This window comes from Burkholderia sp. SCN-KJ (assembly GCF_024656005.1).
In the GTDB taxonomy this organism is placed as follows: domain Bacteria; phylum Pseudomonadota; class Gammaproteobacteria; order Burkholderiales; family Burkholderiaceae; genus Burkholderia.
The window spans coordinates 449,712-507,382 of sequence record NZ_JANKOG010000001.1; the positions used below are offsets into that span (position 1 = coordinate 449,712).

The 57,671-nt window shown below is 64.1% G+C and carries 42 protein-coding genes (2 of these 42 cut by a window edge); 14 read left to right on the forward strand and 28 right to left on the reverse strand.

Features of this window, described 5'->3' with window-relative positions:
* From NQV17_RS02145 to NQV17_RS02225, 17 genes are all read right to left on the reverse strand, one after another.
* Window positions 1–4,711 carry the 5' portion of a type I polyketide synthase gene (locus NQV17_RS02145; protein WP_257768370.1) on the reverse strand. It extends 2,852 nt beyond the left edge of the window, so 4,711 of the gene's 7,563 nt are visible here — the first part of the coding sequence; it begins with the start codon at window positions 4,709–4,711; its stop codon lies off the left edge, out of view.
* On the reverse strand, window positions 4,708–6,243 hold the full coding sequence (locus NQV17_RS02150) for an LTA synthase family protein (protein WP_257768372.1): 1,536 nt from the start codon (window positions 6,241–6,243) through the stop codon (window positions 4,708–4,710). Before NQV17_RS02150 ends, NQV17_RS02145 begins: the two co-directional genes overlap by 4 nt.
* A 1-nt stretch (window position 6,244) precedes the next feature.
* The gene (locus NQV17_RS02155) at window positions 6,245–7,030 is read right to left on the reverse strand and encodes an SDR family oxidoreductase (RefSeq protein WP_257768807.1); all 786 of its coding nucleotides are present in this window, start codon (window positions 7,028–7,030) and stop codon (window positions 6,245–6,247) included.
* Window positions 7,017–8,240, reverse strand: a complete 1,224-nt coding sequence (locus NQV17_RS02160) for a capsule biosynthesis protein (RefSeq protein ID WP_257768374.1) — start codon at window positions 8,238–8,240, stop codon at window positions 7,017–7,019. The genes NQV17_RS02155 and NQV17_RS02160 overlap by 14 nt, the downstream gene beginning before the upstream one ends.
* A 227-nt stretch (window positions 8,241–8,467) precedes the next feature.
* The gene (locus NQV17_RS02165; RefSeq protein WP_257768376.1) at window positions 8,468–10,585 is read right to left on the reverse strand and encodes a capsular polysaccharide biosynthesis protein; all 2,118 of its coding nucleotides are present in this window, start codon (window positions 10,583–10,585) and stop codon (window positions 8,468–8,470) included.
* An 80-nt stretch (window positions 10,586–10,665) separates the two neighbouring features.
* Entirely contained in the window at window positions 10,666–11,463 is a 798-nt protein-coding gene (locus tag NQV17_RS02170) for an SGNH/GDSL hydrolase family protein (RefSeq protein WP_257768378.1), read from the reverse strand.
* A complete protein-coding gene (locus NQV17_RS02175) occupies window positions 11,460–12,524 on the reverse strand; it encodes a glycosyltransferase (protein WP_257768380.1) in 1,065 nt (354 codons plus the stop codon). The genes NQV17_RS02170 and NQV17_RS02175 overlap by 4 nt, the downstream gene beginning before the upstream one ends.
* Window positions 12,525–12,582: 58 nt before the next feature.
* On the reverse strand, window positions 12,583–16,206 hold the full coding sequence (locus tag NQV17_RS02180; protein ID WP_257768382.1) for a DUF6270 domain-containing protein: 3,624 nt from the start codon (window positions 16,204–16,206) through the stop codon (window positions 12,583–12,585).
* Between the two features lie 80 nt (window positions 16,207–16,286).
* Window positions 16,287–18,536 (reverse strand): glycosyltransferase, encoded by a 2,250-nt coding sequence (locus NQV17_RS02185; RefSeq protein WP_257768384.1) that lies wholly within the window; start codon window positions 18,534–18,536, stop codon window positions 16,287–16,289.
* Window positions 18,537–18,568: 32 nt separating this feature from the next.
* Complete coding sequence (locus NQV17_RS02190) at window positions 18,569–20,815, reverse strand: glycosyltransferase (RefSeq protein ID WP_257768402.1); 2,247 nt, start codon at window positions 20,813–20,815, stop codon at window positions 18,569–18,571.
* 99 nt (window positions 20,816–20,914) lie between these two features.
* Complete coding sequence (gene wecC / locus NQV17_RS02195; RefSeq protein WP_374692666.1) at window positions 20,915–22,216, reverse strand: UDP-N-acetyl-D-mannosamine dehydrogenase; 1,302 nt, start codon at window positions 22,214–22,216, stop codon at window positions 20,915–20,917.
* Between the two features lie 70 nt (window positions 22,217–22,286).
* The gene (wecB, locus tag NQV17_RS02200; RefSeq protein WP_257768406.1) at window positions 22,287–23,447 is read right to left on the reverse strand and encodes a non-hydrolyzing UDP-N-acetylglucosamine 2-epimerase; all 1,161 of its coding nucleotides are present in this window, start codon (window positions 23,445–23,447) and stop codon (window positions 22,287–22,289) included.
* 124 nt (window positions 23,448–23,571) lie between these two features.
* Window positions 23,572–25,353 carry a polysaccharide biosynthesis/export family protein gene (locus NQV17_RS02205; RefSeq protein ID WP_257768408.1) on the reverse strand — a complete coding sequence of 594 codons (1,782 nt, stop codon included), beginning with the start codon at window positions 25,351–25,353 and terminating at the stop codon, window positions 23,572–23,574.
* 139 nt (window positions 25,354–25,492) lie between these two features.
* The gene (locus NQV17_RS02210) at window positions 25,493–26,599 is read right to left on the reverse strand and encodes a lipopolysaccharide biosynthesis protein (protein ID WP_257768410.1); all 1,107 of its coding nucleotides are present in this window, start codon (window positions 26,597–26,599) and stop codon (window positions 25,493–25,495) included.
* Window positions 26,592–27,254: an ABC transporter ATP-binding protein gene (locus NQV17_RS02215; protein ID WP_257768412.1), complete on the reverse strand. Its 663-nt coding sequence runs from the start codon at window positions 27,252–27,254 to the stop codon at window positions 26,592–26,594. The genes NQV17_RS02210 and NQV17_RS02215 overlap by 8 nt, the downstream gene beginning before the upstream one ends.
* On the reverse strand, window positions 27,251–28,054 hold the full coding sequence (locus tag NQV17_RS02220; RefSeq protein ID WP_257768414.1) for an ABC transporter permease: 804 nt from the start codon (window positions 28,052–28,054) through the stop codon (window positions 27,251–27,253). The genes NQV17_RS02215 and NQV17_RS02220 overlap by 4 nt, the downstream gene beginning before the upstream one ends.
* A 726-nt stretch (window positions 28,055–28,780) precedes the next feature.
* Complete coding sequence (locus NQV17_RS02225) at window positions 28,781–30,262, reverse strand: hypothetical protein (RefSeq protein WP_257768416.1); 1,482 nt, start codon at window positions 30,260–30,262, stop codon at window positions 28,781–28,783.
* Window positions 30,263–30,551: 289 nt separating this feature from the next.
* On the opposite strand from NQV17_RS02225, the gene NQV17_RS02230 reads away from it, so the two are divergent.
* On the forward strand, window positions 30,552–31,364 hold the full coding sequence (locus NQV17_RS02230; protein ID WP_257768418.1) for a mechanosensitive ion channel family protein: 813 nt from the start codon (window positions 30,552–30,554) through the stop codon (window positions 31,362–31,364).
* 174 nt (window positions 31,365–31,538) lie between these two features.
* Here the strand turns inward: NQV17_RS02230 and NQV17_RS02235 are convergent, their stop codons facing one another.
* The gene (locus tag NQV17_RS02235) at window positions 31,539–32,222 is read right to left on the reverse strand and encodes a DedA family protein (RefSeq protein WP_257768420.1); all 684 of its coding nucleotides are present in this window, start codon (window positions 32,220–32,222) and stop codon (window positions 31,539–31,541) included.
* A gap of 171 nt (window positions 32,223–32,393) precedes the next feature.
* Between NQV17_RS02235 and mutL the strand changes: the two genes are divergently transcribed.
* Both mutL and miaA read left to right on the forward strand, forming a co-directional pair.
* Window positions 32,394–34,388: a DNA mismatch repair endonuclease MutL gene (gene mutL, locus NQV17_RS02240; protein WP_257768422.1), complete on the forward strand. Its 1,995-nt coding sequence runs from the start codon at window positions 32,394–32,396 to the stop codon at window positions 34,386–34,388.
* Window positions 34,385–35,362, forward strand: coding sequence for a tRNA (adenosine(37)-N6)-dimethylallyltransferase MiaA (gene miaA, locus NQV17_RS02245; protein WP_257768424.1), 978 nt, complete (start codon window positions 34,385–34,387; stop codon window positions 35,360–35,362). The genes mutL and miaA overlap by 4 nt, the downstream gene beginning before the upstream one ends.
* A gap of 169 nt (window positions 35,363–35,531) precedes the next feature.
* On the opposite strand, the gene purM is transcribed toward miaA, so the two are convergent.
* Window positions 35,532–36,587 carry a phosphoribosylformylglycinamidine cyclo-ligase gene (purM, locus tag NQV17_RS02250; RefSeq protein WP_014897998.1) on the reverse strand — a complete coding sequence of 352 codons (1,056 nt, stop codon included), beginning with the start codon at window positions 36,585–36,587 and terminating at the stop codon, window positions 35,532–35,534.
* A gap of 247 nt (window positions 36,588–36,834) precedes the next feature.
* On the opposite strand from purM, the gene hda reads away from it, so the two are divergent.
* The 8 genes from hda (at window position 36,835) to NQV17_RS02290 (ending at window position 42,932) form a co-directional block, all read left to right on the forward strand.
* The gene (hda, locus tag NQV17_RS02255) at window positions 36,835–37,569 is read left to right on the forward strand and encodes a DnaA regulatory inactivator Hda (protein WP_257768427.1); all 735 of its coding nucleotides are present in this window, start codon (window positions 36,835–36,837) and stop codon (window positions 37,567–37,569) included.
* Window positions 37,570–37,580: 11 nt separating this feature from the next.
* Window positions 37,581–38,258: an HAD family phosphatase gene (locus NQV17_RS02260; protein WP_044844056.1), complete on the forward strand. Its 678-nt coding sequence runs from the start codon at window positions 37,581–37,583 to the stop codon at window positions 38,256–38,258.
* Between the two features lie 5 nt (window positions 38,259–38,263).
* Complete coding sequence (pcnB, locus tag NQV17_RS02265; protein ID WP_257768428.1) at window positions 38,264–39,799, forward strand: polynucleotide adenylyltransferase PcnB; 1,536 nt, start codon at window positions 38,264–38,266, stop codon at window positions 39,797–39,799.
* A 35-nt stretch (window positions 39,800–39,834) separates the two neighbouring features.
* A complete protein-coding gene (folK, locus tag NQV17_RS02270) occupies window positions 39,835–40,377 on the forward strand; it encodes a 2-amino-4-hydroxy-6-hydroxymethyldihydropteridine diphosphokinase (protein ID WP_044844054.1) in 543 nt (180 codons plus the stop codon).
* The gene (locus NQV17_RS02275) at window positions 40,374–41,060 is read left to right on the forward strand and encodes a deoxynucleoside kinase (RefSeq protein WP_044844053.1); all 687 of its coding nucleotides are present in this window, start codon (window positions 40,374–40,376) and stop codon (window positions 41,058–41,060) included. Before folK ends, NQV17_RS02275 begins: the two co-directional genes overlap by 4 nt.
* Window positions 41,061–41,103: 43 nt before the next feature.
* On the forward strand, window positions 41,104–41,919 hold the full coding sequence (panB, locus tag NQV17_RS02280; RefSeq protein ID WP_257768429.1) for a 3-methyl-2-oxobutanoate hydroxymethyltransferase: 816 nt from the start codon (window positions 41,104–41,106) through the stop codon (window positions 41,917–41,919).
* A 186-nt stretch (window positions 41,920–42,105) separates the two neighbouring features.
* The gene (locus tag NQV17_RS02285) at window positions 42,106–42,486 is read left to right on the forward strand and encodes a BPSL0067 family protein (RefSeq protein ID WP_257768819.1); all 381 of its coding nucleotides are present in this window, start codon (window positions 42,106–42,108) and stop codon (window positions 42,484–42,486) included.
* Window positions 42,486–42,932: an STY0301 family protein gene (locus tag NQV17_RS02290; RefSeq protein WP_257768430.1), complete on the forward strand. Its 447-nt coding sequence runs from the start codon at window positions 42,486–42,488 to the stop codon at window positions 42,930–42,932. The genes NQV17_RS02285 and NQV17_RS02290 overlap by 1 nt, the downstream gene beginning before the upstream one ends.
* Window positions 42,933–42,939: 7 nt before the next feature.
* On the opposite strand, the gene NQV17_RS02295 is transcribed toward NQV17_RS02290, so the two are convergent.
* From NQV17_RS02295 to grpE, 5 genes are all read right to left on the reverse strand, one after another.
* The gene (locus NQV17_RS02295) at window positions 42,940–44,877 is read right to left on the reverse strand and encodes a bifunctional anthranilate synthase component I family protein/class IV aminotransferase (RefSeq protein ID WP_257768431.1); all 1,938 of its coding nucleotides are present in this window, start codon (window positions 44,875–44,877) and stop codon (window positions 42,940–42,942) included.
* 4 nt (window positions 44,878–44,881) lie between these two features.
* Complete coding sequence (gene dnaJ / locus NQV17_RS02300) at window positions 44,882–46,018, reverse strand: molecular chaperone DnaJ (RefSeq protein WP_044844050.1); 1,137 nt, start codon at window positions 46,016–46,018, stop codon at window positions 44,882–44,884.
* A gap of 264 nt (window positions 46,019–46,282) precedes the next feature.
* Window positions 46,283–48,226, reverse strand: a complete 1,944-nt coding sequence (dnaK, locus tag NQV17_RS02305) for a molecular chaperone DnaK (protein WP_044844049.1) — start codon at window positions 48,224–48,226, stop codon at window positions 46,283–46,285.
* Window positions 48,227–48,373: 147 nt separating this feature from the next.
* Window positions 48,374–48,814, reverse strand: a complete 441-nt coding sequence (locus tag NQV17_RS02310) for a thioredoxin family protein (RefSeq protein WP_257768435.1) — start codon at window positions 48,812–48,814, stop codon at window positions 48,374–48,376.
* Between the two features lie 10 nt (window positions 48,815–48,824).
* On the reverse strand, window positions 48,825–49,370 hold the full coding sequence (gene grpE, locus NQV17_RS02315; RefSeq protein ID WP_044844047.1) for a nucleotide exchange factor GrpE: 546 nt from the start codon (window positions 49,368–49,370) through the stop codon (window positions 48,825–48,827).
* A gap of 350 nt (window positions 49,371–49,720) precedes the next feature.
* On the opposite strand from grpE, the gene NQV17_RS02320 reads away from it, so the two are divergent.
* A complete protein-coding gene (locus NQV17_RS02320; protein WP_006476841.1) occupies window positions 49,721–49,882 on the forward strand; it encodes a hypothetical protein in 162 nt (53 codons plus the stop codon).
* Here the strand turns inward: NQV17_RS02320 and NQV17_RS02325 are convergent.
* The 3 genes from NQV17_RS02325 to hrcA all read right to left on the reverse strand — a co-directional run bounded on the left by NQV17_RS02325 (window position 49,854) and on the right by hrcA (window position 52,565).
* On the reverse strand, window positions 49,854–50,261 hold the full coding sequence (locus NQV17_RS02325; RefSeq protein ID WP_124487960.1) for an RNA-binding S4 domain-containing protein: 408 nt from the start codon (window positions 50,259–50,261) through the stop codon (window positions 49,854–49,856). The two genes, NQV17_RS02320 and NQV17_RS02325, sit on opposite strands and share 29 nt — an antisense overlap.
* 78 nt (window positions 50,262–50,339) lie before the next feature.
* Window positions 50,340–51,404 carry a ferrochelatase gene (gene hemH / locus NQV17_RS02330; protein ID WP_257768438.1) on the reverse strand — a complete coding sequence of 355 codons (1,065 nt, stop codon included), beginning with the start codon at window positions 51,402–51,404 and terminating at the stop codon, window positions 50,340–50,342.
* A gap of 138 nt (window positions 51,405–51,542) precedes the next feature.
* Window positions 51,543–52,565 carry a heat-inducible transcriptional repressor HrcA gene (hrcA, locus tag NQV17_RS02335; RefSeq protein WP_011544637.1) on the reverse strand — a complete coding sequence of 341 codons (1,023 nt, stop codon included), beginning with the start codon at window positions 52,563–52,565 and terminating at the stop codon, window positions 51,543–51,545.
* Window positions 52,566–52,695: 130 nt separating this feature from the next.
* Between hrcA and NQV17_RS02340 the strand changes: the two genes are divergently transcribed.
* Complete coding sequence (locus NQV17_RS02340) at window positions 52,696–53,598, forward strand: NAD kinase (protein ID WP_257768440.1); 903 nt, start codon at window positions 52,696–52,698, stop codon at window positions 53,596–53,598.
* Between the two features lie 19 nt (window positions 53,599–53,617).
* Window positions 53,618–55,267, forward strand: a complete 1,650-nt coding sequence (recN, locus tag NQV17_RS02345) for a DNA repair protein RecN (RefSeq protein ID WP_257768442.1) — start codon at window positions 53,618–53,620, stop codon at window positions 55,265–55,267.
* 249 nt (window positions 55,268–55,516) lie between these two features.
* Here the strand turns inward: recN and glnE are convergent, their stop codons facing one another.
* Window positions 55,517–57,671, reverse strand: partial view of a bifunctional [glutamate--ammonia ligase]-adenylyl-L-tyrosine phosphorylase/[glutamate--ammonia-ligase] adenylyltransferase gene (gene glnE / locus NQV17_RS02350; RefSeq protein WP_257768444.1) — the 3' portion only. Its footprint extends 647 nt past the window's final position; the window shows 2,155 of its 2,802 coding nt (coding positions 648–2,802); its start codon lies beyond the right edge, outside the window; its stop codon occupies window positions 55,517–55,519.

Sequence of the window (57,671 nt, forward strand, 5' to 3'; positions counted from 1 at the left end):
ATGCGCAGGCCGTTTGCTCGTCGGCAACCGGCTTGCGCGCGACGATGAACGTCGGCATGCCCTCGAGATCGAGGCCTTGTTCGGTATCGCGCACCACGTCGACCAGTCCGGCGCGTTCGCACATCGACTCGATCGCGGCGGGCGCCAGCGCGCCGTACGTGCCGGCGGCAACTTCGCTACCGGCCGCGCCGAACACGATATCGGAGAACCGGCTGCGTCGCGCCTCGGCGACGACGACGAGCCCGCCCGGTGCGAGCCGTTCGGTGATCGCCGTCAACGCGGCGAGCGGATCCGGGTGATCGCCCAGCATCCGGTTGACGATCACGACGTCGAATGGCGTCGTATCGCGACATTGCGCGAACAGTGGTGCGTCGGTTGCAATCGTCAGCGTGCGCACGTGCGCGTGCGCTTCCGCGTCGAATCCGGCGAGCTGCTGCTGCGTGCCTGCGAGCACGTACTCGCAGCGGCCGGCCGGCACGTTCACGTCGAGCGGCTGCAGCACGTCGCCGTTCGCGGTGCCGATCTCCAGCACACGCAAGCGCCGTGCATCCGGCCACGCTGCGATCGCCTGCGTCACGCAGGCGGCGAGCAGTGCGCGCGCATGCGCCCACGTCGGCGACGCATCGAAAAACTGTTCGACCAGGCTGCGTCCGGTCGACGACAGCACCGCACCCGCCGGCGACGCGTCGCTCAGCACGCGCGGCAACGCCGCGCCGACGTGCGCCAGCAACGTCAGTTCGGCAACATGGGCTGGCGACGCCGCCAGCACGTCGCGCCACAGCGCATCACGCGCGGGCATCGCCGCGCAGGCTTCGTCGTCGCGAACCAGACGATCGCCTTCGAAGCGTGCGAGCCCGTCTTCGACGACGATTTCCGCCAGACGGGCGACTGGTTGCGGGTGCGCGCCCGTCGGCAGTGCCGGCTGGGCGAATGCACCCAGCGCATCCAGCGCATCAAGTGCATGCAGACCGGCGAGCACGTCGAGCAGCGGCAGCATTTCGGTCAGATGCTGCGTGCGGCGCGCCTGGTCTTCGCGCGCCGCGACATGCGCGTTCGCACGCTCGACGAGCATACCCGGCTGTGGCAGAGCGGCGGCCGTGTAACCGTCCGGCAGCGGCCGCGCTTCGAGCACGTAGGCAAAGCGCGCCGGCACTCCGTGACGGCGCCCGGCGAGATCGACGCGACGGAAGCGGCACGCGGCAAGGCGCGCGACGATCCTGCCGTTGGCATCGATGAATTCGAACGATGCGACGATCGAATGCGGGCTGCGGCGGTGAATGCGCGTGAGCACGCGACGGATCGATTCGCCGCTCAGGAAATCGACGCGGCCGATCTGGACAGGAACAAATGCCGCATGCGCATCGTCCGGTGCGGCACCGGCCTGTCCCAGCACCGCGAACAGCGGATGGAAACCGCTGTCCATCAGCGCGGGATGCAGCAGATAGTCCGGCTGCGCACACGCGTCGGCCAGGACCGTCGGCACCTCGAGCTCGGCAAGCGCGTCGTCGCCCGACACGCTCAGCGACCGCACCCAGCGGAACGCTGGGCCATAGCTGAGGCCGATCGCCGCCGTGCCCGCATACAGCGCGTCGCCGGATAGCACCGGACGCGATTGCAGCCAGGCGATCACGGACGCATCCGGCATGCTGTCCGCATCGAGCGTATTGCCGCTTTCGAGCAGGCGCCCCGTCACGTTCAGGTTCCACGGGCCGTCCGTCATCCGGTCGCGCGTCTCGATCGTAAACGACGCCGTGCGCACGTCGATCGCGAACCGGAACAGCTTCGCGTGCTGCGGCTGGAACACGACCGGCATGCGGATCTCGACGTTCTCGATGGCGACGTCCTCCGTGCCGAAGAACGTGCGCGCCGCCGCGAGCGCCATTTCTACGTAACCGGCGCCCGGGAAAGCAACGCCACCGTCGACCACGTGATCGGCGAGCATCGGCACGCGCTGCGGATCGAGCTGGTTCTCCCAGGCGAACGCATGCTCGTGCAGGCGATAGCCGAGCAGCGGATGATCGACGCGCCGGTTCACGAGCCCGTAGCCTTCGACGCTCGGCACCAGCCAGTAGCGCTCGCGCTGCCACGGATAGGTCGGCAGCGCGGCGTGCGGCGCCTCGGGCACGAAACGGTCGAGATCGACGCGCGCGCCTTGCGCAACCGCCGACAGGATCGAATGGCCGAGCATCTCCGCGCTATCGTGCTGGCGCTTGAGCGTCGGCACGACGACGCCAGGCGCATTGCGCGCGGCGAGCGTCTGCTTCACGTAGGTGCGCAGGATCGAATGCGGCGCGATCTCGATGAATACGCGCACGCGATAATCGGCCAGGCGGGAAATTGCGGCGCCGAAACGAACCGGTTCGCGAATGTTGCGCCACCAGTAGCCCGCATCGAGCGCGGTACCCGGCAGCGTGTCGCCGGTCACCGTCGACACGAATCGCGTATGCGTCTCGCGCGGCGCAAGATCGGCCAGCCCGTCGCGCACGACCGGCTCGATCGCGTCCATGCGGCTGCTGTGGAACGCGTAATCGAGGTCGAGCATCTGGTAGAAATGGCCGGCACCCGAGAGCGCCGCGCCGATTGCTTCCAGCGCAGCTTGCGAACCGGCGAGCGTCACCGAGTCGGGGCTGTTGGCGCCCGCGATTTCGATCGCTGCGGCGAGATCGAGACGCGCGATCCAGTCGCGCGCCGCGGCTTCGCCGATGCCGGCCGCCGCCATCCTGCCCGCGCCGCGCGTAAGACCCTGCGCACCGCTGCGGATCCGGATCACGCGCACGGCTTCAGCGAGCGTGAGCGCGCCCGACGCCCAGGCCGCGGCGATCTCGCCGACACTGTGGCCGACCGCCGCGTCGAAGCGGATGCCGCGCGCGGTCAGCACACGCGTGATGCCGACCTGCATCGCGAACAGCAGCGGCTGCGCGTTCTCGGTCGCGGCAAGCCATGCGGCGTCGACGCCTTCGCGCATGACTTCGACGAGCGACGCGTTGCCGTCCGCACGCCAGAGCGCATCGACTTCGTCGAGTGCCGCGCGAAACACGGCGTCCTCGCCATAGAGCCGCTTGCCCATCCCGGCCCATTGACTGCCGTTGCCCGCATAGACGAACGCGACCGGCGCGTCGCTTTCTACGGCCTGCCCCAGCACGGCACACGCCGGCAATCCCTTCTCCGACGGCTCGGCAAGGGCCGCGAGTGCGGCGAGCCCTTCGGCCAGATCGGCCGGTGCGACGACCGCCCGATGCTCGAGCCATTGACGGCGCCTTGCCGCGGCCGCAGCCAGTGCGGTCCAGTCGGCGCCGTTCTGCAGGCGAGCAAGATAACGCGCGGCGACGCCGGCCAGCGCTGCGGGCGAACGCGCCGTAAGAACGAGCGGCGGCAGCGACACATCGTGCTTCGCCGCCGGCTGCGCAGCGGGCGCCGGCGCTACCGCTTCGGTGATGACGACGTGCGCATTCGTGCCGCCAAAGCCGAACGAGTTGATGCCGATCGTCAGCGGTTCGGCGCCGCGCGCGAGCGGCGTGAACCGGTCGACCACGCGCAAGCGGCCGCCTTCGAAATCGATCGCGGGATTCGGCGTATCGAAATGCAGCGAGCGCGGCACCGCACGATGCTTCAGGCACAGCACCGCCTTCAGCAGGCCCGCCATTCCCGACGCGGTTTCGAGGTGACCGATATTGGTCTTGACCGAACCGATCAGCAGCGGATCGGATTCGGGCCGGCCGCCCGACACCGCATCGATCAACGCACGCGCCTCGATCGGATCGCCGACCGCCGTGCCCGTCCCGTGTGCCTCGAGATACGCGAGCGTGCGCGGATCGATGCCCGCGCGCCGATACACGGCGCGCAGCAGATCCGCCTGCGTCGCCGCGGCCGGCACGTTGATGCCGCCATGCGAATGGCCATCCGAATTCACGCCCGATCCGGCGATGACCGCGTGGATCGTGTCGCCGTCGGCCAGCGCCTGGTCGAGCGGCTTGAGCAGCACGAACGCACCGCCCTCGGCACGCACGTAGCCGTCGCCGGTCGCGTCGAACGCACGGCAGCGGCCGCGCGGCGACAGCATCGACGCCTTCGAAAAACTGACGAATCCGAACGGGTGCAGCAGCAGGTTCACGCCGCCGGCCAGCGCCATCGCTGTCTCGCCGGACTCCAGCGCCCGCACGGCCTGATGCAGCGCGACGAGCGACGACGAGCACGCGGTATCGACCGACAGGCTCGGGCCGCGCAGGTCGAACAGGTAGGACACGCGGTTCGACGCAATGCTGAGCGTGTTGCCGGTTGCCGAATACGGATCGATCGTGTTCATGTCGTCCATATTGCGGTTGCCGTAATCCATCCCCGCCACACCGACGAACACGCCGCAGTCACGCCCGCGCATCGCGGCCGGACGCACGCCGGCGTCCTCGAACGCCTCCCACGCGAGTTCGAGCAGCAGCCGCTGCTGCGGATCCATTTGCGCCGCCTCGCGCGGCGAGATGCCGAAGAATTCGGCGTCGAAGCCCGCGACGTCATCGACAACGCCCGCGGCGAACGTGTAGCTCTTTCCCGGCTCGCGCTTCGACGGGTGCTGATAGAACGCCGTACCGAAACGGTCCGGTGGGATGGCGGTCACGGCATCGCGTTCGCTGCACAGGAGCTGCCAGAAGTCGCCGGGACTCTCGACGCTACCGGGGAACCGGCACGCCATCCCGATGATCGCTATTTGCTTGTTCATGCTCTTTCTGCTTTGGCCAGCGCATCGCGATCGCACGCGCGCGGCTCGTTCGAATAGGTGATGGCCGACATCAGCAGTCGGCCCAATTCTTCTGCGCGAATATCCTGTCCGCGGGCATCGGCGCTCGCGTCGTTCTTCCAGACGAAATAATCGCTGCGATCGGGCAGGACACCGAGCTTGTCGAATACGCGCCGCAACGCCGGTACGTGATCGCCGTAGAAGCAGACGATCGTCTCGCGGTCGCTTCGCCTCAGATGGTCGAGCAGTCGCTCGATCATCCGGTTCGCGTTACCCAGGTGACGCAAGTAGGCGGTCAGGTCGTGCCATGCGTCGTCTTCGCCGAGCGCATGGTAGCGGGCGGCTTCGCCCGCGGCCACGGCTTCGAGATGCAGCGGCCCGTGATTCTCCATCGTCATCGCGAAGATGAACGCGGGATGCTCGCGCGGTGCGTCCAGCACGTCGATGATCGCGTCGGCGACGGCCGCGTCCGCAACATACTGCCCGGCGCGCGGACGACCGTCGAAGCCGCGGATGTCCATGAATGCATCGAAGTGCATCAGCGGAAACACGCGATCGCGCCCGAAGAAATCCGCGTGGTACGGGTGCATCGCAATCGTCCTGTAGCCACCACGCCTGAACCACCCCGCAAGCGACGGGCACATCTTGCGTAGAAATGCGTAGGGATAGAAGCGCGCATAGCCGAGTCGTTCGGGCGGTATTCCGGTGAGGACGGCAAACTCCGTGCGCATCGTATTCGCGCCCCATGCGGGAACGATCAGCGTGCCGTGCGCGACCGCTTCGCGGCGTGCACGGTCGAACCCCGCCATCAGCGATGGTGCGACCGCCGACGTCGCGCGCCGGATATCGAAGAACGACTCGCTCTGAATCACGATGACGTCGGGCCTGCGCGGCGGCGAGCCGGCCACGTACTGGCTCGTACCTGCCGCGGCATCGAACGTCTTCAGCGTCGCGGGACGCAGACCATTGAGCAGATACGCGACGAACACCGCGAAAAAACCGTACCGCTGCTGGTCCACCGTCGCATCGAGTGTCAACGGCAAGCGCGCCGCCACGCGCGCGGCAATCAGCAGACAGGCTAGCGCGACGGCGGCGGCAATCGTTCGCGGCGGCGCATCCGCATGGTCGAGCAGGCAACCTGCAACGAGCAGCACGACGCCGGCTGCAATCGCGACCACCTTGCCAACGCTCAGAAACGGCAGATAGAGCCGCGGATGGGCAAACAACTGGCTGAACAGGCTGAGATCGGTAAAGACGAAGGGCTCGCGCAGAGATTCGAACTTCGCGTTGCTGATGGCCGCCAGCAACGCCACCAGCGCGGCCGCGATGCCTGCGGAAAACACCGGCCGCGACGTGGCCACCAGCACGCACGCTCCGACGAACGACACGGCCAACCCATGCAAAAACACGGCACGCAACGGCCTGCGCAACGGCGCACGCGGCACCGCGACGGCGTCGAGGCCGAACGAGGCGGCCAATGCGATCGCGAAAACGAGTACCAGCGTGCCGGACATGCTAGCGGCCCTCGCGTGGCAAATACGACAGCTTGCCGAGAATCGCATCGGCGACCAGCGCCGGCGCCAGCGTCAACAATCGCATTCCGAGCGCGAGCGTGCCCGGAAACGCGATTTCTGCGCGGCCTGCATGCAGCCTGCGGCGGATATGCCGCGCGGCGCGATCGGCCGACCACATGAACGGTTTGTCGCCGGGAAAGACGTCGCTCATCGCGGTCTTCACGAATCCGGGCAGTACGATCGACATCCGGATGCCGTCGCGCGCCAGCAGGGGCCGCACGGAATCGCCATACGCCTTGATCGCCGCCTTGCTCGCACAATACGCGGGCGAAATCGCCATGCCGCGCAACGCCGCGAGCGAACTGATCATCGCAACGTGGCCGCGACGGCGCGCGCGCATGCGGGCGATCACCGGCAGCACCGCATGCAACGCACCGTACAGATTCGTATCGACCACCACGGTCGTGCGTTCGAGCTCTTCCCAGTCGTCGGCATGCGCCAGCGTACTCGCAACGCCCGCGTTCGCGATCAACAGATCGATCGGATGCGCGTCGTCGAACGCGTCCAGCCACGTGCGCAGCGCTTCGGCATCGCACACGTCGACACGACCGCATTCAACAATCGCGCCACGCGCCCGACAGGCCGTCGCCACATCGTCGAGACGCGCCGCGTCGCGGCCGATCAATCCGACGACGACGCCGGGTACCGCATAGGCCAGCGCCAGCGCGCGCCCGAGTCCGGCCGTCGCGCCGGTGATCACGACATGACGCGGTTCACGCGAACGCATGATTGACCTCCACCCGGGTTGCCTCCAGTCGTCGCACGGCACCTTCCACCGCCATGTCGATGCCGGTATCCGTATAGAAGTCGCCGTTGATCTGCGTGTGATGAATCACATAATCCAGAAACGCGTGGAACAGGTCTTCGTTCGGCCGTTCGGCATGCTTCCAGAAGCTGTCGAGGCCGCCTTGCCACGTCAGTCCCGGCATGTCGTAGATCGCCACGCCGAGCGCGATCAGCGGGCAATGGTGGTAAAGCGCCGACATCCCGGTCGTACTGTTGACCAGCACCACGCCGCGCGTGTGATCGAGCAGCGTGGGCAAATGGCCGGCGTCGATGAACGACACGCGATCGGCGATGCCGAGCTCGCGCGCAAGCTGCCGGACGTGTCCGCGATAATCGAACGCGCCCGTGTCCAGCGGATGGTTTTTGACCAGCAAGTCGTGTCCGGCGGGCGCGTGCTGCGCGAACGACTGCAGTACGAGGTCGATCGATGCGCGCACGCTTCCGAATGGCGAATGATGGACGATTTGCGCGTCCGCGTTGACCTGGAGCGGAAACAGATAATAGGGCCGGCCGGCCAGCATGCGCCGTGTCACTCGCTCGGCTTCGCGATCGAATATCGGTTGTTTCAGCGCGCGTGTCGCCAGCCCCGCATATTCGACGAAGCCGTTGCGCGGACGATGGCTGCGATAATTCGGGAAACGGGACCGATATAGTGTATTGGCCGCACGATAGCGCATGTCGTGATACGCACGGACGGCCAGTCGATATCCGGTGGCGTGCCCGAGGTCGCGCGGTGGCGTTACGCTGCGCTGGTCCAGATACCACGCCGGATCGCGCGGCAGCAGCGAACGCCCATTGACCCCGTGGCGCTCGAGCGTCAGCCAATGCGGACGCACGTACCCTTCTTCGAATACATGCGCGGCGACGCCGTGATCGCGGGCGACAGGATGCACGGGCCGGTGAATGGCCCGGCAGTCGCCGAACAGGATCACGTCCGTCACGTCGCCGGTTCGCAGCGTTGTCGCATACCACGCGGCAAGCTCGTCTGGATGCGCGGTGTAATCGCTCGCAGCGCCATTTCCGGAATAGATCAGGTCTCCTCCACAGAAATTTATCCTGCGAACGCGATGGCCGCGACTCCGCAACGCATCGGCCAATCGGCTAAAGAACGGCGATGCCGTGCCTTGCAGAACCAGAAAAGAGCGTCGCATTATTAATAAGATTTATCATTTTTCAATATTTTTACGCACACACACGAAATGAACGACGATGCGCCGGCAGTTGAATCGCCACCCCTGCCCCGATTTTTTGCCCCGGATTTATAGATGAACGATTGTATCGTTTTACGAGATAACGATACAACCTCGGCGCTCCGAAATGCGGTATAGCCGATTTGCGTTATCGGACACTGTCGGCACCATTCCCGGATGGCCGCCGGCTAAAGCTTCGCGAGCCAGCGCTGCAGTGACATGTACAGCTTCTTGCGCGCCGAAATCCGATATTCCGAGTAAGTCGTCAGCGCCCACATCTTGACTTTCCCGGACTGCTGTTTGAGCCGATTTCGCTTCAGCTTGCCCTGCCCGGTCAACTGGCGCTGCGCGTGCAGCAATGCAATTGCGTATTGTGCGTCGATTACCGCCCGCGATACCGGATGCACATAACGCGGATAGCGCAGCAACGTCCCGACGATCAGCTCGTCGAGCGTTAGTCGACGATTGCGACGCGACCAGACCGGATGGGTGTACGTTCCATCGCCAGCGCCCGGCATGCGTTCGGCGCCTGTCGAGACGTTCGCGAACACGTCGTGCGTCAGCCCCCAGCCGGCATAAAACGGCGCGCCGTAGCAGACGACCCGCTTGCCACGCAGCAGCGCCTCGAAGCCGGTCAACGACGTCATCGTATGCACTTCGTCGGCCTGCTCGACGCAGGCGATCACGTCGGATTCAGGCGCCACGGCGTCGGCGAGCCGGCGCGCTTCGTGCAGCGGCACCGCACCCGCGCGATTGCCGCTGACGACGTCGGGATGCGGCTTGAAGACGATGAACGCATCGGGATGGGCGGCACGCACGCTCGACAGCAACCCGAGATTCGTGGAGATCCACGGTGAACCGGTCCGGATCGATGCATCATCCTCGACCTGCCCCGGCACCAGAATAACTTTCGCGGGGCGCGGCGACGGTAGCGCGACGCCGCCGTTGCCGACGTTGTACTTGCCAATGCGGGCGTCGACGAGCGCCGCGCGCACGGTGCGGGCCTCGGCGAGTTCCGCATCGTCGAAGCCACCGCGCTCGAGGATCGCTTCCAGCCGGGACGGCGTGCGCGGATCGAAGTAGATGCCGAGATCGTCGATCACGAGCGAGAGCGGCGCGATGAGATTCGAGCCGAGACCGACGGAGCGGATGAACCCGTCCTCCATGCGAAGCACCGGCAAGCCCAGCTCCTGCGCGGCGGCAGCAACATCGGGACGCCGGGCACCCCACAGCACGACGCGCCGCGATGCGTCAGGCGGCAGACGCCGCAGCGCCGCCGGGGAATCGACGAAACGCACGCGAGCGCCACCGTGCCGCAGAAACGGTGCGACCACGCTGCGCTTCCATAGGCTCAGCCCGACGCACACGAGTTCGCCTCTCGTCACCTCGTTCAGCCGGCGTTGCTTCGCGAGATGGGCAATCACGTCGAAGATCGTGCCGCGGCTGCCGGTTTCGGGATCGATGTAACGGCAATAGCGCAGGTACGCCGCATCGAACAGCTGATGCAGCGTCGCGCTACCGCGGCGATCGGCAACGATCGGTGCGTCCGCGTGACGATCGTCGGTGAGCCCCCAGCCGGCGTACCACGGCAAGCCGAACGTCACGACCGGCTTGCCGCACAGCAGCGCCTCGAAACCCATTTGCGACGAAACGGCATACACCTTGCCCACCCGCTTCAGCAGCGATGACGGACTGACGTCGGCCGGCAGCAGATGCACGCGCGGATCGCTGAATGACGCGTCGACGAGATAGCCGGCCTTCTTGCCGCACATCACGTCAGGATGGGTCTTGATCCAGACCGGCTTGCCGGGGTTTTCGATGAGCGCGGCGGCAAGCATCGCGCGGAACGACGATTCGTCGGCACCGCCGAGGCGGACAGCGACGTCCCCGCGGGTCTGGTCGATGACCAGGATCGCGTCGTCGCGCCAGTCGTCGGGCGGGACGAAATCGGGCGCGTGGTTGTATTTGGACAAGCCGTGGCGGACGATCAGAGACATCGCGCGGCCGGCTTCGTTCCGCGAGGCATCGGCGCGGTCGCTCGCGAGCGCGGCGGCTTCCTTCACGAGCATCTCGAGACGGGACGGACGGCTGGCGTCGTAGTAGATGCCGAGATCGTCGATGACGATCGACAGGGCAGTGTCGCCGAGCACGCCGAGGGAGACGGAGCGGAGGAAGCCGTCTTCGATGCGCAACGTTCGCACGCCGGCGGCCTCGGCCCAGCGCTCCGCACGCGCCCCGCTCTCCCGTTTCCCCCAACCAAGGAAGCCGGTAGCCTGCCCGACCTGCCAGGGCCAGCACAGTTTCACCCGCGCATCCAGCAGGACGGATCGGCGGAGCGTCCATAGCCCGACGCTCCAGACCGGAACGCCCCACACCCCGCGCCCGCTCACTGCATCTCCTCGTGGTCCGGCTTGCGCGCCGTACCGTCTTGCTGGCCGCGATGGCAAGGCCGCCCCATATCCTCAAGCAACGGCCCGAGGTGGCGCGCCAGATTTCGCGCATAGGGCCAGCGCGCGTAGTGGTGGTCGAGATCCTTGCGGCACCACGAATCCTTCACGACGCCGTTCGCGCCCAGCGCGAACGGGCTAGAATCGAAATATGCAACGCCAATGCCGGCGCAGAACGCCATGACACGTGCGTTGAACTGCAACGTCAATTCGGTCCGTTGCCGCTGCGTGGCGTCGACCTGCTCGCGAATCGCATTACCCCGGTTTTTCCGTGCCATCTCGTCATTCAGCGTCGGCAACGGTGCACTCAGCACAAGGACGCGCCCCCGCTTTGACAGGTCACCTATGTATTCACAATAGTTGTTGACCGCACGGTCGAATATTTCCGACATGGCGTCGCCGCGCGTTTCCACGAGACGCCAAAGGGAGTACCCCGTATCGACTTCACCTAGGTTCACGATGACGAGATCACGCGCGATTTCGTCAAGCGCCGTATCGAACCTGGACCACGCGGATGTGATCGAGTGGCGATTGATGATCCCGATTGCAGTCGCGCCCGGGACGTATTCGACCGCGAACCTCACGTTCGGCAACACGAACTGGAACCATGCGTGTTCAAAGACGCGAACATGCGAGTCGCCGATCACCAGGACGTCGACGACCGGGCGCCGCATCATCCACGATGCGGCGCTGCTCCAGAGGCGAAGCGCTCGCAAAAGCGCGGTCCTCGCCATCATCCGGCAATCACGGCGGCGATCTCGCGGAGGCGATGAGACCACGTGTGATGATTCAGCACATATTCGGCGCCGGCGCGCGCACGTTCCAGGTCGATCGACGACGGACCGCGCAGGAGACGCGCAAAGAGTTCCTCCGCCTCCTCGGCATCGTGAACCTGGTAACAGTAGTCGCGAAACAGCCTATCGATCGCAGGCGACGGATTCGTGACCGCAATCCCTCCGCAACCGAGAATCTCGACCATTCGACGAGAGAACATCGTCGGCGAGTCTTCGATCGTATTGACGTTAAGCGACACGAGATAGTCCCGGAAAATCGACGCGGTGTCGGCATGCGATATCGCCGGAAGCACATGCAGATCCGGGAGGCTCGGATACCGGTAGTGCAGGGCCTTGCGGCGTGAATTCCGGTCGACCACCGTCAGACCGAGGCCGGTCCCGCACGCGGCGCCGAACAGTATGTCCTGCCAATACCGGCGACGCTCATGAACATGGCGGCCGTAACTTCCGACGAAGGAGGCCCGGCGATACTTGAAATTGAATCCCTGGAAACCGTGTGTCCTTGGCTGGATCGCGAACATCATGGTGTTGACGGGCACCCCGCCCCCGAGCGCCGCCCGATATTTCGGCACGCAACCGGAATCGACCGTGAACACATAATCGAAAAGCCTGGCGCTCTCGATAAACCGATCGAAATGCACGCCGTCTTCCTTGTTCCAGAACACCGTCGGGATGCCGCGATCGCGTGCAGCCGCAACCAGCTTCGCAAGTGCGAGGTTGGTTCGCGACGGGTATTCCGGATAAGCGGCAATCTTGTACTTCCATTTCGCCTTCGGGCCTTCCCAGGCCGATTCGACGAGCAGGAAATCCGGCCGGCTCAATGGAAGACGCCAGCGGTAGTCGATTGGCCCGACCGGCACAACGCGCGCGTCGTACACGAGGCTGGCGCTGGTCAGTGGGTCGGCGACGAGCGCCACGGTCGGTCGCGGATGCGTCATCGCCCATTCGCCTGCAGCCGAATCACGCAGCGGGCTTCGATCCAGCAACGCATGTTTACGTAACACTCCAACACGAACCAAATACTCCGAAATTCAACCGGCCGTCCTCCGTCTCGAGAAAAAGTCAGTCGATCTTATCCACGACGATCAGGGACGACCATTTGTCGTCCGCTTCGCCATACTTCGCGACGAGCGTCGGCACGAAACGGCTCCCCTTGAAGATGTTCCGCACCGCCCCCGCACTCAATGCGTCCTCCCCCGAGCGACGCCGCAGGAAATCCGCTGCCCGGCTCCCGGAATCGCCGGGTTGATCTGCCACGATATGGAAGATGACCTTGCTGCCCGCGCCAAGCACGGTGCCGAGTTCCTTCAATCCCTTTGTCAGCACCCGGGAAACCGCGGCGGGATCCTTGCATTCGACGACGAATCCGTTCGCACCCTTCGGAACATCATCCGGCCAGATTCCGCTGTCAGCGGTCGCCGCGATCTTCGCCAGATCGCCCAGTTGATCGGTGATCGTGCGAAACGCGTCGTCCACGCCCGCGTGAGCAGACCACGCGATTTCGACTTCCTTGATTCGCTTGCCCTCCACCTTCCTGGATTTTTCGCCGGCATGAGCGGGAGGTACCTCGGCCGCATCACCGGGCTCGGGAATATCCAGGACCCGCTTTACCTTTGCATCGAGATCCGGACCGACGTCATAGACCATCACCCGTGAGCGTCGAAACCCCAAACCCGTCTTGAATACGTTGAGGCCGGCGCCGACGTTGCCTTGATACAGATAGTTGATACCGCGCACCCAAGGCATCGTGTCAATGATCACACGCACGGCCTCGCTCATCAGCAGATTCATGACGCCACTGCTCAGGTGGTCGCGATGCCCCAGTATGTGATTGATCTGCAGTATTTCGCCAAAGCAGTACATCGTTATGTACGCACGAATCCTGCCTTCGAAAAATGCGCCGAAGAATATTTCGCGATGCCGCGGGCAAGTATGCTTCAACAGGATAGACTGTGGGCGCCGATAAAAATACTCCGGAATCCTTTTCCCTTGCCGAATCTCGGTCGAAGTCCGGATGTCGAGAATGTCATCCGGATAATCGTCGGGATTGGCCGCCTTGTATTCGTAGCCATTTCGTCCGGCCTTTCGGATCATGTTCCGTGAACTGTCGCCAATAAACTTCAAATAATCAGCGTGCGACTTCGGAATGGCTAGAAAGGACGGATTGCCCGTATAGGTTCTGGCGAACAGCTGTCGACCATCGATGTCGAAGAGGTGGTCCTCGACCCCATAATGCCGATTCGACTTGTACGCGTCGGCCATGTTGGAATGCCAGCGCTTGTTGTGATTGGCGCAGTTGACATCCGCGGCGCACGCATCACAAATGGAAAGCAGATTACCGTGAACCAGCGGCAATCCGTCATCATCTGCACGCCATGCCTCGAGGCTTCTCACCTTGTAGGACTGTGCAATCGAATGCACCGCCGAAGGCTTATGATTGGAAGTAAGATTATTAAAAAATATAGGGTAAGCCCAGCTCCACGTGCGCAGACCAAATCGCCGACAAGCAAGACCTTCAAGGTTACCGACAAAATTCAGAGTATCGCCGCGAACAGATGAATCGAGGTATCGATAATATCCGAAATCAGATTTTACAATTCCCGCACGAGCAAGCGCATCCGCATCCGGATCCGCATCAAATTCGAATACTGCGAGTGAAGCCCCACGTTTTCCGGTCGGGTAGTTTCCAACACGCGCTTGAATGACAATATCGGTAGATTTCGCACCGGCGTCGAACCATACGATTTCAGATGTAAGCACAAGCGATTCGATCGTATATAACGCATCCCGCCCAATCAATCGCCTAAACATCTCTTTCATCAACACCTCGCCGTCCAAGGAACAAACGTTTGCGCTGTTCCAGTATGCTTTCAAATATTGCCCATCGGACAGGGATGAATTGGCCTCAACATCCGGATAAATGCCACCAACTGCAGTCCAGAAAGGTCTAAAATATTTTTCCCACGCGGCTCGGTTACGAATATCCTCGAAGACAAACAATCGGGAATTATACGATTCCCTTACAAAAGACAATGCTTCGACAAACCCCGGCCCCGGATCCGGTTTGATCGCGACTTGATCATTCTCCGTCCCGATACCTCGCGAGGCCGCCAATCTCTCATTGACCAGACAATTCGTCAAGTCTGGCAACACACTCGTCGCGATCCCCGCAGCCCCATCAAGCCTCGCAGCCAGACGCAACGCGGAAATGCCATCGGATTCGACACCGGAGATACATATTGCGGAAACGTCAATCGTCAATTGCTCGGCAGTGTCCCGCACCAAAAACGACAATTCCGCGAGCGCCGTATCGTCAGCCCATTGCAAGCTTTCAGGTACCGGCGCCTGGATCTGATCAATATATCGATGCGAATCGAGAATGCACAGCAACGCGCCGTCGAAGCGCGGTGCGACGCCAATTTCGTCTCGCGCGCCGACGATCGGCGCCATCTTGCAGAACGTTTGTTCCGAACAAACGAGCACCAGTAATTCGCGCTTTTCACCCGGGCGTAACAGCACCTGGAAAATCCGGCCGCCGGCGACATACTCGAATGCCGTCGGCCGATTCGTCGACGCCGCCCACGCTTCCTTCTCGAATCTAGGTAGATTGCAGCAGACCGGCACCGAAAATGTTCTGGCCGCAATCGGGCCACCATCGCCCGCGCCGGTTTCCAGCCAATATATTCCGTTGCGCTCCGCCAGTTCGAACGCGATTGCTTTGGCTTCGACACCGCTCTTCGTGTCAACGATGTCGCCGTTTCTGCGCAGCGTCACGCTCGTACCCGATGCGAGAAGCGAGCGTCGAAAGCTTGCCTGCAGAAGACTGCCATCCTGCCCGATCCCCATGGCTTCGAACACCGCAGGTTCCAAGTTCGCGGTGTTCGACGTTACGACGAGTGCGGATGCAGCGGGATGCTCAATGGAATCGCCCGCGCAACGCTCGTATTGCTCCGCGTCCACGCAGGTCGAGCGCTCGAACTCGTGGAGCAACCGCACGGTTTCCCGATAGAGATTCGGTACGTAATGAAAAGGCGAGACACCCCATCGATGGTTGTCATCGCCGATCAGCAGCTCAGGTGAATACTCTAGGAACTGCGTTTGCGCCAGATCACGAGCGATGTAGTCATACATCCGGCCAAGCAGCGCGTTGTTTTCCGCGACGCCCCAATTGAACTGCCGGCCGCCGAGGGTTCGTTCACCCCAGAACACCTTGTTAATCGCAATGTTGCGCTTGAGTCCCTTATCGCTCACATATGAGAGAAAGCGCGTCCATCCCTCGCACCATCGATCCCAAAATTCGGTGCCGCCGGAGCGAACCGTCCTGCCCCGCTTGTATTCCTGCGCAAATCCGGCACGAACAATTTCGTCGGACAGCGTGCAGCAACGTCCGGTCGGATCGTCGACCCACAGATCGAATCGCTCATCGATGAGGTCGACCAACACGATATCGGTCTCTTCGGTGAGTGCGTCCCGGAAAAAGCGCTTCGTCAGATCGCGCTCGACGACCCTGCGCCCGAATGAAGACGGAATGTCGGATACGCAACGCGGGATCTCGTTCGAAAACGGAACGGCGTTGAGCGACGCGAGCGACGAGCGAGCGTAGTAATCCGACAACTCGATCGAGTCATCAGACACATATTCCAGCGCGTCTCTCGATACACATGTACCCAGAATCAACAGTTTCATCGTATTTCCCGAACTCTCGGTACATTCAACGCCCCGCTCTTCGCGGCACTCGACGGAACCCTCCGACGACCGACATGTCCTCAAACGTTGGCAATCCGCTTCAGGGTCGCCCAATGCTTGGACGTCATGGCACTCCACGAACGCGATTCGGCAAGTTCGATGCGCGCTTCACGATGCACGTCCTCCTCCAGTTCATCCAGCGACTCTTTGATTGCCCGGATCCACTCCGCCTTGCTTGCCGCGACCCGCAGCAATGGACTCTTGACCGTTACCGCATTCATCGGCGACGAAATGACCGGCTTGCCGGCAGCGAAATATTCCCAGAGCTTCAGCGGTTCAACCGCGTGCATGGCGTCGTTGACGACGAAAGGAATGATCGCCACGTCATACCGCGCGACGGCGGCAGCGCCGACCGGTCGACTGACACGTCCGGCAAAGAACACGTTGGGGAGCGCCATCAGGCGTTCGACGTGTTCCTCGACATCCTTCAATCGGTGCTTCTCGACTTGTCCATTGAACACGAAATCCAGTTCCGGCATTTCCGCGCACACTTCAGACATCATTTTCCAATCGAAGAAATCGCTCAGATTGCCGAGATATCCGATCGACTTTCGCTTGGCGGAGCGCGCCGCATCGAAACAGCGATAGCGCGCAAACACGTCGTATGCGACGCCGTTCCCGACCAGGCTCCACGAGCCCGCATGACGTTTCTTGCGATCGGCGAGAGGCTTCGACGTGAAGAACACGTGATCGGCCTCCCGGAGCACCTCGGGTTCGAGTCGCGCCACCTCGGGATACGTTGCCCCGGTGCTGAAATCGGCGGTGTATTCGTCGTACACCTCGTACACGAACGTCGCCTTCTCGCGGAGATGTTTTCTCTGGTTCGGCTTGTAGATCCAGTGAACGACCTTGCTCCGCGCGCCGTACAGATGCGCGGCAACTCTTTCGGCAATCTCGCCGAGGGCATCGTTCGATTTTAGCAACGCATGAACGTCGGCTCCGGCAGGGAACCCGCCGGTCAGAAGCCGGATCCGCGCGATATTGTCGCTCTCGCGAACCGGCTTCAAAGCCAACGACGACAGCATCTCGCTTTCGAGCGTCGCATTTCCCTTGAGCAGGGTTGCATAATGATTGCCGGGTTCGACGATCAGGAAATCGCATGCGTCGCCAGCGTTCCGTGCCAGCGCCTCAAGCATTTCCCGACGGTGGAACCCGTGCCACGCGTCGATCGCCCACACGACCACTACCGTCTTCTGGCGGGTCGCTACCGCACTGGCCTGCGCAGCGGATTGCTTGGGCAGCAGCACGTCGAGCCACTGGTCCCGAACGACGTCGGCACTATAGGTTTCGCCGATGAACGCCGATCCTTGGGACGCGAGCCGCGCGCCGGTATTCGATTGACGGAAGAAATCGATGTTGTCCGCCGCAGCCTGTGCCGAATCGACCAGCGGGAGCAGCGGATAGATGGTCTTCGCACCGTCCCAGTTCCAGACGACCGGAATCGCTCGCGAGCACATCCCCTCGGCCACCGCCATATGGAAGCTTTCGAAATCCGACGGCGAGAGCAGGAATCCGATTTTCCTGAACCATTGGTGCACGTCGTCGCCGGCAGGATCGAACACGACCTTGTGTCGCAAGTCGCTGCTGTTGATCGTTTCGAATATTTTCGTGTAGTACTCGCGTTCAGCGGTACGGGCCATCAGCCAGCGATAGCTCTGCGGGCTCGCCCCCTTGATATGCAACGTGTAGCGCTCGTCCTTCTCCAGCAATAGGCGCAACGTATCGAGCGCGAGATCGAGCCGCTTGCGGGATGGCACGATCCCGATCATGCCGAGATTGAACTCGTTGCCCCCCATCTTTTCCTGCTGGAAGCGCTTCGAATCCAGGAAGTTGCCGACAACGCGAACCTTCTCCTTCGGCATGGAGAATTTGGCGACGCACTCCTCCAGGATGTGCTGACCGACAAACACCACCTCATCCATCTTCTCGTAGTCGATCTCCGCGGGATACGGCGTGTTGCGTTCCTGCAGATGCAGCCGCGTGACCAGGCGCTGGCCGTCACGCTTGTGCTTTGCGCAGAATACCGCGTTGCCGAGTGCCCATTCGGCCACGACGATATCCGCCCACTCCATCATTTCGAGCGTCTTCTTCGGATCGTGGTCGTTATGGCCGGGCCAGTAATCCTCCTTGAATTCGAACAGGCCTGTGGCCTCGAGATGCGACTGGAGCGGATACCAGAACTTCTGGTCGTGACCACAGACAAGTACTTTGCGTTTGCCGGCCTTCATTTCTTTATAACGATAGATATCAAACGTGGTAGAGGTCGCCATCGCGTGCGCTCGGGCGCTTCGACTCAGGTCGGTCAGATCTGGATCGTCGCGATCTTGTTGCGCAGCACTGCCTCGGGCATTTTTGCCACATCCGGCAAATAGTTCGCCGAATCCGCCGAGAACGAACGCAGCGACCCTTGACGGTCCAGCACCGCACCATCGGGACCCAGCACTTCGAGCGCCGGGCATTGAGCGGGCTTCACACGCAGCAGCCACGCCTGAGGATCGCGCTCGACGTCGAACGCGTACCTGTCCGTGCCATCGCGGGGCTTGGCAACGATATCCGCATGGCTGTATACAAATGCGTGAAGAAGATCCTGCAGGTACCACTTCCCGTAGAAGGCCCGCGGAGAAAACACTCCGACATGCGTCGCGTTGAAGGCAGTGCTCGCGCGGGAGATAGCTTCGCCGAGATGATTCCCGAGCGAAACGACTTCGATGTCCGGCATGTCAGGGGATTTGACCGAACCCTTGCGGGCAAACAGCACCAGCCGTTTCGCCGAAACCGACATGACCTGGGAGGCAAACATGCTGGCGACGCGTCGCGCTTCGTTCGCGTTGTCCACTACCGCAAAGACCAATACGCGCACATCTTCAATAACGCGCTTCTTGATGCCGACCGTGTCGAGAATCTGCTGGGTACGGTGAGCGAACGTATGCTCGGAGAACACGGCACGGATACCCTTCAGGCTTCTTCGGCGCCACTCGTCCGGCGACTCGAGCAAAGCACGCATCGCCTCGTCGGCTTCCTTCGCATCATCAACGGTCCAGACGAGGTCCCGGCCGAACGTTTCGTCGATGCCGAGTGATCGCGTACTCACGACCGGCGTGCCGCAGGCGAGCAGTTCGTAGACCCGTCGCGAGAACATCGTGCGCGAATCGATGACCGAATTCACGTTCAGGAAAACGCTGTAGCGCCGGTAAGCCCGGGACATTTCGTCATACGGCAGGCTGCCGCGGATGCAGTCCTGAAAGCGCTCCGGAAACGCGAAATCACTCTTTGCGCCGGCCGCATGATTGCGGTCGAAGATGTCGAGCTTGTAGTTCATCGCTGCATCGAGCAGCATGATCTGGTCGTCCCGGCGATCCGCGAACCGGTTCGCATAATAGCTACCGGCAAAACACAGTTTTCCGTTCCGTTCGTTCGAACCGATCGGATTATGCAGTCCGGGTTCGCACGCGAAAGGCAGCACATTCACGTTCGAGGACGAGCGTGCGGCGTACTGAGGCATCGCTTCCTCCGCCGTCGTGAACACGAAGTCGAATTGGCGTGCCGCCTCGATGAAGTTATTGAAATGGACGGGATCTTCCTTGTTCCAGAATACCGTCGGAATGCCGCGCTCCTTGAAGCCGTTTACCATGGCCTGCAGTTCGCGTCCCGGCGGATGCGCATAGGAACCGACGCGATACTGCCAGGAAGACCGGTTTCCGCGCCATGCGGATTCGATCAGAAGCAGCTCCGGCTGGTCGCGCGCCAAGAGGCCTTTCCAGTTGTCCGGACGCGGCTCGACCAGATTGAGGTATGGCGCGAAGCACTCGCGGCTGAATTCGTCGAACACCGTCATCGCTGTGACCGTCGAATGCACCGGCGCTGCCGGCCATCCGAGGATCGACAGATCCTCGCCGAGCGGAATGTCGATCGTCGTCGGTTGCGCCGGTGCGGGAGCAGAAGCCGACACCGGCGCCGCGAACGTCGGGGCATCGATCCGCTTCGCTTCACTGCCCATCATGCGACGCTTCAGCATCTTCTGTTTGTAGCGCTGATTGGCCTGCCATAACCGCAATGGCAGCGTGAAGACCTGACGGATGCTTTTCGTGCCAACAAGCGCGCTGCCAAGATCCCAGGTGAGCGAATTACTTATCCGGTTGAGTTCGTTCTCGAAAATCCTGACCTGTTTCTCGAGCTTCCTGTTTCGCTCGATCTCGTATTGAAGCTTCGAATAGTGCCCGGCTCGCTTCTGCTGGGCGACATCCAGTTCGGCGCGCAGGCTCGCGATCTGCTTGCGCGCTTCGGCAAGCTCAGCGTTGAGCTGCCGAAATTCCGGAACACCCATCAACGTCTGATCGAGCGCGGTCTTCAGCCGCGAAACCTCGTTCACCAGCTTTGCATTGCGCTCGATTTCGAAGGTGAGCTTCTTGTAGTGACCGCCTCGCTTGGTCTGTGCAACTTCGAGTTCGCGCTGCAGCACGTCGATCGTGCTTGCGAGCGTGGCTGGATCACGTTCGGAAGACGTCTGGGTCGTCATTGCCTGTGGTGTCGCTGGGATCTGCTTGTTCATTGCGTACTGGCGTAACGGTTTGAAGGAGTATCGGTGCGAATGGCCTGGAGGACCGGCCTTCCAGCCGGCCGATACGTCCCCTGTCTGTATTAGGCTCGATCAACTCCAGAGGCCCTTGGTATCGACGAGCCGCTGCCAGCATTGCAGTTCCGGCTTCTCCTTGAAGTTCGCGTGATCGACAAGCAAGACCAGCACGTCTGCGCTGTCGATGGCTTGGTCGAGCGTCGCCAGGCGAACACCCGCTTGCGCCAGGTTTTTCGGCAAATCGTCGATGTACGGCTCGACCGCGACCACGTGCTCCGGATAAATCTTGGCGAGATTGAGCGCGATGTCGACCGACGGGCTTTCACGCAAATCGTCGATGTTCGGCTTGAATGCGAGTCCAAGGCACGCGATGCGAATATCGCTTGCGCTCTTGCCCTCGGCAACGGCTGCCTCGACGGCTTCCTTCACCTTGGAGATCACCCATTCCGGCTTGCTGTCGTTCACCTCGCGGGCGGTGCGGATCAGCCTTGCCTGTTCAGGAGTCTTGTTCACGATGAACCATGGATCGACTGCGATGCAGTGGCCGCCCACTCCGGGCCCCGGCTGAAGGATGTTGACGCGCGGATGATGGTTGGCGATCTGAATAAGCTCCCACACGTCGATGTTTAGCTTGTCACAGATCAACGACAGTTCGTTGGCGAAAGCAATGTTGACGTCGCGGAATGCGTTTTCCGTGAGCTTGGACATCTCCGCCGTGCGCGCGTCAGTAATCAGCAACTGGCCCTTCACGAAGATGCGATAGACGTCCTGCGCACGCACCGCCGATGCCGCATTGATGCCGCCGATCACGCGATCGTTCTCCACCAGTTCGCGAATCACCTGACCCGGCAGGACGCGCTCGGGGCAATACGCGACATGGACGTCGCACTCTTGCGTCGCGTCGCTCGCGAATACGAGATCCTTGCGCATTTGCGAAAGCCATTTCGTCATCTGCTCCGTGGTTCCGACCGGCGACGTCGATTCAAGAATCACGACGTTGCCCTTCCTGAGAACCGGCGCGATCGATTCGCTGGCGGCCTTCACGTACGAGAGATCCGGCTCGTAGCCGGCACGGAACGGAGTCGGCACCGCAATCATGAATGCATCGGCCGGCTCGGCGACCATCGAAGCGCGTAGCCACCCTTCCCGAACCGCGTCTCGAACGACACTGTCCAGTTCCGGTTCGACGATATGTACTTTTCCCGCATTGATCGTATCGACGGCATTCCTGTCGATGTCTACACCAATCACGCGGACCTTGCGCGCAGCCAGCACGGCGGCGGTCGGCAAGCCGATGTATCCGAGGCCGATGACGGAAACGGTATTAATAGATTGCGTCACAATACATCCTTGATTGCTTGTTGATTCTTCGCGCATCGCCCGCGCAGGCGGACAATTCGAGTGCGATGTCCCGATCGATTCGGTCCAACTGGCGGATACCTGCCTTTCAGTCAGCGAGCAGTTCGGCCGCTGTCTGTCCCTGGTCGGCAGCACCACCGGCGAGAAACGAAACGATCCGTTCACATGCGAGGCCGTCGCCATATGGGTTGTGCGCGCGAGCCATTTCCTCGTAGCGGACCGGGTCGTCGAGCAGTTCACTGCACGCGGCAACGATTCGATGGCTGTCTGAACCAACGAGACGCACGGTGCCCGCGGCGACCGCCTCTGGTCGCTCGGTCGTGTCGCGCATGACGAGCACCGGCTTGCCAAGCGACGGGGCCTCTTCCTGAATGCCGCCCGAGTCGGTCAGAATCACCGTGGAACGCGACATCAGGTATACGAACGGCAGATAATCCTGGGGATTCAGGAGATGCACGTTTGCGATGCCCGAAAGAATCTCTTCGGCGGGCAGCTTGACTTGCGGATTCAGATGGATCGGATAAACGAAGTCGACATCCTTGTACTGGCTCGCAAGTTGCTTGATGGCATGGCAGATATTCCGGATACCATCGCCGAAATTCTCGCGGCGATGCGCGGTGACCAGCACCATGCGGCGCTCAGAGTCAAGCATCGGGAATGCTTCACGCATCTGGCTCTGCAATGCGTCATCCTGTTCGAGACGTCGCGTCACGGCCAACAACGCATCGATGACCGTGTTGCCGGTGACGATGATGTCTTCGTCGCGCACGCGTTCCGCAATGAGATTCTCGCGTGAAGCTTCGGTCGGTGCGAAGTGCAGATCGGCAAGCTGACCGGTCAACTTGCGATTCCCCTCCTCCGGCCACGGGGAATACATGTCTCCACTGCGCAGCCCTGCCTCGATGTGTCCGACCTTGATTTTCAGATAGAACGAGGCCAGTGCACTCGCAAACGTCGTCGTCGTGTCGCCGTGCACGAGGACGTAGTCCGGACGGAACGATTCCAGAACCGGTGTGATCTCGTTCACGATATCGCACGTGATCGATTGCAGCGTCTGCCCTGCCTTCATCAAGTTCAGATCGTAATCTGGCTTGATCTCGAAAAGGTCGAGCACCTGATCGAGCATTTGCCGGTGTTGTGCGGTGACGCATACGCGACAATCCACACCCGACTTCCCCCTAAGCGCGTGAACCAGTGGCGCCATCTTGATCGCCTCCGGCCGCGTGCCAAACACGGTCAGAATTTTCATACTGTCTTTTTGCTTTTGTATAGGCCCGTTTCCGGGCACACCGCCGAAATGCGCGCGTACTAGTACGCGCTGCGGCCCTCTTTTGCGTTACGTAACGCGATCACGTTACGTAACGTCCTGCCTGTTACCAGAAGAAGATCACCCTCGCCGCAACGGCCATTTGATACAGGATTTGAGTAATCCCTCGGGTGATCTCGATATTCTTCGATTTCACCTTCGGCAACACCATCAACTCGTCACCTGAAGCAATCTTCGTACCACTCTCCGCGAGCTCAGCTTTGCCGTTCTGATGAATCACGACGATCTTGCTGTTGTCCGCTTTCTGCGTATATCCGCCGACGTGCGAAATGTAGTCGTCCGCCGTCATGCCCGATTGCCACTCGACGGCATTCGGGAAGAGCACCTCTCCATGCACCATGACAACGCTCGTACGCTCGGGAATATTGATGACATCCCCGTCCTCGAGAATCACGTCGCTCATCGTCTTTTCGTTGAGAACGACCTGCCCCTTGAACTCGGTCTTGCTGGCCAGCGCGGCGAATTTGGTAATGCCCTCGGCTTCCTTCGCGCGCAAGTTTGCTTCCTCGCTCGTCGCGGAAGGAGCCGACAGCGCGGCCTCCTGCAGTTTCTGGAGTTCGACGGCCAGCATCTCCTTCTGCCGATCGGCAACCGACTTGCGGAACAGTTGGACCTCGTCGACGCGTGACAACGGATTTGCCCTGATCTGACCGAGAACCTGCGCCATCGTCGCGCCGTAAGGCAATACCAGCGCGTGCTCGCCGGAATGAGCCCCCTCGACGCGAACCTGAATCGTGCCGGCGTAACGATCCGCGGTAACGACCAGTTGATCGCCGTCGTTCAACTTCACACTCGTTGCGTCGGCAATCGGGTAGTACTCGCTCGTTCTTTTGCTACCCTGGCGGCGCACGATGCTGACGTGCGTCGCTCCGGGTTTGGGACGCGCGATGGCAAGCGCCTGCTGCAGCGAAATGACCGACGCGCCGAACTCGAAATCGTATGCGTTGTACACCTCGCCGCGCACCGAGAAGACGTGCTCGCGCGGCCCCACGACGATGACGTCGCCGTCCGCCAACTGGAGCTGGTCGATGACGCCGTTGAGCAGAAAGTCGTACAGGTTGAAGTGCTTGCGCACGGCGCCACCGCGCTTGACCGTCACGTCGACGTAGCTGCCGCGCTCGACGTCGACGCCACCGGCCTTGTCGATATAGGACAGGATGCTCTCGGACGCAATGCCGCCGTACATGCCCGGCTGCTTGACGTATCCCGTGACATACACCTTGACGGGTTGCGCAACATCGAGGCTCGCATAGACGTTCACGTTCGCCTTGTAGACCCTGCGCACCTCGGCAAGCACGCGCCCGTTCAGCTCTGCGTTGCGCACGCCAGCAACGGTAACCGGGCCGACATTCGGCACGAAGATGTTGCCCTGCGGATCAACGATCAACTGACCGTCGAAGGCGAATGCGCCCCACATGCGCAGTGTGACCGTATCGCCGATGCTGACCTGATACCCGGGATTAAAGCCCGAACCTCGACTGTTGTGGAAGGTGCCGCCGAACAGCTGCGAACCGAACATGTTGTTCGGCGCCTGCGGCATGACCGATACATCGCTGGAGCCTGGCGTCATTCCGCCGGGGCCGCCTTGCTGGCGCCCAAGCTTCGCGTTTTGCATCGCCAGTGCGGCTGCCGCCAGAGACGCATCGTCCGGGCTATAGCTGAATTGCTGAATGTTGCCGGACGCCGGCCGGGACGATGCCGAGCCGCTGTCGCTTGTGCCCGTCGAAATCCCGAACAGCGAGTCGGTCGTTGCCGCCGACGCACCCGCACTGGCGACGCTCAAAACGAGCAGCGCCGATGCGATCCGGCTTCTTGATAAATTGGTCATGTCGAATTAATTACACACGTCGACGATCGGACGCTTCCTTTGCCCCGCAAACGACCGCGACATATACCCCGCCAGTTTTGATTCAATGGGGTGTCGTGCGGCGCGATATTCGCAGCACGGCACCTATGGACAGCCTTCGTCAGGTTCGGTGATCTTCGATAATCGCCTGCGTCAATCTGACGACGCCGTACAACAGCAACAGTCCCACCGCGAGTGAAGACAGGATATGGAGCCTGCGCGGGTATTCCGCCTCTTCCGGCAGGTTCGGCATCACGATCACCGAAAGACTCTTGGCCTTGTGAGCCGACTCGACCCGCGCCTTCTCGAAGGTCGACAATGAAACCTTGTACAGGTCCGTCGCAAACTGCAATCGCGCCTTCAGTTCCGCATATTGCGCGGCAGTGCGGTTCATCTTGCCGTCGCCCGGCGCACTCAGCTTGGTCTTCTCGAGCGCAATTTGCGCGGTAAGCGACGACAACGCATTGCGCTTGGCGACCACGGGCGGCGCACTTTCATTCATGTAGGTGAGCAGGTTGCGCAACTCTGCCTCGAGCTCCGCCTGCTTGACCTGCATTTCCGCCACCATGCGTCCGCCAGCTTCGGCACTCGCAGTCGGATCCAGCATTCCCGTCTTGTTTTCGAACGCGATGACCGAATCGCGCGCGCCCTTCACTTCCTCATACGAGCGATCGATTTCGTCGCGCGCGAACTGCATGTCGTTCCGCGCCACGCGATGCGACATCTCGTTCAGAAACGACTCACTCTCGGCCAATACGATTCGATTGAATTGCTGCGCGAACTCGGGAGACATCCCCTGAGTGCGAATCGTCAGGATGCCGGCCTTTTCATCAACATTCACGCTGAGGCGGCGCAGATAAAACTTGAGCATCTGCTCGCGTGTCGCTTGCGGTGACAGACGGTTCAGCCAGTCCAAACCGACATTGCTGAACGCCTGCTTTAGCTTGAGTCGCGCATCGACTTTCGCGAGCATGTCGGGCGATTCGATGTACTCCTTGAGCACGATCGCGTCGTCCCGTGCAGTTGCGTCACCCGCGCCGCCGAGCAACGCCTGGATGTTCAACCCCGAGGTCACCGACCTCCCGGCGTCCTTCACCATCACCATCGACTCGCTGACGTAGCGGCTACGCGCAATCAGCCCGAGGTACAGGCCGCACACCACCAACGGTATCGCTATGAGTATCACGGGCAGGCGATGTTCGCGCAGCCGCCCCATCCAATCAGACATTGTTTGCTTGCTTATAAACTTCGATCGCCTCATCGACGTCCGGGTAGTACGTTACTTTCCCGTCACCAATAAGCAATCCGACATCGCAGACCCGCCGAACCTCATCGAGACCGTGCGAAACAAAAATAAACTGACTGACCTCCCGCCGGGCCTCCATCAGCGCTTCACTCTTCTTGCGGAATACGGCATCCCCGACCGCAGTCACCTCATCAATCACGTAGTAATCGAAATCGAACGCCATCGACAACCCGAACCCGAGGCGCGCACGCATGCCGGTCGAATAGCTGCGGATCGGCATGTCGAAGAATCGGCCAAGCTCGCAGAAGTCCGCGACGAACTTCACCTTCTCGTCCAACTCGTGCCTGGCGGCATACAACCGGGCGACGAACTTCACGTTCTCGCGTCCCGTCATGCTGCTCTGGAAGCCGTTCGACAGTCCGACCGGCCACGAAATGCGCTTGTTCGTAATCACACGGCCGCGATCGGGTCGATCGATACCGCCGATAATGCTGAGCAACGTACTCTTGCCCGCCCCGTTCCGGCCGATCAACCCGATGCTTTTCCCGGAAGGAATTTCTACCGTGACGTCCTTGAACACGTAATGTCGGCCGGAAGGCGTCCTGTACGATTTTGTGAGATTTTCGATACGAATCATGATCGCAACAGTGACGGTTCGCGCGCCTTGTACAAAGCCAATCCCAAAAAGAAGATGAGGAACGTGCTGAATGTCAGATACGTCAGACTGACTCGTTCAATGTTGTATTCGGAAACGACGGCGTGCCGCATCAACTCGAAGGCATGAACGAGCGGATTCCAGAGCAGCAATCCACGGTACTGCGCTGGTATTGACGTCAACGGATACATGACCGAGCTGATGAAATAAAGCGGCCGCATCAGCAGCGGGATAACCTTTTCGCTTACCGGGAATTCACGGCCGATCACCATGAAAATAATACCGATTCCCAGCCCGAGAATCGTCACCAGAATCCAGATTGCAGCCAGTTCCGGGATATCGCTCAATTCCACCGACTGTCCGCCCAACGCAAGAATCAGCAGCAACACGGCAAACACGATGACGCTGATAACCAATTCAAGCACGGCGCGTGCGATCAACGTATCGATGGGATGAACGGGGCGATAGCTCAGCAGTCCGAGATTAGCTTCGAGCGCATTCAGCGACCGAAGCGTGATATTGAGGAACATGAAATACGGCACGAGCCCGCATATCAGGAACACCGGGAAAGAAATGACCGGCATCGCGTGTTTCGCGATCAACCCGAGAATCGCGAAGAGCACCAGCATGTGAACAACAGGCTCGAGAAACGCCCACAAGTAGCCGAGCCGCTGCTTGCCAAAGCGTGTTTTCAGTTCGCGCAGGAACAGCGCATATACAACTCTGCGCTGAATGGAAAACGCCCTGCCCAGCGCACTGCCCTCTGTCGGCAGGCCTTCCATAATTACCCCGGTAACATTTTCTTGAATTGCATCGTGACGCTCACTGCTCAATGGCTCGCGGCGCCTCCATAATGCCTCCGCGCGTTCACAATCGCGGCGCCGTATTCTACCGCGGATCTTTCGATTCACCCGTAAATTTTTACGATTGTAAGCATTTTTACGACACGAGGTGGACAGGACGATCTGCCATACTCGCTGCCCGACTTGATCAAAATGCACAAATTCGGATAGTCATCATGCATCTCGATCCGATTGACACGACGCTCGACTCATCGCTGCCTACTCATCTAAAACAACGCAAAGGCACGCAAAAGCAGCGATATCTCCCGAGGAAAACGTTGCCGTACGCAAGCGACTGGAAATGTCGGCGCGCGCAACGGGTGCGATCGTCCTTCGCACTCGAACTCGACTGAGACGGCGCTTCGCGATCGTAATATTTGGCAATCAACTCGATGTAAAGCCGACTAACGTCATGTCCGTCCAAAGGTGAAACGTCGTTTTAAATCACCTCCCCTGACGATTTTTCGCCCGTCAATAGCGCGCGGAATCTCGACGTGCGATGACGTCGCCATCATCTATTGGTGTGATGTATCGATACCGTCCGACGTCAACCGCAGCCCGCCGGACAAGTTGTCACCGCGCCACGCTGAACCGCCCAGGACTTGCGCACTCGGACGCTTGGCGAGCCCGGTTATATCCACTCGGATGTCGCCGGGTACCCGAAATTCACTGCTGGTCGCGCCCCTCTTTCCGATAGTCACCGCCTTCGCCACGCCGATCTTCGGAAAGCGGCGCGGGCTCGCGCGGGCTGATCGGCGTCGGGCTTGACAGGATGGAACCGTCGCTCCGCAGCAATCCGACATCCATCGTCTTCATGTTCGGTTGCGCCACGTTCCGCACTCTCAGTGTCGCGCTCGAACTGACGAGGGAACAGTGGTTCAGATAGGACGGCCTGTCGTAATTCGGGAAATTCCATGACAGGACCGTTGCAGGCGTCAAGCGGCCCGTTGTATCAGTCAACATCAGCGCCAGATTTCCAATTTCGCATGCCCCGTGTCCGCTCGTCTGGCGAAACAGTTCGGTTGTCGACCCCGGCCCATACAGAAGCTCGAGCTTGATGCGACCGACTTTCAGGGCCGAGATGATTCCATCGTAAAACTGAAAAACGCCTCCGCCATTGGAGGCGGCCGTCAGCATGTACGTTCCCGTCACGTCACCAATCTCGATCTCGCATGTTTTCGCCTTTTCGCGCGCAACGGCCACTTGGTGAACCTTTCGCGATGAGCGATTCTGAACCGAGTAATGCCCGATCTTCAGATTCCCTCCCTTGTCGACCGCGGCATAGCCCCACACATCGCGTACGATCAACGATCCGATGGATACATCGCTTTCGCTCACCACCGTCTGCAGATTCAGGCCCAGATCATCTTCGAATATCGCGGTTCCAACCTTGATCTTACCGCCTGCAGCAATGTCGTAAATGCCGTTGTTTCCGCATTTGTACGCGCGCAGGAAATTCACGGTGACTTCACCAGCCTGATTGATCCACAAAGCGGTCACATTATTTCCCGTGACGCTGCCGAATACGCAGCCGGTTACGGCTCCGGTACTCAGGACACGAGGCACCGACGGATTAGTGGCACTTGCCGACACAAGGTTTTCCCCGTGCACGTCGATACGACAGTTATGCCCGGTAACGAAAAGTACGCTCTGCATTCCGCCACCGACCTTGACGTCGCTACCGTAGATATTTTCACCACGCACCCGGCCGCGCACACCGCTCCCCGAGACCTTCACACCGACCAGCGAGCGTGCGTTGCCGTCCACATCGATATCAATGACGGAATGATCCGCGCCGATCACAAGCATGTTGCCGCCTTGCGGAAACGCGCCAGAGGCCTTTAATCGGATCTTCAGCCCGACCTGCCGGGAAAACGTGATCGACTGCGATACGACATACGTCCGCCCCTGGCCATCTATTCGCAATCCAGCAGGCAACGCGGCAAGCCTGAGCAAGGCTTGTGTATCGTCGATCACGCCATCGCCTTTTGCACCAAAATCGACCGGATCGAGCGCTCGAGTAGAATGGTCGGCAGTTGAGTCGACTGTCGCGGCATCGGTCCCACGAGCAAATGCCGCCAGCACAGTGGTGCCACCGACCAGCGTATTTGCCAATGCCGCAAGTATTTTTCTTCTCGTGTTGCTCATTCAATCTCCATTCTGGTTGAACGCCGCATCACTCCAGATTGCAATCAGCTCTTCCGGATACCGCTCGCCAGCGACGCCCACCGGTAAATCATGCCGATACCCAAGGCGCGCGCATGCGGCGTTGGAACAACCGCCCGATCGAGCAATTACAGAGTACAACACAGATAAAGATAAGCCACGCGTCGCGCAAGCCCGATTACTTGGCGAAGTTGCGAGGGCTGACCGGCTCGGTTATAACCGGACCAACGTTTCCAAGATCAATCTCCCGTCCCCTCACTGTGGAGCCCCCATGCTGAACCTGGAATCCACCCAGCAATTCCTAATGACCCGCGGCCTCGACTTCGGCCTCAACCTCCTCGCCGCGATCGCATTGTGGTTCCTCGGCCGCTGGGCGATCCGCCTCGGCACCCGCCTGCTGGGCAAGGTGGTACGCCGCAGCGGCAAGGTCGACCCGACGCTCACCGACTACCTGACCTCCGTAGTCAGCGTGCTGCTGACGATCCTGCTGATCCTCGCGATCCTGCAGATCTTCGGTGTTCAGACCACGTCGTTCGCCGCCCTGCTCGCCGGCCTCGGCCTCGCGATCGGCACGGCCTGGGGCGGCCTGCTCGCGCACTTCGCCGCCGGCGTGTTCATGCAGGTGCTGCGTCCGTTCAAGATCGGCGACGTGATCAGCGCGGGTGGCGTCACGGGCACGGTGAAGGAACTCGGCCTGTTCGGCACGACGATCATCACCGCCGACAACGTCGTGACGATCGTCGGCAACAACAAGATCTTCTCGGACAACATCGCGAACTACAGCGCGACGCCGCATCGCCGCGTGGACCTGACCGCGAAGATCGCGAACGGCGTCGACGCGGCCGATGCGATCAACCGCCTGAAGACGCAGATCCAGTTGATCCCGAACGTGATGAAGGTGCCGGCGCCGGACGTCGGCGTGCTGCAGTTCACGCCGGAAGGCCCGCTGCTGTTCGTGCGTCCGTCGACGCAGCCGGAGAACTACTGGCAGGTGTACTGCGACACCAACCGCGTGATCCTCGAGACGTTCCGCGACGCGCAATACCCGACGCCCGAAACGCCGATCTTCCATCGCACGACCTGACGGTACGGTACGCCCAGCGGTTCGCGGGATTCCGACTGAAGCTGCCGGCGTCGAGCAGCCGGATCGGCCGATACCGCACATCGGCAATCGATCGGACCGCACGAACCGCACGGACGAAAAAAAAGCGTGGCAACTGCCACGCTTTTCACTGCGCCGAAGCGAAAACGCGCAGGCTCAGCGGCCGCGCGTGTTCTGCGTACCGCCCGAATGCCGCCCGCGCACCAGCTTCCACAGCGCGCCGAGCGCAACCGGCACGATCGCCGCGCCGATCCCCGCCAGCACGATCACGTTCAGATACTGGCGGATGAACGGGATATTGCCGAAGAAGTAGCCGAGCAGCACCAGCAGCAGCACCCAGAGCAACGCGCCGACCACGTTGAACAGCTGGAAGCGCGCGACGCCCATCGACGACGCGCCGGCAACGAACGGCGCGAACGTGCGCACGACCGGGATGAAGCGCGCGAGCACGATCGTCTTGCCGCCGTGCTTGTCGTAGAACGCGTGGGTCTTCTGCAGCGCCGCGCGATCGAGGAAGCGCTCGAGTACCGGGATATGCGTATTGAACACCTTCGGCCCGACCCAGCGGCCGATCAGGTAGTTCACGGTATTGCCGGCAATCGCCGCGACCAGCAGCAGCACGATCAGCCCGCCGACGTTCATGTCGCCCGTCGCCGCGAACGCGCCGCCGATGAACAGCAGCGAATCGCCCGGCAGGAACGGCAACACGACGAGCCCCGTCTCGCAGAACACGATCAGGAACAGCACCAGATACACCCACGCACCGTACTGCCGGATGAAGTCGCCGAGGAACGCGTCGATATGCAGGACCAGGTTGACGAAATGAAGCAGCGTATCCAAATGCGATTCCTCGAAGGCGAAAGGGCCGGAGCGGCCGAAAAGCGGAAGTGCCCGCCGGACAAGGCGGCGCGCGGAACGCAGTCATCATACCGAAACTACCTTAAGGCTCCGTGAAAAAAACGCAACCGGCCCCGGCCGCGGCATCCGCCGCCGCCTCGCTATAATTCGGCCATGTCCGAAATCACCGAAACGGCCGCAGGCGCCGTGCCCACGCCCGCCGCGCGCCCGCTGCGCGCGATCCAGCCCCTGCCCGACCAGCTGATCAGCCAGATCGCCGCCGGCGAGGTGGTCGAACGCCCGGCGTCGGTCGTCAAGGAGTTGCTCGAGAACGCGATGGACGCCGGCGCGAGGACGCTGCGCATCGTGCTCGAGGAAGGCGGGGTCAAGCGCATCTCGATTACCGACGACGGCTGCGGGATTCCGCCCGACGAACTGCCGCTCGCGCTGATGCGCCACGCGACGAGCAAGATCCGCTCGCTCGAGGAGCTCGAGGCGGTCGCGACGCTGGGTTTTCGCGGCGAAGCGCTCGCGTCGATCGCGTCGGTCGCCGAGATGTCGATCACGAGCCGCACGGCCGAGGTCGCGCATGCGACGAAGATCGACGCGACCACGGGCGCGCTGTCGCCGGCCGCCGGCGCGGTCGGCACGACGATCGAGGTGCGCGAGCTGTACTTCAACACGCCCGCGCGCCGCAAATTCCTGAAAAGCGAGCAGACCGAGTTCGGCCACTGCCTCGAAATGATCCGCCGCGCGGCGCTCGCGCGGCCGGACGTCGCGATCTCGGTGCTGCACAACGGCAAGGCCGTCGAGCACTGGAACGCGACCGAACCCGCACAGCGCGTCGCGAAAATCCTCGGCGACGGCTTCGCGACCGCACACCTGCCGCTCGACGAGCAGGCCGGGCCGCTCGCCGTCTACGGCTGCGCGGGCCTGCCGACCGCGAGCCGCGGCCGCGCCGACCAGCAATACTTCTTCGTCAACGGCCGCTTCGTGCGCGACAAGCTGCTCACGCACGCGGTGCGCGCGGCGTACGAGGATGTCCTCCACGGCGACCGTTACCCGTCGTACGTGCTGTTCCTCGATCTGCCGCCCGAAGCCGTCGACGTGAACGTGCACCCGTCGAAGATCGAGGTGCGATTCCGCGATTCGCGCTCGATCCACCAGTACGTCTTCCACGCGGTGCAGCGCGCGCTCGCGCGCCATGCGGGCGCGTCACCGGAAACCACCGCGGGTGGCCATGCCGCACAACTCTCACCGGCGCCGAGCGGCCCCGCGTCGTTCCTGAATACGCCGCTCGGCCAGGGCGCGGCCACCGGCACGGGCGGCAGCGGCTTCTCGTCGGCGTCGTCCTCCTCGTCGTCGGGCAACACGTGGATGCGCCAGGCGCGCATGACGCAGGGCACGCTGCCGGTCGCGCAGCCGCTCGCGCTCTACGACGCGCTGTTCGGCCGCAAGGACACGGGCGCGGGCACGCCGGACGGCATGACGATCGTCGCGCGCGATGCGGCGGATGCGGCCGCTGCGCCGGTCGCGCCGCTGTCGGGTTTCGTCGCATCGCCACTCGCCGCCACCGCGCACGACGAGCAGCCGCTCGGCTTCGCGCTCGGCCAGATCCACGGGATCTACGTGCTCGCGCAGAACGCGCACGGCCTCGTGATCGTCGACATGCACGCGGCGCACGAACGGATCCTGTACGAACAGTTCAAGAACGCGCTTGCCGACCGCACGGTCGCCGTGCAGTCGCTGCTGCTGCCGATCTCGATGACGGCGACGCCGGTCGAGATCGGCACGGTCGAGGAAGAACGCGACACGCTCGAATCGCTCGGCTTCGACCTCGCGGTGCTGTCGCCGACGTCGCTCGCGATCCGCGCGGTGCCCGCGCTGCTGAAGGACGCGGACCTGCAGTCGCTCGCGCGCGCGGTACTCGCCGACCTGCACGCGTTCGGCGGTTCGCGCGTGCTCACCGAACGCCAGCACGAGCTGCTCGGCACGCTTGCGTGTCACCACGCGGTGCGCGCGAACCGGCGCCTGACGCTCGACGAGATGAACGCGCTGCTGCGCCAGATGGAAGCGACCGAACGTGCGGACCAGTGCAATCACGGCCGGCCCACGTGGTATCAGCTCACGCTGAACGATCTCGACCGTCTCTTCATGCGCGGGCAATGAACGCTTCACCGCAGTCCCCTCCGACCACGATCGCCTGCCTGCTCGGCCCCACTGCATCGGGCAAGACGGCCGCGGCGCTGGCGCTCGCCGCGCGCCGTCCGATCGAGATCGTCAGCGTCGATTCGGCGCTCGTCTACCGCGACATGGATATCGGCACCGCGAAACCGACGCGCGACGAGCGCGCGAGCGTGCCGCATCACCTGATCGACATCATCGACCCGGCCGATGCGTATTCGGCGGCCGAATTCCGCGCGGACGCGCTGCGCCTGATCGGCGAGATCGCCGCGCGCGGCCGCACGCCGCTGCTCGCGGGCGGCACGATGCTGTACTACAAGGCGCTCACGCAGGGCCTCAACGACCTGCCGACCGCCGATCCCGCCGTGCGCGCCGAGCTCGACGCCGAGGCCGCGCGCGACGGCTGGCCGGCACTCCACGCGCGGCTCGCGCAGGTCGACCCCGCGACGGCCGCGCGGCTCGCACCGAACGATTCGCAGCGGATCCAGCGCGCGCTCGAAGTGTTCCTGCTGAGCGGGCAGCCGATGTCGGTGCTGCTCGCCGCGCCGCGGCGCGCGGACGACGCGGCCGCGGCCTATCGCTTCGTGCCGGTCGCGCTCGAACCGTCGGACCGCGCGGTGCTGCACGCGCGCATCGCGCAACGCTTCGACGCGATGCTCGACGCGGGCTTCATCGACGAAGTCGAACGGCTGCGCCGCCGCGAGGATCTGCATCTCGGCCTGCCGTCGATGCGCTGCGTCGGCTACCGGCAGGCATGGGAATTCCTCGACGGCGACACCGACTACCGGACCATGCGCGACAAAGGCATCTTCGCGACGCGCCAGCTGTGCAAACGGCAGATCACGTGGCTGCGCGCGATGCCGGAGCGGATCGTCGTCGACTGCGTCGCGCCGGATTCGACGGCGCAGGCGCTCGACACGCTTGAACGCGTGCTCGACGGTCGCATCGACGATCAATAACGGGGCAGGATCGCCGCGCATCGATCCTGCTTGCGCGCGATACCGTCGTCTTCGGTCATCGTCATTCCTCTTTCGGGCCGCCCGCCAATACGCCAACGGCCACGCCAGAAAAAAAACCGCCCGGATCGACTCCGGGCGGCTTTCCTTGCTGCATCCTGCGTGCGCTGCGTCAGACCACGACCGTCTGCGCCTCGCCTTCGCGGCTCGCACGCACGGTGCCGATCTTCCACACCTGTTCGCCGGCGGCCGTCAGGTCGGCGATCGCCGCGTCGGCATCGGCTGCCGAGACGATCACGGCCATCCCGATCCCGCAGTTGAACACGCGGTGCATTTCCGCGTCGGCGACGCCGCCGTGCTCCTGCAGCCACTTGAACAGCGGCGGCAGCGGCCATGCGTTCTGGTCGAGCTCGGCCGTGAGGCCTTCGCGCAGCACGCGCGGAATGTTCTCGACAAGGCCGCCGCCGGTGATGTGGGCCATGCCCTTCACCGACAGCTTCTGCATCAGCGCGAGCAGCGGCTTCACGTAGATGCGCGTCGGCGCCATCAGCGTGTCGGCCAGCGAGCGGCCGTGGAAATCAGCCGACAGGTCGGGGTTCGCGCGCTCGATGATCTTGCGCACGAGCGAGAAGCCGTTCGAGTGGATGCCGCTCGACGCGAGGCCGAGCACCACGTCGCCTTCGGCGATCGTGCTGCCGTCGATGATCTTGCTCTTCTCGACCGCGCCGACCGCGAAACCGGCCAGGTCGTATTCGCCGTCCGGGTACATGCCCGGCATTTCGGCCGTTTCACCGCCGATCAGCGCGCAGCCCGACAGTTCGCAACCATGCGCGATACCCTTGACGACGGTCGCGGCCGTGTCGACGTCGAGCTTGCCGCACGCGAAGTAATCGAGGAAGAACAGCGGCTCGGCGCCCTGCACGAGGATGTCGTTCACGCTCATCGCCACCAGATCCTGGCCGACGGTGTCGTGTTTGTTCAGATGAAAGGCCAGCTTGAGCTTGGTGCCGACGCCGTCGGTGCCCGACACGAGCACGGGCTCCTGGTACTTCTTCGGCACTTCGAACAGCGCGCCGAACCCGCCGATGCCGCCGAGCACGCCGTCGCGCAGGGTTTTCTTCGCAAAAGGCTTGATCTTGTCGATGAGCGCGTCGCCCGCGTCGATGTCGACGCCTGCGTCGCGGTAGGACAGACCTTGGGCGTCGGGAGCGGATTTCGGAGGATTCATGGGGGAATGCGAGAAGGTCGGTAAAATGCGATTTTACCCGAAGCCGGCCCGTTGGCCGGAATTCCCAGCACCGAATCGTCAGGGATTGCATCTTGGTCGACACGTCCCCGTTTTCATCGCCCCGCGAGCCGCGCCGGAAACCGCGCGCCGCCGTGCGTGCGGCCGCGTGTTCCGGCACCGGAGCAGCCCCCCGCGCGTGCCCGGCGTACGGCGCGCGTTTCATCAACCGACCTGCATTGTGACTGTTGTGTCCCGTCAACTGACGCTCGATCTCGGCACGCCGCCGCCCGCCACGTTCGACAACTTCATCATGAATGAGGAGAACGACGAGCTCATCTCGCGGCTCCAGAAGCTCGACCTCGCGCTCGCGGCGGGGCCCGTGCCGGACCGGTCGTTCTACATCTGGGGCGAGCCCGGCAGCGGCCGCACCCACCTGCTGCAGGCGCTCGTGAGCGACGCGTCGTACGGCTACGCGCGCTACCTGACGCCGCAAAGCCCGCTCGGCGCGTTCACGTTCGACCCGCGCATCGGCATCTACGCGATCGACGACTGCGACAAGATGAGCGACGCGCAGCAGGTCGCGCTGTTCAACCTGTTCAACGAGGTCCGCGCGCACCCGTCGAGCGCGTTCGTCGCGGCAGGCCCCGCGGCGCCGCTCGCGCTCGACGTGCGCGAGGATCTGCGCACGCGCCTCGGCTGGGGGCTCGTGTTCCACCTGTCGCCGCCGTCCGACGCCGGCAAGATCGCCGTACTGAAGCTCGCGGCAAAGGAGCGCGGGATCGCGCTCACCGACGACATCGCCGCTTACCTGCTCACCCATTTCCGCCGCGACATGCCGAGCCTGATGGCGCTGCTCGACGCGCTCGACCGCTTCTCGCTCGAGCAGAAACGCGCCGTCACGCTGCCGCTGCTGCGCCGGATGCTGGCCCGCCCCGGCGACGACATCGCACCACCGGGCACAGGCCCGAACCGCTTCGAGTAAAATGCGCTTCCATGACTAATCTGGCACTCTTTGACCTCGATCACACGCTGATCCCGACCGATAGCGACCACGAATGGGGCCGCTTCATGGTGAAGCTCGGCATCGTCGACGCGGAAAGCTTCTCGCGTCAGAACGATCAGTTCTTCGCCGACTACAAGGCCGGCAAGCTCGACATCCATGCGTACCTGTGCGCGATGCTCACGCCGCTCGCGAAGTATTCGCGCGCGCAGCTGGCCGAATGGCACGAGCAGTACATGCACGAGGTGATCCGCCCCGCGATGACGCCCGCCGCGCTCGAACTCGTGCGCAAGCACCTCGATGCCGGCGACCTGTGCTGCGTCGTGACCGCGACCAACGAGTTCATCACGCGTCCGATCGCGACCGCGTTTGGCGTCGACACGCTGATCGCGTGCGAGGTCGAAACGACCGACGGCCATCCCGACTCGCCGTACACGGGCCGGCCGACCGGCACGCCGAGCTATCGCGAAGGCAAGATCGTGCGCACCGAAGCGTGGCTCGCGTCGCTCGGCAAGCACTGGGACGACTTCGAACACAGCTACTTCTACAGCGACTCGCACAACGACATCCCGTTGCTCGAGAAAGTCACCGACCCGATCGCGACCAACCCCGACGACACGCTGCGTGCGCATGCAAGCGACCGCGGCTGGCGCATCCTCGATCTCTTCTGAACGTCGTGATCAAAAAATTCATTCGCAAGCTGCTCGGCCAGGACGGCGCCGAACACACGTCGCCCGTCGAGGCGCCCGCCGTCGAAACGGCCCCTGCCCCGCGCCCCGCGAAGGGGAGCCGCGGCGGCGGCGCCAGGAAGGCGCGCAGCAACCACGAGCCGACCGTCGTGCCGGCCAGCGTGCACCAGATCGATCCGTCGCTGATCTCGCGGAACGCCGTGCGCGTGACCGACACGCTGCAGCAGGCGGGCTTTCGCGCGTTCATCGTCGGCGGCGCCGTGCGCGACCTGCTGCTCGGCATCGCGCCGAAGGACTTCGACGTCGCGACCGACGCGACGCCGACCGAGGTGCAGCGCCTGTTCCGCCGCGCGCGCCTGATCGGCCGCCGCTTCCAGATCGTCCACGTGCAGTTCGGCCAGGAACTGATCGAGGTGTCGACGTTCCGCGCGCTGGTCGACGCGCCGCCCGAAGCCGCCGCGGCCGAGCCGCCGAGGCGCCTGAAGCGCGACGAGCTCGACCGCCGCACGCATGCGGTGGACGCGAGCGGCCGCGTGCTGCGCGACAACGTGTGGGGCGAACAGCACGAAGATGCCGCGCGCCGCGACTTCACGATCAACGCGATGTACTACGACCCGTCGACGCAGACGGTGCTCGACTACCACGACGGGATGACCGACATGCGCGCCCGCCTGTTGCGGATGATCGGCGACCCGGCCACGCGCTTCCGCGAGGATCCGGTGCGGATGCTGCGCGTCGTGCGCTTCGCGGCGAAGCTCGGCTTCGAGATCGAGCCGCACACGCGCGAGCCGATCAACGCGCTCGCCGACCTGATCAACAACGTGCCGGCCGCGCGCCTGTTCGACGAAATGCTGAAGCTGCTGCTGTCGGGCCACGCGCTCGCGTGCCTGCAGCAGCTGCGCAAGGAAGGCCTGCACCACGGGCTGCTGCCGCTCCTCGACGTCGTCCTCGAGCAGCCGCAGGGCGAGAAGTTCATCACGCTCGCGCTGAACAACACCGACGCGCGCGTGCGCGCCGGCAAGCCGGTGTCGCCGGGCTTCCTGTTCGCGACGCTGCTGTGGCACGACATGCGCCAGCGCTTCGAGCAATACACGGCGGAGGGCGAAATCCCGGTGCCGGCGCTCCATCGCGCGATGGACGACGTGCTCGACATGCAGACCGAGAAGCTCGCGATCCACAAGCGCTACTCGGCCGACATGCGCGAGATCTGGGGCCTGCAACTGCGCCTCGAAAAACGCTCGGGCCGCAGCGCGATGCGGCTGCTGGAACACCAAAGGTTTAGAGCGGGGTATGATTTCCTCCTGTTACGCTGCGAATCCGGCGAGCTCGATGCGGAAGTCGGACAGTGGTGGACGGATTTCATCGAAGGCGACGCGGCCGCCCGTGAGGCACTCCTCACGCAGGGCGGCTCGAAGGAAAAATCGCCCCGCAAGCGGCGCCGCCGCGGCGGTGCGCGAAACCGCAAGCCGGGCGAAGGCGCCGCCGAGCAGGCGCCGGACACCGCGGGCGGTTCCGACGACTGACGCGCTCGCCGGCGAACGACGTAGGAAGTGATGCCATGACGGTTGCATATATCGGACTGGGGGCGAATCTCGGCGATGCGCGCCAGACCCTGAAGGACGCGGTGGTGTGCCTCGCGCAGCAGCGCACCATCTCGATCCTCGGCAAATCGAGCCTGTATCGCACGGCGCCCTTCGAAGCGGGCGGCGACGATTACTACAACTGCGTCGTCAAGCTCGACACGACGCTGTCGGCCCGGGAGCTGCTCGCGCTCTGCCAGAAGATCGAACATCACTTCGGGCGCGAGCGCCCGTATCGCAACGCGCCGCGTACGCTCGACCTCGACATCCTGCTGTTCGGCTCCGATTCGATCGACGAACCCGACCTGATCGTCCCGCATCCGCGCCTCACCGATCGCGCATTCGCGCTCGTGCCGCTCGTCGAAATCGAACCGGCGCTCGACATCCCCGCGCGCGGCCGCGCCGATGCGTTCCTCGCCGCCGTCGCCGATCAGCGCGTCGAGAAGGTGCAGACCTGCCAATGCCTGATGCAGAAGGCCCTTGCCGCCGGCGCTGACGCCGACAAGAACCCCTGCCGATGAACACCACTCCGCTGACCGTCACCGCGCCCGACCTGCGCGCCCCGCATCGCTACCTCGTGATCGAAGGCCCGATCGGCGTCGGCAAGACGACACTCGCGCGCCTCTTCGCCGAGCGCTGGTCGATGCAGGCGCTGCTCGAACGCCCGCAGGACAACCCGTTCCTCGAACGCTTCTATCGCGACACCGCGCGCTATGCGCTGCCCGCGCAGCTGTCGTTCGCGCTGCAGCGCGCGCAGCAGGCGCGCGAACTGATCGGCGCGCTCGATACAGGCCGGCCCGTCGTCGCCGATTTCATGCCGCAGAAAAACGACATCTTCGCGCGGCTGAACCTGCCGGAAGACGAATGGCAGCTGTACCGGTCGATCGCGACGCACCTCGACGTGCCGCAGGCACCCGCGCCCGATCTCGTCGTCTATCTGCAGGCGAGCCCCGAGGTGTTGTTCTCGCGCATCCAGAAGCGCGGGCTGCCGATGGAGCTGCAGATCAGCGACGCGTACCTGCGCTCGCTCGTCGATGCATACAACGAATTCTTCTATCACTACGACCGCACGCCGGTGCTGACGGTCGCAGCCGAACACCTGAACCCGCTGGATTCCCCCGAAGACCTCGCGCTGCTGGTCGAGCGCATCGACACGATGCGCGGCCGCAAGGAATTCTTCGTCAAGGGCGAGACGACGCGCTGACGCGTCCTCGCCTGTCGTTCCTCCCCATCGAACCGGATTTCCCATGACCTATCTCCAGGAATCGAGCCGGCCTGCCGTCACGGTGCCCAAGCTGCAGGCAATGCGCGAAGCCGACGAGAAGATCGCGATGCTCACCTGCTATGACGCGAGCTTTTCCGCGCTGCTCGATCGCGCCGGCACCGACGTGCTGCTGATCGGCGATTCGCTCGGCAACGTGCTGCAGGGCCACACGACCACGCTCCCGGTGTCGCTCGACGACATCGCGTACCACACCGCATGCGTCGCGCGCGTGCAGTCGCGCGCGCTCGTCGTCGCCGATCTGCCGTTCGGCACATACGGCACGCCGGCCGAGGCGTTCGCGAACGCGGTCACGCTGATGCGCGCCGGCGCGCAGATGGTGAAGCTCGAAGGCGGCGAATGGCTCGCCGACACGATCCGCTTCCTCGTCGAACGCTCGGTGCCGGTGTGCGCGCACCTCGGCCTCACGCCGCAGTCGGTGCATGCGTTCGGCGGCTTCAAGGTGCAGGGCCGAACGGAAGCCGGCGCCGCGCAGCTGCTGCGCGATGCGCGGGCGATCGAAGATGCGGGCGCGCAGCTCGTGGTGCTCGAAGCGGTGCCGACGCTCGTCGCGTCCGAAGTCACGCACATGCTGAAGATCCCGACGATCGGCATCGGTGCGGGCCTCGATTGCTCGGGCCAGGTGCTGGTGCTGCACGACATGCTCGGCATCTTCCCCGGCAAGCGGCCGCGTTTCGTGAAGGATTTCATGCAGGGCCAGCCGAACATCCAGGCGGCCGTCGAGGCGTATGTGAGCGCGGTGAAGGACCGCACGTTCCCGGGCCCGGAACACTCGTTCTGACGCGGGACGGGCGTGCCGTGGCGCGCGGTCGGCGCTTGCTGCGGCACACTCGCTGACGTGGCCGCGATGCGGTGCGCCGTTTCTCGTAGTGCATGACGAACAGCGCGTACTTTCTAACTCGTCCTATTCCTGCACACCTTAGTCGCTGCGACCATCAAACCTTCGTCGATCGAAGGAGTGGAAAAGATGGCGCATGTGTATGAAAAGGCGGCTGACCTCGTCGGGCAAAAGCTGGCAGGCGACGGAGAATGCGTCGCGCTGGTCAAAATTTATACTTCCGTCGGCCCCACCGCCATCTGGCGCCCAGAAAAAAAGATAGGCGGCGACGGGAGTATCCGCGCCGGTACCGTCATTGCGACTTTCGAGAACGATCGCTACCCAAGCCGATCGCATGGCAATCACGCGGCGTTCTATCTGGGCCAGGATGTGCGCGGTATCCACGTCGTTGAACAATGGCGCTCACTCAAGGCAATTCAGAGAAGATGCATTCCGTTCAAAGGCAAGGACAAAAATGGCCGTTACATCGATCCGAGCAATAACGCCGATGCATTTTCGGTCGTGAAATAATGACGCTCATCCGCCAAACACCGTATCGGCTGCTCGCCATCGCCGCGCTCGCATGCAGTCCGCTCGTCGCATTACCCGCGTCCGCTGCGACCGCAGACTGCCCCGCACGCGTTGCCGTTACCCAGCGGCTCGACGGTCAACCACCCGATGGCTGGAAAAGCTTCGACACGCAAAGCACCTACCCGCTTGCCAGCGTCACCTTCTGGTCAGGGCCGCCGGACCGGATGATGTCCTTGCTGCCGAACCGCTCGCGCTCCGAACCCAAAAGCGACGTCTATACCTGGTCGCTCGCTGAAAACCGTGAGGATTACTGGGTCTCATGCGACTACGGGAATACGAGCGTCGTGATCGCACGACCGCTCGGCAGACAGGCACAGACTTGCGTCGCGCGTTACAGGCGTGGGCACGCCATCGTACAAAGCTGGCAATGCACGCCGCGGAAGTAATCCGCGTTCAGGCCGGTGCGCTGCCTTGAATCAGCCGCGCCGCGACCGACCCGCGCAACGCATTGCAGATCATCAACTCGTCTGCGTTCAGCACATCGTCGAGCGTCAGCACACACTCTTTTGCGCCTAGCGCCGGATCGTCGAGCAGCACACCGCGCATCACGCCGGGCAGCACGCCGCACGACAACGGCGGCGTCAACCACACGCCATCACGCTTCACGAACACATTCGACCGCCCGCCTTCGGTCACCTCGCCGCGCTCGTTGACGAACAGCATGTCGAAGCCGCCGAGCGCTTCCGCCGCCTGCCACGCGCGGTCGTATTCGGCACGGCGCGTCGTCTTGTGCAGCAGCAGCGCATCGTCCGCGCGGGTCGGCGCGAAGCCGTGCGCGGACGCGAGCATCACGCCGACCGGCCCCGCGGGCAGCGGCTTCAGCGCCGCGGCCGTGATGTCGACCGTGCCGTCCTTCGCAAGCGCGAGCTTCATCCGGTACGGCCCGTCGCCGTCGAGCGCCGCGCAACGCGCGTCGATCTCGCGGCGCAACGCATCGGCGTCGAGGCGGAAGCCGAACGCATCCGCGCTGCGCTGCAGCCGCGCGAGATGGCGCTCGAGATGCCGGATGCCGTCCGCACGTGTCGCGGCCGTGGTTTCGAACAACTGGAAGCCGGGATCGGCATCGGTCAGGAATCGCGCTTTCAATTCGCACTCCGCATATTCGTCGGCGGCGACGCTGTCGAGCACGATGCCCGCACCGACACCCATCGTGCCGCGCCGCCGACCACCGGCGGCCGCTGCCGCGTCACGCGTGTCGATCGTTGCGGCCGCATCGACGGCGATCGCATCGAGCATCAGCGTCCGGATCGCGACCGACAGGCAGAAATCGCCACAGCCGGCCACGCCGTCGGGCACCGCAGCGCCTGCCGAAGGGCCTTCCTTCGGCGCATCGAGCCAGCCGATCGCGCCCGTATAGAGCCCGCGCGGCGTCGACTCGATCGCGTCGATCAGTTCCATCGTCTTGTGCTTCGGCGCACCGGTGATCGATCCGCACGGAAACAGCGCACGCAGCATCTGCGCGAACGTGGTGCCGTCGCGCCAGCCGGCCTCGACCGTCGACGTCATCTGCCACACCGACGCATACGGCTCGACCGAGAACAGCGCCGGCACCTTGACCGTGCCCGTGCGCGCGATCCGCGACACGTCGTTGCGCAGCAGGTCGACGATCATCACGTTTTCCGCGCGGTTCTTCGGATCGTTCGCGAGGAACGCGGCAGCCGCCGCATCGTCGCGCGGATCGGCCGAGCGCGGCGCGGTGCCCTTCATCGGCCGCGCGCGCAGCAGGTCGCCGTGCTTCTCGACGAACAGCTCCGGCGAGCACGACACGACCCACGCGCCGTCGGGCAGCGCGATCAGCGCGCCGTAACGCACGGGCTGACGCGCGCGCAGCCGCCGGTACAGCGCGAGCGGCGTGCCGAACATGTCGAAATTCAGCCGGTACGTGTAGTTGATCTGGTACGAATCGCCCGCCCGCAGCGCGTCGTGCACCGCGGCGATCGCCGCGTCGAACGCGTCGCGCGACACGCTCTTCGCGACGTGCGCGACGCCCGCGATCGACGGCGGGCCGCCGCCGTCCTGCTGCGCGAGCCACGCATCGACTTCGTCGCGCGACAGGCGCTCGCAGCGCGCATACAGCAAAAAGCGCAGCGGGGCATGGCCCGGCTGCGCTCTGTCCAGATTGCGTCCGAATTCGTAGTCGCCGACGACGATCGCATGCAGCCCGTCGCGCAGATCCTGCGCCACCGCCGCATCGACTTCGTCGAGCCGTGCCGGATCCGTGCACACGCGTTCGCGCACGAAACCGGAATACAAACGACTCGACCGCGTGGACGCGGTCGAGTCGCAATCGTCCAAGAGCGCGAACGACGCGCTCTCGTTGCCTTCAGTCATGCCGTTACTCGAAGAAGCTCTTCACCCGGTCGAACCAGCTCTTGCTCTGCGGGCTGTGACGCGCACCGCCCTCGGCCAGCGACTTCTCGAACTGCTTGAGCAGGTCGCGCTGCTGGTCGGTCAGCTTCACGGGCGTCTCGACCTGCACGTGTACGTACAGATCGCCCGCGATGCTCGAACGCAGACCCTTGATCCCCTTGCCGCGCAGGCGGAACGTCTTGCCCGACTGCGTGCCTTCCGGCACCGGGAACGACGCACGGCCGGCCAGCGTCGGCACCTCGATCTCGCCGCCCAGTGCGGCGGTCGTGAACGGGATCGGCATCTGGCAGTGGAGATCGTCGCCGTCGCGCTCGAACACCGAGTGCGGCTTGATGTGGATCTCGACGTACAGGTCGCCCGGCGGCCCGCCGTTGATACCCGGCTCGCCGTTGCCGGCGGAGCGGATCCGCATCCCGTCGTCGATGCCGGCCGGGATCTTCACTTCGAGCGTCTTGGTTTCCTTCACCTTGCCCGAGCCGTGGCAGTGCACGCACGGTTCCGGGATGTAGGTGCCGGTGCCGTGGCACTTCGGGCAGGTCTGCTGGATGCTGAAGAAACCCTGCGACATGCGCACCGTGCCCTGGCCGTGACAGGTCGGGCAGGTTTCCGGCTTCGTGCCGGGCTTCGCGCCCGACCCGTGACAGACTTCGCACGACACCCAGCTCGGCACGCGGATCTGCGTGTCGTAGCCGTGCGCGGCCTGCTCGAGCGTGATTTCCATGCTGTAGCGCAGGTCGGCGCCGCGATACACCTGCGGACCGCCGCGGCCGCCGCGTGCGGCACCGCCCGCGGCCTGGCCGAAGATGTCGCCGAAGATGTCGCCGAACGCATCCGCGAAGCCGCCGAAACCCTGTGCGCCCGCACCGCCCATGTTCGGATCGACGCCCGCGTGGCCGTACTGGTCGTACGCCGCGCGCTTCTGGTCGTCCGACAGCATTTCATAGGCTTCCTTCGCCTCCTTGAAATGCTCTTCCGCATCCTTGTTGTCCGGATTGCGGTCAGGGTGATACTTCATCGCAAGCTTGCGATACGCCTTCTTGATTTCGTCGTCGCTCGCGTTCTTCGCGACGCCCAGAACCTCGTAGTAATCCCGTTTCGCCATATCGATTCACTGTGCCGTCGCGCGTCACGCACGCGGCGGCTCCTTTCGCCCGCAGTAAAGTCTCTCGACTCGTCTGGCGCTGCGCCGTCCGCGGACGGCTCGCGCAGCACCCGCCAAAAAACAAATGTGCCCGGAGGGCCGCGAAGCCCGCCAGGCGTGGAGTCGATCCGGCCATCCGGAAGGAAAGACAGACCGCTTTCAGTCGTTGGCCAACCGCGCCGCGCGCGTTTCCACGCGCGGCGTACGGTGCCATTGCAACCCGGCTTAGTCCTTCTTCACTTCCTTGAACTCGGCGTCGACGACGTCGTCGGCAGCCTGCTGCGCACCGCCCGCCTGGGCCGCGCCTTCCGCTGCACCCGCCGCGCCGGCCTGCTGCGCCTGCATGTCGGCGTACATCTTTTCGCCGAGCTTCTGCGAAGCCTGACCGAGTTCCTCGACCTTCGCGTCGATCGCCGCCTTGTCGGCCGACGTATCCTTCAGCACGTCCTCGAGCGACTTCAGCGCCGCTTCGATCTTTTCCTTCTCGCCCGCGTCCAGCTTGTCGCCGTACTCGGTGAGCGCCTTCTTCGTGCTGTGGACCAGCGCGTCGCCCTGGTTGCGCGAATCAGCCAGCTCGCGCAGCTTGTGGTCTTCCGCTGCGTTCGCTTCCGCGTCCTTGATCATCTGGTCGATTTCAGCGTCGGACAGGCCCGAGTTCGCCTTGATCGTGATCTTGTTTTCCTTGCCGGTCGCCTTGTCCTTCGCGCCGACGTGCAGGATGCCGTTCGCGTCGATGTCGAAAGTCACTTCGATCTGCGGCACGCCGCGCGGCGACGGCGGGATGCCTTCGAGGTTGAACTCGCCGAGCAGCTTGTTGCCTGCCGCCATCTCGCGTTCGCCCTGGAACACTTTGATCGTCACGGCCGACTGGTTGTCGTCCGCCGTCGAATACACCTGTGCGTGCTTCGTCGGGATCGTCGTGTTCTTGTTGATCATCTTCGTCATCACGCCGCCGAGCGTCTCGATGCCGAGCGACAGCGGGGTCACGTCGAGCAGCAGCACGTCCTTGCGGTCGCCCGACAGGACCTGGCCCTGGATCGCCGCGCCGACCGCGACGGCTTCGTCCGGGTTCACGTCACGGCGCGGATCCTTGCCGAAGAACTCCTTCACCTTCTCCTGCACCTTCGGCATGCGGGTCTGGCCGCCGACCAGGATCACGTCGTCGATGTCCGACACCTTGACGCCGGCGTCCTTGATCGCGATGCGGCACGGTTCGATCGTGCGCTCGACCAGGTCCTCGACCAGCGCTTCCAGCTTCGCGCGGGTGATCTTCAGGTTCAAGTGCTTCGGACCCGATGCGTCGGCCGTGATGTACGGCAGGTTGATTTCGGTCTGCTGGCTCGACGACAGCTCGATCTTCGCCTTTTCAGCGGCTTCCTTCAGGCGCTGCAGCGCGAGCACGTCCTTCGACAGGTCGACGCCCTGCTCCTTCTTGAACTCGCCGATGATGTAATCGATGATGCGCTGGTCGAAGTCCTCGCCGCCGAGGAACGTGTCGCCGTTGGTCGACAGCACTTCGAACTGCATTTCGCCGTCGACGTCCGCGATCTCGATGATCGACACGTCGAACGTGCCGCCGCCGAGGTCATACACGGCGATCTTGCGGTCGCCCTTCTCGGCCTTGTCGAGGCCGAACGCGAGCGCGGCTGCCGTCGGCTCGTTGATGATCCGCTTGACTTCGAGGCCCGCGATGCGGCCGGCATCCTTGGTTGCCTGGCGCTGGCTGTCGTTGAAGTACGCCGGCACCGTGATCACGGCTTCCGTGACCGGCTCGCCGAGGTAGTCTTCGGCCGTCTTCTTCATCTTGCGCAGCACTTCGGCCGATACCTGCGGCGGCGCGAGCTTCTCGCCGTGCGCTTCGACCCATGCGTCGCCGTTGTCGGCCTTGATGATCGCGTACGGCATCAGGCCGATGTCCTTCTGGACTTCCTTCTCTTCGAAGCGGCGGCCGATCAGGCGCTTCACGGCGAACAGCGTGTTCTTCGGGTTGGTCACGGACTGGCGCTTGGCCGGCGCGCCGACGAGCACTTCGTTATCGTCCATGTAGGCGATGATCGACGGCGTCGTGCGCGTGCCTTCCGAGTTCTCGATGACCTTGACCTGGTTGCCTTCCATGATGGCGACGCACGAGTTCGTGGTGCCGAGGTCAATACCGATGATCTTTCCCATTTTTCCTAATCTCCAGAAATGCTTGTTTGCTGCGCGAAACCCCGCGTTTTTGGGCAGTTTCGCGCGCCAGAATTCAACTCTGTTCCCGAAATGCGTCCGGCCGATCCGTTTTCAAGACCCGCCAAGCGATGCGGATATTAAATTTTTTCAATCGCCGCCGGTAGCCGGATCGTACGAACCGGTGTCGCGGCCCGACTGCGCGCCGGCCGCCGCGGCGATCTTCGCGCGCGCCGCCGACACCGCCGCCTGGAACTGCGCGAGGCCATGCCAGCCGGTCGCGCGGCCGAGCCGCTTGCCGCGGTGGAAGAAGAACCACGTCGGCACGCCGTGCAGGCCGAAGCGGCGCCCCAGCTCATGATGTTCGTACACGTTGCAATGGAACCACTTCAGATCCAGCGCGCGGATCGCGTCCGGCTGGGCGAGCATCGCCTTCTTGGCGATCTCGCAGTTGAAGCAGTCGACGCCCCAGAAGAACACCACGGCGAGCGCATCCCCGGCGCCGGCGATCGCGGCGTCGAACGTGTCGGCCGCCAGCGCCTGCATGTCGAACGCGTCGAACGCGGCCGGATCGACGCCGGCGGGAACCATCGCGCCGGCCTTACTTCGGCTGGGCGACCGTGACGAGCGCCGGGCGCAGCACGCGGTCGGCGATCATGTAACCCTTTTGCAGGACGGTCACGACGGTGTTCGGCTCCTGCTCGGCCGGCACCATCGAAATCGCCTGGTGCTGGTGCGGATCGAACTTCTCGCCGACCGGGTTGATCGCGACGACGCGGCCCTTCTCGAGCGCGCTCGTCAGCTGGCGCAGCGTCAGTTCGACGCCTTCGCGCACCTTCGTGATGTCGCCGGACGTATCGCCGACGGCGGCCTCGAGGCTGTCCAGCACGGGCAGCAGGTGCTCCGCGAAGCCCTCGATCGCGAACTTGTGCGCCTTCGAGACATCTTCCTGCGCGCGGCGGCGGACGTTCTCGGTCTCGGCCTTCGCCCGCAGGAAGCTCTCCTGCAGCTCGGCGACCTTGGCTTGAGCCTCCGCGAGCGCCGCGTCGGCTGCTTCGGCGGCGGGCGCCGCGCCTTGCGCCGCCTGCTTCTCGCTGCCGATGTCTTCGGCCGATTGGGTAGCCGGGTTCTCTTGCGTGTTTTCCATGTCGCTGAAAGTCGATTAGAGGTTGAAGCCAAATCGGCAACCGCCGGACCGTATGCCGGCGGCACCGCACATTGTTGGTGCAAATAAGGGCGAAAACTGCGATTTCAAGGGGGTTATTCACCGGCATTCGCCAATGCCGTGAAACAACCGCGCTGCGCGCCGCCGATTACGTGCATTTGTCGCCGGATCGGACGAAACGACCGGTAACAACGCTTACCAGGCAAGTACTAGCTCGGCACAGGGGGGTGCACTACACTCCATTCAAGCGTCGAAAAAGCGTGTTTACCCTAGCTTACCGGCGCCTGACATCCACCTGGCGCTGCATTCACAGTCCCATCGAGGCGCGTACCGTGAAACTGACCTTTGCCATATCGGTGGTCGCGCTGGTACTGATTGCCGGCACCACCACCATCTGCCTGTCCGGAGCCGTCACCGACCGCACGACCGAATACGGCAGCGCGCGGGCGACGTTCGACCAGATGTTCAGCTCCCACCAGAAAATCTGTCGATGATGCGCCGGTCGCGCTTGGTCGGCCGGCCGTGCAGTTCCGCCGCCGGCTCGCGATAGGTGCGACGCCGTTCCAGCTCGGCGAGCCGCGCGACGCGCCCCGCTTCCGTTTCCTCGTAAAGCGTCTGCGCGATGCTCGCGGGCCCGCGCACGTCGCAAATGCCCAGCACGGCAATGTGCCAGACGACACCGTCGATCGCAATCTCGACCTCGTCGCCGACGCGCACGTCCTTGGCCGGCTTCACCGCCGCGCCGCCGATCTTCACGTGGCCCTTGTCGACCGCGTCGGATGCGAGCGAGCGCGTCTTGAAGAAGCGGGCCGCCCACAGCCATTTGTCGATGCGCAGCTTCGCGCCGGGTTCCGTCGAAATCCTGTAGTTCATGCAAGCCTCCGCCGGGCCGCCCCGCCGCGGCCGGCCATACCGTCGCGCCGTGCCGAACGCACCGGTCGTATCGTCATTTCAGTTCACCGTTTCGGGCTGCGCGGCCTTCACCGGCCAGCCCTGCAGATTCTCGGCGACGATCTCGCCCACCGCGCCGATCCACGCGGGCGCGCCGTTCAGGCACGGAATCCGGTGGAACGCCTGGCCGCCGCCCGCGATGAACTCGTCGCGTACCTCCATCCCGATCTCCTCGATCGTCTCCAGACAATCGGCCGTGAAACCGGGACAGAACACGTCGGCCCGCCGCACGCCCGCCTCGCCGAGTTCGCGCAGCGTCGGCGCCGTGTACGGCTGCAGCCACTCGGCCTTGCCGAAGCGCGACTGGAACGTCACGCGGCATTCGAGCGTCGACAGCCCGAGCGCGGCCATCAGCAGCGCGCCCGTCTGCTGGCACTGGTCGTGATAGGGGTCGCCCAGGTCGAGCGTGCGCTTCGGCACGCCGTGGAAACTCAGCACGAGCTTGTCGCCGGCCGCGAAGTCGGGCCGGCCGTGCTGCGCCCAGTACTGGCGCACCTGCTCGGCGAGCGCGTGGATGTAGGCCGGATGGTCGGCGTAGTGCCGCACCGTGCGCACTTCCGGCTGGTTGCGCATCCGCGCGAGCGCGGCGAACGCGGCATCGAATGCCGTCGCGGTGGTGGACGCGGAGTATTGCGGGTACATCGGCATCAGCAGCACGCGCTCGACGCCCGCGCGCTTGAACTGCGCGAGCGCCTGCGCAATGCCCGGGCTGCCGTAGCGCATCGCGTAGTCGACCGTCACCTGATAGCCGTTCGACGCGAGCAGGTGGCGCACGCCATCGGTCTGGCGCTCGGTGTATACGCGCAGCGGCGAGCCTTCAGGCATCCAGACGGCCGCGTACTTCTTCGCGGATGCGCGTCCGCGCAGCGGCAGGATCAGCGTGCGCAGCAGCACCTGCCAGACGACCTGCGGGATTTCGACGACGCGCGGATCCGACAGGAACTCGGCCAGATAGCGCCGCACCGCGCGCGGCGTCGGGGCGTCGGGCGTGCCGAGATTGATCAGCAGCACGCCGATGCGATGGGCAGCCGCGACGCTCGAAGGCGGCTCAAGATCGAAACGCATGGGCAGGAACGTGCTCGGGGCACGCAGTCGGACGGCCCTCAATTATAGCGGGCCGTCTCGCCCGGGTCGGCTGGCCGTTCGGCCGACTGGCGGTGCGCACGGCGCCGCGGCACGATGGCGGGACGGTGTCGGTTCGGGTTACTGCTGGCTCAGCGTGAGCGACAGCAGCCGCGCGGTGATGTCGACGATCGGGATCACGCGGTTGTACGCCATGCGGGTCGGGCCGATCACGCCGAGCGTGCCGACGATCTGGCCGTTCACCTCGTAGGGCGCGGTCACGACGCTCATTTCCTCGATCGGCACGAGCGTCGATTCGCCGCCGATGAAGATCTGCACGCCCTGGGCGTGGCTCGACACGTCGAGCAATTGCAGGAGGCCCGTCTTTTGGTCGAACACGTCGAACAGCTTGCGCAGCCGCGCCATGTCGGACGACAGATCCGCCACTTCGAGCAGGTTGCGCTCGCCGGAAATGAGCACGGTGTCCTCGGTGTCGGGCACCTCGGTGCTGGCCGTCACGGCCGCATGCATCAGCGTGGTCATGTCGCCGCGCAGCTGGTCGATCTCGTCGCGCAGGCGGCGGCGCACCTCGTCGAACGACAGCCCGGCGAAATGCGCGTTGATGTAGTTGGACGCCTCGGTGAGCTGCGACGGCGAATAGTCGCGCGGCGTCGCGAGCATCCGGTTCTGCACGTCGCCCTCGGGCGTGACGATGATCAGCAGGATGCGCTTGTCCGACAGCCGCATGAACTCGATCTGCTTGAACACGTGGCTGCGGCGCGGCGTCAGCACGACACCCGCGAACTGCGACAGGTTCGACAGCACGCTCGCCGCGGCCGCCACGACGCGCTGCTGCGGTTCGCCTGCCTGCAGCGTGTTCTGCACCTGGCGCGCGACGGCCTCGGCGTCGATCGGCGCCTCGACCGTCAGCATCGTGTCGACGAACAGCCGGTAGCCGCGCGGCGTCGGCACGCGGCCGGCCGACGTGTGCGGGCTCGACACGAGGCCGAGCTCCTCCAGGTCGGACATCACGTTGCGGATCGTTGCCGGGCTCAGTTCGAGCCCGGAATAACGGGACAACGTGCGCGAGCCGACCGGCTGACCGTCGGCGATATACCGTTCGATCAGGGTTTTCAGGAGGGTTCGTGCGCGAGGATCTAGCATGGTGGAAAATTTTAGCGCAACCGCGCGAGCACGGCGAGTGGCCGCGGCCACTGTCGCCCGGGCCGACCGATCCGGCCCCGTTCGCGCACAGCCGGTTCTTTTCGTCAACGAGCTATGGTGTAATGCCGGCATGAAAACCGGTAATCAGTTCAACACCGTCGCGCTCGTCGGCCGGAGCAACACGCCCGGCATCGCCGAGCCGCTCGCCACGCTGGCTGGCTGCATCGCGAAGCTCGGCTTCGAGGTCGTGTTCGAAGCCGAAACGGCGCGCGAGATCGGCATCTCCGGCTATCCGGCGCTCACCCCGGCGGAGATCGGCGCGCGCGCGGACGTGGCGGTCGTGCTCGGCGGCGACGGCACGATGCTCGGCATCGGCCGCCAGCTCGCGCCGTACAAGACACCGCTGATCGGGATCAACCACGGGCGGCTCGGCTTCATCACCGACATCGCGGCAGCCGACATGCAGGCACGCGTGCCGGTGATCCTGTCGGGCAAGTTCGAGCGCGAGGAGCGCTCGCTGCTCGAGGCCCGGATCGTGCGCGACGGCGAACCGATCTACCACGCGCTCGCGTTCAACGACGTCGTCGTGAACCGCAGCGGCTTTTCCGGGATGGTCGAGCTGCGCGCGTCGGTCGACGGCCGGTACATGTACAACCAGCGTTCGGACGGCCTGATCGTCGCCACGCCGACCGGCTCGACCGCCTACGCGCTGTCGTCGGCCGGCCCGATCCTGCATCCGCAGCTCGAGGGCATCGTGCTCGTGCCGATCGCGCCGCACGCGCTGTCGAACCGGCCGATCGTGCTGCCCGACGATTCGAAGATCGCGATCCAGATCGTCGGCGGCCGCGACGTCAACGTGAACTTCGACATGCAGTCGTTCACCTCGCTCGAGCTGAACGACACGATCGAGGTGCGCCGCTCGAAGCACACGGTGCCGTTCCTGCACCCGGTCGGCTACAGCTACTACGCGACGCTGCGCAAGAAGCTGCACTGGAACGAACACGCATCGAACGAAGACGACAAGGCGTCCTGACGCACCCACGCCCGACACCATGCTCCGCCACCTCTCGATTCGCGACTTCGTCATCGTCGCCGCGCTCGATCTCGAATTCGACAGCGGCTTTACCGTCTTTTCCGGCGAAACCGGCGCCGGCAAATCGATCCTGATCGACGCCCTGGCCCTCGCGCTCGGCGAACGCGCCGACGCGAGCGTCGTGCGCGCCGGCTGCGGCCGCGCCGACATCACCGCCGAATTCACGCCGCACGACCGCGTCGCGCGCTGGCTCGACGAACACGCGTTCGACGCCGAGGACACCGTGATGCTGCGCCGCGTGATCGACGCGAACGGCCGCTCGCGTGCGTTCATCAACGGCACCAGCGCGACGCTCGCGCAGCTGCGCGAACTCGGCGAGATGCTGGTCGACATCCACGGTCAGCACGCGCACCAGCTGCTGATGCGGCCCGACGCGCAGCGCGAGCTGTTCGACACGCACGCGGGGCTCGCCGGCGATGCCGCGAACGTCGCACGCGCGTGGCGCGTCTGGCGCGACGCAACGCAGGCGATCGACGCCGCGAAGGCGCACGAGCGCGAACTGCAGCTCGAACGCGAGAAGCTCGCCTGGCAGCTCGCCGAACTCGACAAGCTCGCACCGCAACCCGGCGAATGGGACGAAGTCGGCAGCGAGCACAAGCGCCTGTCGCATTCGGCGAACCTGATCGCCGGCGTGCAGGGCGCGCTCAACGCGCTGTCCGAGGCCGACGACGCGATGCTCCCGCAGCTCGGCGCGATCGTGTCGAAGCTGCGCAGCCTGGCCGACTACGACACGGGGCTCGGCGATGCGCTCGCGTCGCTCGAACCGGCCGAAATCCAGCTGCAGGAAGCCGTCTATTCGCTGTCGCACTACGCGCAGCGCCTCGATCTCGACCCGGCCCGGCTCGCGCAGGTCGAAACGCGCCTCGACGCGCTGCATTCGACCGCCCGCAAGTTCCGGCTGCCGCCCGACACGCTGCACGAGGAACATGCGGCACGCCGCGCGCAGCTCGCCGCGCTCGACGCGGCCGCCGATCTCGGCGCGCTCGAAGCCGCGCAGGCGAAGGCATGGGAAGCCTATCTCGCCGACGCGAAACACCTGTCGACGGCCCGCGCGCAGGCCGCGAAGGCGCTCGGCACGGCCGTCACGGCCGGCATGCAGGAACTGTCGATGGCGGGCGGCAGCTTCGAAGTCGCGCTCGTGCCGCTCGCCGACGGCGGCCCGCACGGGCTCGAGCAGGTCGAATTCCGGGTCGCCGGGCATCCGGGCGTGCCGCTGCGGCCGCTCGCGAAAGTCGCGTCGGGCGGCGAACTCGCACGGATCAGCCTCGCGCTAGCCGTGATCGCTAGCGCCGCCAGCCCGACGCCGACGCTGATTTTCGACGAAGTCGACACGGGGATCGGCGGCGGCGTCGCCGAGGTGGTCGGCCGCCTGCTGCACCAGCTCGGGCGCGACCGCCAGGTGCTGTGCGTGACGCACCTGCCGCAGGTCGCCGCACGCGGCGACCATCACTTCCAGGTCGCGAAAGGCGCCGACGAGCGCGGCGGCACCGTCTCGTCGGTCGTCCCGCTCGACAAGGCGAGCCGGGTCGAGGAAGTCGCGCGGATGCTCGGCGGGCTCGAGATCACCGCCACCACGCGCAAGCACGCGAAGGAAATGCTGGCGGCCTGACGCCGGCTTCGTCGGCCGAATGCAGAAGACCGGCGCATGCGCCGGTCCCGCACTGCCGACGAACCCGACATTTTTCGGAACGTGGCGTGTCGCCTTTCCCGGAACAGGCCTGCAGCGGCAGGGCGAGCAGGCAGACCGATCTGCCGGTCGAACCGCTCGCACGGCGCAGTTTTTCGATGGACGGGCGCCGCCCGCCCTACCCCGGGGATTCGAGCGTCCCGCCGCGAACGCCGAATTCAAACGTCCGACTCAAACGCCCGTTTCGACCGCGCCGAACACACGCTCCCACAACGCCGTCACGGCCGCCCGCTCGTCGGCCACCAGCGCCGGATCGACCCGCGCCTTCTCCATCCCGTCGAGCCGCAGCTTGTGCTGCAGCTTCCGGTACTTGCGGTACGCGGCGCCGACGCGCTCGGCCTCGTCCTCGCCCATCAGCCCGAACCGCGCGACCTCGCGCAGCAGCGCGATGTTGCCGGTGTTGCGGATCAGCTCGGCATCGCTCGACGCATGCAGCAGCACCCAGTACTGGACGATGAACTCGATGTCGACCATCCCGCCGCGATCGTGCTTCAGGTCGAACAGCTCGGTCTGGTTCGGATGGCCGGCGAACACCTTGCCGCGCATGTCGACGATTTCCTTCGCGAGCACCGCCCCGTCGCGCGGCGTCGTCAGCACCTGCTGGCGGATCGCCTCGAAGTCCGTGCCGATCTGCGGGTCGCCCGCGCTGTAGCGGGCGCGCGTCAGCGCCTGGTGTTCCCACACCCACGCGGTGTTGGCCGCGTCGCCCTCGCGCAGCTGGTAGCGGCGGAACGCGTCGAGATCGGTCACGAGCAGCCCGGCCTCGCCGTTCGGCCGCAGCCGCAGGTCGATGTCGAACAGCGCACCCGCGCCGGTCGCGGTCGTGAGCCACGTGATCAGCCGGCGCGTGAACGTCGTGTAGACGTCCGCCGAGCGCTCGTCGGGGTCGTCGTACAGGAAGATCAGGTCGAGATCCGATGCGTAGCCGAGTTCCTTGCCGCCGAGCTTGCCGTATGCGATCACCGCGAACTTCGGCACGTCGCGGTGGCGCTTCGCGAGCTGCGACCAGACGACCTCGATCGTCACGTCGAGCACCGCGTCGGCGAGCTCGGACAGGCGGTCGCTCACATGCTCGACCGACAGCTGGCCGGCCAGGTCGATCAGCAGGATGCGGAACACTTCCGCGTGCTGCGCGTGCCGCAGCAGGTCCATCTGCTGCTCGGGGCCGTCGGCGGCCGCGAGGCGCGCACGCAATGCGTCCTTGAACGCAGGCCAATCGAACGGGCTCGCGATCGCTTCGTCGTCGAGCAGTTCGTCGAGCAGCTGCGGATGGCGAATCAGGTAGCCGCCGCCCCAGCGCGTCGCGCCGAGCACCGACAGCACGCGGTCGAGCGCGGCCGGATACTCGGTCAGCAGCGCGAGATAGACGCCGCGCCGGCTGACCGTCTCGAGCAGATCGAACAGCCGCACGATGGTGTCGTCGCGGCGCGCGGCGTCGATCTGCGGCGCGGCCTCGAGCGCGCGCTGCGCGACGCTGTCGAAGCGCTGCCGGCTCTTTTCCGGCAGGCCCACGTAGCGCGACGATTGCCAGATCGCGCGCAGCCGCGCGAGCACGGCCGCCGGATCGGTGAAACCCACGCCGTCGAGGCGCGCGAGCAGCGCGTCGTCTTCGCCGTCGTCGGCGAGCGCCCCGCTCCAGATCCACGTCGCGGCCGTGTCCTCGCCCGCCGCGCAGGGGCCGCCGCTCACCTTGTCGGCGAAGATCTGGTCGAACTGCGCCTCGACGAACGTCCGGTGACCGTCGAGCACCGTCATCAGCGCCGCATAGTCGGCAAAGCCGAGCGACGCGGCCAGCACCGCCCGCTCGCCCGCATCGACCGGCATCGCGTGCGTCTGCGCGTCGTCGCGGTACTGCAGCCGGTGCTCGAGCGTGCGCAGGAAGTTGTAGGCGTCGGTCAGGCGCTCGCGCACGTCCTCGCCGATCAGCCCGCGCGCCTGTGCATGGCGCAGCACCGCGAGCGTCGGCCGCACGCGGAATTCCGCATCCTGGCCGCCGCGGATCAGCTGGAACACCTGCGCGCTGAATTCGATCTCGCGGATTCCGCCGCGCCCGAGCTTGATGTCGTCGGCCTTGTCGGGCCGCATCGACGCGCGGCGCGCGGCTTCCTGGCGAATCTGCTGGTGCAGCGAACGGATCGCGCCGATCACGCCGAAGTCGAGATAGCGGCGGTACACGAACGGCTTGACGATCGATTCGAGCTGCGCCGCCAGCCGCCGCGCCGCGTCGCTGTCGCCTTCGGATACGAGCCGCCCCTTGATCCACGCGTAGCGCTCCCATTCGCGCCCCTGCACGTAGAAATACTCCTCGAGCATCCCGAGGCTGCAG

Coding starts and splice junctions, on each gene's coding strand:
- NQV17_RS02150 (WP_257768372.1), bottom strand. CDS start 6,243: ATGTCCGGCACGCTGGTACTCGTTTTCGCGATCGCATTGGCCGCCTCG.
- NQV17_RS02155 (WP_257768807.1), bottom strand. CDS start 7,030: ATGCGTTCGCGTGAACCGCGTCATGTCGTGATCACCGGCGCGACGGCC.
- NQV17_RS02160 (WP_257768374.1), bottom strand. CDS start 8,240: ATGCGACGCTCTTTTCTGGTTCTGCAAGGCACGGCATCGCCGTTCTTT.
- NQV17_RS02170 (WP_257768378.1), bottom strand. CDS start 11,463: ATGATGGCGAGGACCGCGCTTTTGCGAGCGCTTCGCCTCTGGAGCAGC.
- NQV17_RS02180 (WP_257768382.1), bottom strand. CDS start 16,206: ATGAAACTGTTGATTCTGGGTACATGTGTATCGAGAGACGCGCTGGAA.
- NQV17_RS02185 (WP_257768384.1), bottom strand. CDS start 18,536: ATGGCGACCTCTACCACGTTTGATATCTATCGTTATAAAGAAATGAAG.
- NQV17_RS02190 (WP_257768402.1), bottom strand. CDS start 20,815: ATGAACAAGCAGATCCCAGCGACACCACAGGCAATGACGACCCAGACG.
- wecC (WP_374692666.1), bottom strand. CDS start 22,216: ATGCGCGAAGAATCAACAAGCAATCAAGGATGTATTGTGACGCAATCT.
- wecB (WP_257768406.1), bottom strand. CDS start 23,447: ATGAAAATTCTGACCGTGTTTGGCACGCGGCCGGAGGCGATCAAGATG.
- NQV17_RS02205 (WP_257768408.1), bottom strand. CDS start 25,353: ATGACCAATTTATCAAGAAGCCGGATCGCATCGGCGCTGCTCGTTTTG.
- NQV17_RS02210 (WP_257768410.1), bottom strand. CDS start 26,599: ATGTCTGATTGGATGGGGCGGCTGCGCGAACATCGCCTGCCCGTGATA.
- NQV17_RS02215 (WP_257768412.1), bottom strand. CDS start 27,254: ATGATTCGTATCGAAAATCTCACAAAATCGTACAGGACGCCTTCCGGC.
- NQV17_RS02220 (WP_257768414.1), bottom strand. CDS start 28,054: ATGGAAGGCCTGCCGACAGAGGGCAGTGCGCTGGGCAGGGCGTTTTCC.
- NQV17_RS02225 (WP_257768416.1), bottom strand. CDS start 30,262: ATGAGCAACACGAGAAGAAAAATACTTGCGGCATTGGCAAATACGCTG.
- NQV17_RS02230 (WP_257768418.1), top strand. CDS start 30,552: ATGCTGAACCTGGAATCCACCCAGCAATTCCTAATGACCCGCGGCCTC.
- mutL (WP_257768422.1), top strand. CDS start 32,394: ATGTCCGAAATCACCGAAACGGCCGCAGGCGCCGTGCCCACGCCCGCC.
- miaA (WP_257768424.1), top strand. CDS start 34,385: ATGAACGCTTCACCGCAGTCCCCTCCGACCACGATCGCCTGCCTGCTC.
- purM (WP_014897998.1), bottom strand. CDS start 36,587: ATGAATCCTCCGAAATCCGCTCCCGACGCCCAAGGTCTGTCCTACCGC.
- NQV17_RS02260 (WP_044844056.1), top strand. CDS start 37,581: ATGACTAATCTGGCACTCTTTGACCTCGATCACACGCTGATCCCGACC.
- folK (WP_044844054.1), top strand. CDS start 39,835: ATGACGGTTGCATATATCGGACTGGGGGCGAATCTCGGCGATGCGCGC.
- NQV17_RS02275 (WP_044844053.1), top strand. CDS start 40,374: ATGAACACCACTCCGCTGACCGTCACCGCGCCCGACCTGCGCGCCCCG.
- panB (WP_257768429.1), top strand. CDS start 41,104: ATGACCTATCTCCAGGAATCGAGCCGGCCTGCCGTCACGGTGCCCAAG.
- NQV17_RS02285 (WP_257768819.1), top strand. CDS start 42,106: ATGGCGCATGTGTATGAAAAGGCGGCTGACCTCGTCGGGCAAAAGCTG.
- NQV17_RS02290 (WP_257768430.1), top strand. CDS start 42,486: ATGACGCTCATCCGCCAAACACCGTATCGGCTGCTCGCCATCGCCGCG.
- NQV17_RS02295 (WP_257768431.1), bottom strand. CDS start 44,877: ATGACTGAAGGCAACGAGAGCGCGTCGTTCGCGCTCTTGGACGATTGC.
- dnaJ (WP_044844050.1), bottom strand. CDS start 46,018: ATGGCGAAACGGGATTACTACGAGGTTCTGGGCGTCGCGAAGAACGCG.
- dnaK (WP_044844049.1), bottom strand. CDS start 48,226: ATGGGAAAGATCATCGGTATTGACCTCGGCACCACGAACTCGTGCGTC.
- NQV17_RS02310 (WP_257768435.1), bottom strand. CDS start 48,814: ATGGTTCCCGCCGGCGTCGATCCGGCCGCGTTCGACGCGTTCGACATG.
- grpE (WP_044844047.1), bottom strand. CDS start 49,370: ATGGAAAACACGCAAGAGAACCCGGCTACCCAATCGGCCGAAGACATC.
- NQV17_RS02325 (WP_124487960.1), bottom strand. CDS start 50,261: ATGAACTACAGGATTTCGACGGAACCCGGCGCGAAGCTGCGCATCGAC.
- hemH (WP_257768438.1), bottom strand. CDS start 51,404: ATGCGTTTCGATCTTGAGCCGCCTTCGAGCGTCGCGGCTGCCCATCGC.
- hrcA (WP_011544637.1), bottom strand. CDS start 52,565: ATGCTAGATCCTCGCGCACGAACCCTCCTGAAAACCCTGATCGAACGG.
- NQV17_RS02340 (WP_257768440.1), top strand. CDS start 52,696: ATGAAAACCGGTAATCAGTTCAACACCGTCGCGCTCGTCGGCCGGAGC.
- recN (WP_257768442.1), top strand. CDS start 53,618: ATGCTCCGCCACCTCTCGATTCGCGACTTCGTCATCGTCGCCGCGCTC.